Annotated in this window: 53 protein-coding genes, 1 tRNA gene and 2 pseudogenes; 23 read left to right on the forward strand and 33 right to left on the reverse strand. The window is 66.4% G+C overall.

Annotated features, from left to right (window positions below; translation table 11 throughout):
* Both AC1DN0_RS24015 and AC1DN0_RS24020 read left to right on the forward strand, forming a co-directional pair.
* Nucleotides 1-469: pseudogene (locus AC1DN0_RS24015) on the forward strand (hypothetical protein); the annotation flags it as partial.
* A gap of 24 nt (nt 470-493) precedes the next feature.
* Entirely contained in the window at nt 494-1,537 is a 1,044-nt protein-coding gene (locus tag AC1DN0_RS24020; RefSeq protein WP_441637730.1) for a serine/threonine protein kinase, read from the forward strand.
* 420 nt (nt 1,538-1,957) lie between these two features.
* Here AC1DN0_RS24020 and AC1DN0_RS24025 read toward each other — a convergent pair whose 3' ends face one another.
* Nucleotides 1,958-2,395, reverse strand: a complete 438-nt coding sequence (locus AC1DN0_RS24025) for a universal stress protein (protein WP_477146060.1) — start codon at nt 2,393-2,395, stop codon at nt 1,958-1,960.
* Between the two features lie 276 nt (nt 2,396-2,671).
* On the opposite strand from AC1DN0_RS24025, the gene AC1DN0_RS24030 reads away from it, so the two are divergent.
* Both AC1DN0_RS24030 and AC1DN0_RS24035 read left to right on the forward strand, forming a co-directional pair.
* The gene (locus AC1DN0_RS24030) at nt 2,672-2,815 is read left to right on the forward strand and encodes a hypothetical protein (protein ID WP_441636669.1); all 144 of its coding nucleotides are present in this window, start codon (nt 2,672-2,674) and stop codon (nt 2,813-2,815) included.
* 83 nt (nt 2,816-2,898) lie between these two features.
* A complete protein-coding gene (locus tag AC1DN0_RS24035) occupies nt 2,899-3,318 on the forward strand; it encodes a carboxymuconolactone decarboxylase family protein (RefSeq protein ID WP_441636667.1) in 420 nt (139 codons plus the stop codon).
* A 201-nt stretch (nt 3,319-3,519) separates the two neighbouring features.
* Here AC1DN0_RS24035 and AC1DN0_RS24040 read toward each other — a convergent pair whose 3' ends face one another.
* Nucleotides 3,520-3,741: a hypothetical protein gene (locus AC1DN0_RS24040; RefSeq protein ID WP_441636665.1), complete on the reverse strand. Its 222-nt coding sequence runs from the start codon at nt 3,739-3,741 to the stop codon at nt 3,520-3,522.
* 104 nt (nt 3,742-3,845) lie between these two features.
* A complete protein-coding gene (locus AC1DN0_RS24045) occupies nt 3,846-4,793 on the reverse strand; it encodes a LysR substrate-binding domain-containing protein (RefSeq protein ID WP_477146061.1) in 948 nt (315 codons plus the stop codon).
* A gap of 264 nt (nt 4,794-5,057) precedes the next feature.
* Between AC1DN0_RS24045 and AC1DN0_RS24050 the strand changes: the two genes are divergently transcribed.
* From AC1DN0_RS24050 to AC1DN0_RS24060, 3 genes are all read left to right on the forward strand, one after another.
* On the forward strand, nt 5,058-6,008 hold the full coding sequence (locus AC1DN0_RS24050; protein ID WP_276290381.1) for a Bug family tripartite tricarboxylate transporter substrate binding protein: 951 nt from the start codon (nt 5,058-5,060) through the stop codon (nt 6,006-6,008).
* A 102-nt stretch (nt 6,009-6,110) separates the two neighbouring features.
* Nucleotides 6,111-7,346 carry an aminotransferase-like domain-containing protein gene (locus AC1DN0_RS24055; RefSeq protein WP_441636661.1) on the forward strand — a complete coding sequence of 412 codons (1,236 nt, stop codon included), beginning with the start codon at nt 6,111-6,113 and terminating at the stop codon, nt 7,344-7,346.
* A gap of 58 nt (nt 7,347-7,404) precedes the next feature.
* On the forward strand, nt 7,405-8,433 hold the full coding sequence (locus AC1DN0_RS24060; protein WP_441636659.1) for a DUF6352 family protein: 1,029 nt from the start codon (nt 7,405-7,407) through the stop codon (nt 8,431-8,433).
* Between the two features lie 51 nt (nt 8,434-8,484).
* Here AC1DN0_RS24060 and AC1DN0_RS24065 read toward each other — a convergent pair whose 3' ends face one another.
* Complete coding sequence (locus AC1DN0_RS24065; protein ID WP_035869463.1) at nt 8,485-8,865, reverse strand: hypothetical protein; 381 nt, start codon at nt 8,863-8,865, stop codon at nt 8,485-8,487.
* Nucleotides 8,866-8,966: 101 nt separating this feature from the next.
* Nucleotides 8,967-9,878, reverse strand: a complete 912-nt coding sequence (locus tag AC1DN0_RS24070) for a DMT family transporter (RefSeq protein ID WP_035869461.1) — start codon at nt 9,876-9,878, stop codon at nt 8,967-8,969.
* A 161-nt stretch (nt 9,879-10,039) separates the two neighbouring features.
* Between AC1DN0_RS24070 and AC1DN0_RS24075 the strand changes: the two genes are divergently transcribed.
* Nucleotides 10,040-10,510 carry an Lrp/AsnC family transcriptional regulator gene (locus AC1DN0_RS24075; protein ID WP_477146062.1) on the forward strand — a complete coding sequence of 157 codons (471 nt, stop codon included), beginning with the start codon at nt 10,040-10,042 and terminating at the stop codon, nt 10,508-10,510.
* Between the two features lie 9 nt (nt 10,511-10,519).
* Here AC1DN0_RS24075 and mdcH read toward each other — a convergent pair whose 3' ends face one another.
* From mdcH to mdcA, 7 genes are read right to left on the reverse strand one after another with little or no spacing between them, the layout of a single operon-like run.
* Nucleotides 10,520-11,458, reverse strand: coding sequence for a malonate decarboxylase subunit epsilon (mdcH, locus tag AC1DN0_RS24080; protein ID WP_441636671.1), 939 nt, complete (start codon nt 11,456-11,458; stop codon nt 10,520-10,522).
* Nucleotides 11,455-12,105 carry a malonate decarboxylase holo-ACP synthase gene (locus tag AC1DN0_RS24085; RefSeq protein ID WP_477103294.1) on the reverse strand — a complete coding sequence of 217 codons (651 nt, stop codon included), beginning with the start codon at nt 12,103-12,105 and terminating at the stop codon, nt 11,455-11,457. The genes mdcH and AC1DN0_RS24085 overlap by 4 nt, the downstream gene beginning before the upstream one ends.
* Before the next feature lie 32 nt (nt 12,106-12,137).
* The gene (gene mdcE / locus AC1DN0_RS24090; RefSeq protein WP_477103295.1) at nt 12,138-12,968 is read right to left on the reverse strand and encodes a biotin-independent malonate decarboxylase subunit gamma; all 831 of its coding nucleotides are present in this window, start codon (nt 12,966-12,968) and stop codon (nt 12,138-12,140) included.
* A complete protein-coding gene (locus AC1DN0_RS24095) occupies nt 12,965-13,816 on the reverse strand; it encodes a biotin-independent malonate decarboxylase subunit beta (protein WP_441636653.1) in 852 nt (283 codons plus the stop codon). The genes mdcE and AC1DN0_RS24095 overlap by 4 nt, the downstream gene beginning before the upstream one ends.
* On the reverse strand, nt 13,813-14,127 hold the full coding sequence (locus AC1DN0_RS24100) for a malonate decarboxylase subunit delta (protein ID WP_441636651.1): 315 nt from the start codon (nt 14,125-14,127) through the stop codon (nt 13,813-13,815). Before AC1DN0_RS24100 ends, AC1DN0_RS24095 begins: the two co-directional genes overlap by 4 nt.
* The gene (locus tag AC1DN0_RS24105) at nt 14,127-15,035 is read right to left on the reverse strand and encodes a triphosphoribosyl-dephospho-CoA synthase (RefSeq protein WP_477103296.1); all 909 of its coding nucleotides are present in this window, start codon (nt 15,033-15,035) and stop codon (nt 14,127-14,129) included. The genes AC1DN0_RS24100 and AC1DN0_RS24105 overlap by 1 nt, the downstream gene beginning before the upstream one ends.
* A complete protein-coding gene (mdcA, locus tag AC1DN0_RS24110; protein ID WP_441629218.1) occupies nt 15,035-16,693 on the reverse strand; it encodes a malonate decarboxylase subunit alpha in 1,659 nt (552 codons plus the stop codon). Before mdcA ends, AC1DN0_RS24105 begins: the two co-directional genes overlap by 1 nt.
* A gap of 418 nt (nt 16,694-17,111) precedes the next feature.
* Between mdcA and madL the strand changes: the two genes are divergently transcribed.
* Nucleotides 17,112-17,522: a malonate transporter subunit MadL gene (madL, locus tag AC1DN0_RS24115; RefSeq protein ID WP_441629220.1), complete on the forward strand. Its 411-nt coding sequence runs from the start codon at nt 17,112-17,114 to the stop codon at nt 17,520-17,522.
* Nucleotides 17,523-17,531: 9 nt separating this feature from the next.
* Nucleotides 17,532-18,320: a malonate transporter subunit MadM gene (madM, locus tag AC1DN0_RS24120; RefSeq protein ID WP_441629222.1), complete on the forward strand. Its 789-nt coding sequence runs from the start codon at nt 17,532-17,534 to the stop codon at nt 18,318-18,320.
* A gap of 139 nt (nt 18,321-18,459) precedes the next feature.
* Here madM and AC1DN0_RS24125 read toward each other — a convergent pair whose 3' ends face one another.
* From AC1DN0_RS24125 to AC1DN0_RS24150, 6 genes are all read right to left on the reverse strand, one after another.
* On the reverse strand, nt 18,460-19,032 hold the full coding sequence (locus AC1DN0_RS24125; protein ID WP_441629224.1) for a hypothetical protein: 573 nt from the start codon (nt 19,030-19,032) through the stop codon (nt 18,460-18,462).
* Complete coding sequence (locus tag AC1DN0_RS24130; RefSeq protein WP_441629226.1) at nt 19,029-19,430, reverse strand: T6SS effector amidase Tae4 family protein; 402 nt, start codon at nt 19,428-19,430, stop codon at nt 19,029-19,031. Before AC1DN0_RS24130 ends, AC1DN0_RS24125 begins: the two co-directional genes overlap by 4 nt.
* A 272-nt stretch (nt 19,431-19,702) precedes the next feature.
* Nucleotides 19,703-20,617: a LysR family transcriptional regulator gene (locus AC1DN0_RS24135; protein WP_441629228.1), complete on the reverse strand. Its 915-nt coding sequence runs from the start codon at nt 20,615-20,617 to the stop codon at nt 19,703-19,705.
* A gap of 110 nt (nt 20,618-20,727) precedes the next feature.
* Complete coding sequence (locus AC1DN0_RS24140; RefSeq protein ID WP_441629230.1) at nt 20,728-21,492, reverse strand: SDR family NAD(P)-dependent oxidoreductase; 765 nt, start codon at nt 21,490-21,492, stop codon at nt 20,728-20,730.
* 42 nt (nt 21,493-21,534) lie between these two features.
* Nucleotides 21,535-22,713: a thiolase family protein gene (locus AC1DN0_RS24145; protein ID WP_441629232.1), complete on the reverse strand. Its 1,179-nt coding sequence runs from the start codon at nt 22,711-22,713 to the stop codon at nt 21,535-21,537.
* A gap of 46 nt (nt 22,714-22,759) precedes the next feature.
* Entirely contained in the window at nt 22,760-23,557 is a 798-nt protein-coding gene (locus AC1DN0_RS24150; RefSeq protein ID WP_441629234.1) for a crotonase/enoyl-CoA hydratase family protein, read from the reverse strand.
* A 458-nt stretch (nt 23,558-24,015) separates the two neighbouring features.
* Here AC1DN0_RS24150 and AC1DN0_RS24155 point away from each other — a divergent pair, with 458 nt between their 5' ends.
* The 6 genes from AC1DN0_RS24155 to AC1DN0_RS24180 all read left to right on the forward strand — a co-directional run bounded on the left by AC1DN0_RS24155 (nt 24,016) and on the right by AC1DN0_RS24180 (nt 30,107).
* Nucleotides 24,016-24,477 (forward strand): MarR family winged helix-turn-helix transcriptional regulator, encoded by a 462-nt coding sequence (locus tag AC1DN0_RS24155; RefSeq protein ID WP_441629236.1) that lies wholly within the window; start codon nt 24,016-24,018, stop codon nt 24,475-24,477.
* A 4-nt stretch (nt 24,478-24,481) separates the two neighbouring features.
* On the forward strand, nt 24,482-26,545 hold the full coding sequence (locus tag AC1DN0_RS24160) for an FUSC family protein (protein ID WP_477146063.1): 2,064 nt from the start codon (nt 24,482-24,484) through the stop codon (nt 26,543-26,545).
* A gap of 33 nt (nt 26,546-26,578) precedes the next feature.
* The gene (locus AC1DN0_RS24165; RefSeq protein WP_035869418.1) at nt 26,579-26,788 is read left to right on the forward strand and encodes a DUF1656 domain-containing protein; all 210 of its coding nucleotides are present in this window, start codon (nt 26,579-26,581) and stop codon (nt 26,786-26,788) included.
* Nucleotides 26,785-27,711 carry an efflux RND transporter periplasmic adaptor subunit gene (locus AC1DN0_RS24170; protein WP_441629240.1) on the forward strand — a complete coding sequence of 309 codons (927 nt, stop codon included), beginning with the start codon at nt 26,785-26,787 and terminating at the stop codon, nt 27,709-27,711. Before AC1DN0_RS24165 ends, AC1DN0_RS24170 begins: the two co-directional genes overlap by 4 nt.
* Nucleotides 27,708-29,162 carry an efflux transporter outer membrane subunit gene (locus AC1DN0_RS24175; RefSeq protein ID WP_441629242.1) on the forward strand — a complete coding sequence of 485 codons (1,455 nt, stop codon included), beginning with the start codon at nt 27,708-27,710 and terminating at the stop codon, nt 29,160-29,162. The genes AC1DN0_RS24170 and AC1DN0_RS24175 overlap by 4 nt, the downstream gene beginning before the upstream one ends.
* Before the next feature lie 132 nt (nt 29,163-29,294).
* Entirely contained in the window at nt 29,295-30,107 is an 813-nt protein-coding gene (locus AC1DN0_RS24180) for a MetQ/NlpA family ABC transporter substrate-binding protein (RefSeq protein WP_477146064.1), read from the forward strand.
* A 118-nt stretch (nt 30,108-30,225) separates the two neighbouring features.
* On the opposite strand, the gene tolA is transcribed toward AC1DN0_RS24180, so the two are convergent.
* On the reverse strand, nt 30,226-30,939 hold the full coding sequence (gene tolA, locus AC1DN0_RS24185; RefSeq protein WP_441629246.1) for a cell envelope integrity protein TolA: 714 nt from the start codon (nt 30,937-30,939) through the stop codon (nt 30,226-30,228).
* 372 nt (nt 30,940-31,311) lie between these two features.
* Here tolA and ku point away from each other — a divergent pair, with 372 nt between their 5' ends.
* From ku to AC1DN0_RS24200, 3 genes are all read left to right on the forward strand, one after another.
* The gene (gene ku / locus AC1DN0_RS24190; RefSeq protein WP_441629248.1) at nt 31,312-32,205 is read left to right on the forward strand and encodes a non-homologous end joining protein Ku; all 894 of its coding nucleotides are present in this window, start codon (nt 31,312-31,314) and stop codon (nt 32,203-32,205) included.
* Nucleotides 32,206-32,212: 7 nt separating this feature from the next.
* Nucleotides 32,213-33,019: a MerR family transcriptional regulator gene (locus AC1DN0_RS24195; RefSeq protein WP_441629250.1), complete on the forward strand. Its 807-nt coding sequence runs from the start codon at nt 32,213-32,215 to the stop codon at nt 33,017-33,019.
* A gap of 115 nt (nt 33,020-33,134) precedes the next feature.
* On the forward strand, nt 33,135-33,446 hold the full coding sequence (locus AC1DN0_RS24200; RefSeq protein WP_441629252.1) for a hypothetical protein: 312 nt from the start codon (nt 33,135-33,137) through the stop codon (nt 33,444-33,446).
* Nucleotides 33,447-33,521: 75 nt separating this feature from the next.
* Here the strand turns inward: AC1DN0_RS24200 and AC1DN0_RS24205 are convergent, their stop codons facing one another.
* The 10 genes from AC1DN0_RS24205 to AC1DN0_RS24250 all read right to left on the reverse strand — a co-directional run bounded on the left by AC1DN0_RS24205 (nt 33,522) and on the right by AC1DN0_RS24250 (nt 43,086).
* Nucleotides 33,522-33,761, reverse strand: coding sequence for a DUF2789 domain-containing protein (locus tag AC1DN0_RS24205; RefSeq protein ID WP_441629254.1), 240 nt, complete (start codon nt 33,759-33,761; stop codon nt 33,522-33,524).
* A gap of 178 nt (nt 33,762-33,939) precedes the next feature.
* Nucleotides 33,940-34,923, reverse strand: a complete 984-nt coding sequence (locus AC1DN0_RS24210; RefSeq protein ID WP_441629256.1) for a Bug family tripartite tricarboxylate transporter substrate binding protein — start codon at nt 34,921-34,923, stop codon at nt 33,940-33,942.
* A 117-nt stretch (nt 34,924-35,040) separates the two neighbouring features.
* Entirely contained in the window at nt 35,041-36,366 is a 1,326-nt protein-coding gene (gene paaK / locus AC1DN0_RS24215) for a phenylacetate--CoA ligase PaaK (protein WP_477146065.1), read from the reverse strand.
* Between the two features lie 285 nt (nt 36,367-36,651).
* Complete coding sequence (gene paaN, locus AC1DN0_RS24220; protein ID WP_477111782.1) at nt 36,652-38,340, reverse strand: phenylacetic acid degradation protein PaaN; 1,689 nt, start codon at nt 38,338-38,340, stop codon at nt 36,652-36,654.
* A 45-nt stretch (nt 38,341-38,385) separates the two neighbouring features.
* Nucleotides 38,386-39,474 carry a 1,2-phenylacetyl-CoA epoxidase subunit PaaE gene (gene paaE / locus AC1DN0_RS24225; protein WP_035869387.1) on the reverse strand — a complete coding sequence of 363 codons (1,089 nt, stop codon included), beginning with the start codon at nt 39,472-39,474 and terminating at the stop codon, nt 38,386-38,388.
* A gap of 23 nt (nt 39,475-39,497) precedes the next feature.
* Nucleotides 39,498-40,043, reverse strand: a complete 546-nt coding sequence (gene paaD, locus AC1DN0_RS24230) for a 1,2-phenylacetyl-CoA epoxidase subunit PaaD (protein ID WP_441629262.1) — start codon at nt 40,041-40,043, stop codon at nt 39,498-39,500.
* 6 nt (nt 40,044-40,049) lie between these two features.
* The gene (gene paaC / locus AC1DN0_RS24235) at nt 40,050-40,853 is read right to left on the reverse strand and encodes a 1,2-phenylacetyl-CoA epoxidase subunit PaaC (protein ID WP_477146066.1); all 804 of its coding nucleotides are present in this window, start codon (nt 40,851-40,853) and stop codon (nt 40,050-40,052) included.
* Between the two features lie 11 nt (nt 40,854-40,864).
* Complete coding sequence (paaB, locus tag AC1DN0_RS24240) at nt 40,865-41,149, reverse strand: 1,2-phenylacetyl-CoA epoxidase subunit PaaB (RefSeq protein ID WP_035869507.1); 285 nt, start codon at nt 41,147-41,149, stop codon at nt 40,865-40,867.
* A 13-nt stretch (nt 41,150-41,162) separates the two neighbouring features.
* The gene (gene paaA / locus AC1DN0_RS24245) at nt 41,163-42,167 is read right to left on the reverse strand and encodes a 1,2-phenylacetyl-CoA epoxidase subunit PaaA (RefSeq protein WP_477146067.1); all 1,005 of its coding nucleotides are present in this window, start codon (nt 42,165-42,167) and stop codon (nt 41,163-41,165) included.
* A gap of 217 nt (nt 42,168-42,384) precedes the next feature.
* Nucleotides 42,385-43,086, reverse strand: coding sequence for a TetR family transcriptional regulator (locus AC1DN0_RS24250; protein WP_441629324.1), 702 nt, complete (start codon nt 43,084-43,086; stop codon nt 42,385-42,387).
* A 194-nt stretch (nt 43,087-43,280) separates the two neighbouring features.
* Here AC1DN0_RS24250 and AC1DN0_RS24255 point away from each other — a divergent pair, with 194 nt between their 5' ends.
* The gene (locus AC1DN0_RS24255; protein WP_441629268.1) at nt 43,281-46,127 is read left to right on the forward strand and encodes an AMP-binding protein; all 2,847 of its coding nucleotides are present in this window, start codon (nt 43,281-43,283) and stop codon (nt 46,125-46,127) included.
* Nucleotides 46,128-46,184: 57 nt separating this feature from the next.
* Here AC1DN0_RS24255 and AC1DN0_RS24260 read toward each other — a convergent pair whose 3' ends face one another.
* Both AC1DN0_RS24260 and AC1DN0_RS24265 read right to left on the reverse strand, forming a co-directional pair.
* The gene (locus tag AC1DN0_RS24260; RefSeq protein ID WP_441629270.1) at nt 46,185-46,310 is read right to left on the reverse strand and encodes a hypothetical protein; all 126 of its coding nucleotides are present in this window, start codon (nt 46,308-46,310) and stop codon (nt 46,185-46,187) included.
* Nucleotides 46,307-46,744, reverse strand: a complete 438-nt coding sequence (locus AC1DN0_RS24265) for a universal stress protein (protein WP_441629272.1) — start codon at nt 46,742-46,744, stop codon at nt 46,307-46,309. The genes AC1DN0_RS24260 and AC1DN0_RS24265 overlap by 4 nt, the downstream gene beginning before the upstream one ends.
* A 238-nt stretch (nt 46,745-46,982) precedes the next feature.
* Between AC1DN0_RS24265 and AC1DN0_RS24270 the strand changes: the two genes are divergently transcribed.
* The 3 genes from AC1DN0_RS24270 to AC1DN0_RS24280 are packed head-to-tail and all read left to right on the forward strand — an operon-like array spanning nt 46,983 to nt 52,276.
* Nucleotides 46,983-49,019, forward strand: coding sequence for a thioredoxin domain-containing protein (locus tag AC1DN0_RS24270; protein WP_477111784.1), 2,037 nt, complete (start codon nt 46,983-46,985; stop codon nt 49,017-49,019).
* Between the two features lie 23 nt (nt 49,020-49,042).
* Nucleotides 49,043-49,759 (forward strand): protein-L-isoaspartate(D-aspartate) O-methyltransferase, encoded by a 717-nt coding sequence (locus AC1DN0_RS24275; RefSeq protein WP_477146068.1) that lies wholly within the window; start codon nt 49,043-49,045, stop codon nt 49,757-49,759.
* 15 nt (nt 49,760-49,774) lie between these two features.
* On the forward strand, nt 49,775-52,276 hold the full coding sequence (locus tag AC1DN0_RS24280; RefSeq protein ID WP_441629274.1) for a spermidine synthase: 2,502 nt from the start codon (nt 49,775-49,777) through the stop codon (nt 52,274-52,276).
* Between the two features lie 270 nt (nt 52,277-52,546).
* Here the strand turns inward: AC1DN0_RS24280 and AC1DN0_RS24285 are convergent.
* Nucleotides 52,547-52,623 (reverse strand) — tRNA-Met (locus tag AC1DN0_RS24285).
* A gap of 280 nt (nt 52,624-52,903) precedes the next feature.
* Nucleotides 52,904-53,560 (reverse strand): annotated as a pseudogene (locus AC1DN0_RS24290) (OsmC domain/YcaO domain-containing protein); the annotation flags it as partial.

Genomic DNA, 53,560 nt, shown 5'->3' on the forward strand with positions numbered 1-53,560 from the left:
CCGCGGCCGCGGCGCGCCTGCCGGCGGCGGCCAGCCGCGCGGCCGGGCACCGGCGGCGGAAGCCGGCGAGCGCCAGCAGCGTCCGGCCCGCGCCCCGCAAGGCCGTGGCCCGGCACCTGCCGACGGCGAACGCCGCGCGCCGCAGGCCCAGGGCCAGCGCGCTGGCCAGGGCAGCGGCCGTCCGGCCGCTGCCGGGCAAGGCAACCCGCGCAATGGCCAGGTGAACGGCAACCGCGCCGCCGGCAACGGCAATCGCAATGGTGATGTCGATGGCAACCGCGCCGCCGGCAACGGCAACGGCAACCGCAGCCGCGGTAGCGACGCCAACGGCAATCGCGCCGGCGGCGGCGCCAATGGCAACAGCCACGCAGCGCAGCCGCGCACCGGACAGGATGCCGCCCCGCGCGGCCGCCGTCCGGCGCCGCAAGCCGCGTTGCTGGGCGGCCAGCGCGCCAAGCCCACGCGCTGATCCACAGCGAGGCGGCCGCGCGCAATGTCCAGTCCAGGTCATGACCTTCCGGTTCCCGGCGATGACGGTGGCGTCCCGTATGCCACCCTCACGCCGGACCTGATGCTCGACGCCATGGAGGCCGCCGGTTTCGAACCCGACGGCCGCCTGCTGGCGCTCAATAGTTACGAGAACCGGGTCTGCCAGGTCGGGATCGAGGGCGGCGCGCCGGTGGTGGTCAAGTTCTACCGGCCTGGCCGCTGGAGCGACGCCGCCATCCTGGAAGAGCATGCCTTCGTGCAGCAACTGGCCGAGGCGGAGATTCCGGCGGTGCCGGCCATCGCGCGCGACGGCACCACGCTGCTGGCGCATGGCGGCTTTCGCTTTGCGGTGTTTCCCCGCTGTGGCGGGCGCGAGCCGGAACTGGACCGGGCCGATACGCTGACCTGGCTCGGGCGCTTTATCGGCCGCATCCATGCGGTCGGCGCCACGCGCCCTTACCAGGCGCGACCCACGATCGACGTGGAGAGCTTTGGCGTGGCCCCGCGCGACTGGCTGCTGGCGCAGGACTGCATTCCGGCGGAACTGCGCCCGGCCTGGCAGGCCGTCGCCGATCTGGCCATCGAGGGGGCGCGCCGCTGCTATGAGCGCGCCGGCGATGTGTCGCTGCTGCGCCTGCATGGCGATTGCCATCGCGGCAATGTGTTGTGGATCGAAGAGTCCCGGGCTGGCTCGCGCCCGCCCGGGCCGCATTTCGTCGACTTCGACGACAGCCGCATGGGGCCGGCGGTGCAGGATCTGTGGATGCTGCTGGAGGGCGATCGTGCCGCCATGCAGGGGCAGATGGCGGATATCCTGGCCGGGTATGAGGATTTCGCGGAGTTTCAGCCGCGGGAGCTTTATCTGGTTGAGGCGTTGCGGACGCTGCGGTTACTGCATTACAGCGCTTGGCTGGCGAGCCGGTGGCGGGATCCTGCTTTTCCGGCGGCGTTTCCGTGGTTTGGGAGTGCGCGGTATTGGCAGGATAGGATTCTGGAGTTGCGGGAGCAGGTGGCTTTGATGGATGAGGGGCCGCTTTGGCCGGTATGAGGGGTTTTGGGGGTTTGACTGCTTAACTTCAACGGCTTAAAGCCTTAAAGCCTTAAAGCCTTAAAGGCTTAAAGTCAAAGGCAGTTTCACCACCCCTGCGGGGCGGCGACCTACKTTCTTGTCTTKCCAAGAAAGTAGGCAAAGAAGGCGCGCCGGATGGGGCGACCCCCCCTCGTCGGCAGACAAAAAGAGCGGCCGGGACCCAAACTCGCATCGCCTTAAGGCGATACTCAAACATGGGTCCCTCTTTTCCGCTCTTTTTGCCTGCCGACGAGGCGCCCCATACGGCCTGGTACACCTTGACGGCTCGCTTCGCATCGCGGGTGGGTGTTTGCCGCCCCTCGGGCGGCAAACACGGATACACCGAATCTTTGATCGGGCGGTAGCGTTTTTATCCTCGACTCTTCGGCCTTTCGGGCCTTACTTCTTCCCCGGTGCTTTCACCAGCACTACCGGGCACGGCGCGTGCGCCAGCACGCGTCCCGCTACCGAGCCAATCACCGCATCGAAGAATGAGCCGCGTCCGTGCGTGCCCATGACGATGGCGCGCGCGTCCACGCTGGCGGCATAGGCGACGATGCGTTCCGGCGCGAAGCCGTGCAGTGCGTGCTGCTCGAAGGCGATGCCCGCGGCGGYGAGGATGTCCGCTACGGATTTCATGGCTTTCTCGCTTTCTTCCTGGTGCCAGGCGTCGATGGTGTCCTTGCTGACGAAGGCGCGCACCTGGCCGGTGACTTCGGGCGTCACATGGACCACGTGCACGGTAAAGCCGCTTTGCAGCAGCTTGCCCTCGACGATAAAGCGGGCGGCTGCGTCGGCAAAGGGCGAACCGTCGGTGGCGAGCACAATGTTGGTCATGGCGGCTATCTCCTGGTATGGCTGCAATCGTTGTTGGAAAGGGGCGGCGCCTGCATGTGTGTTGGGGGCGGCCACTGCGATCATCATGGCACCCGCGTGCCGGCCTTGCCAGGATCCAGATCAAATTGCGTGCATCTTTCCGCGCTTTGGCGATGTCGTTCCTTGCCGTTTTGACGGCTTCTTTGCACCGCGCCACGGGCATCTAAGCGCCTTTTTGATGTGCCGGAGCCTACCCTGCAGATAGGAAAACTCTACCGGTTGTTCCGGCTTGCCGCCATGTGGATCTACTATCGGTTGGCGATCGGCGCGCTCGCCGTGCTCGCGTTGATCGTGCTCTTTGTCAGGGAATTCGGGCTGGCCAGCGCCATCGCGCGCCGCGAGGAGGGCTTTGCGCGGGAGCCCGACGAGCAAGGTCCATGAGGGGGGGGGGCTGGCCCGTGGACAAGTTGCCGGCCGCGGTTCAGACTGCCGGTGCGCATGCAAACGGCAAAGGAGGGCAGCAAATGACGCAAGCCAGGCAAGATCCCACCGCTTATACGCAGACACCGGCTTTCGAAGCCGGCCGGGAGGTTCGTTCGGAGGTCATGGGGGCGCAATACGTGCAGCGCGCTTTCGAGGCCGCGCAGCAGCAGGGCGATGTCGGCCTGCAGCAACTTGTCACGGAATTCGCCTGGGGCACGGTGTGGACGCGCGAAGGGCTCGACCGCAAGCAGCGCAGCCTGGCCACGGTGTCGATGCTGATCGCGCTCAACCGGCCGCAGGAACTGACCGGGCATTTGCGCGGGGCGCTGGCCAATGGCGTGACGCCGCAGGAATTGCGCGAACTGGTGGTGCACAGCGCGGTGTACTGCGGCTTTCCGGCGGCGCTCGATGCGGGCCGAAAGCTGACGGATGTACTGGAGGCGGCTGGCGCGAAGGAATGAGGGGAGCTTGGTGGCGATCGCCCGCCGGGCTTGTCAGCGCTGCAGCGCCTGCGCCGCGAAACTCACGAGGTAGCCGCTGCCCAGGCAGGCGGCAATCCATCCGGCGAGGATCAGGGCAGTGTCTTTGATGGTCATGATGCGTTCCTGCTGTCTGTCAGTGCGTCCCGGACGGGGCGGTGCGCGCCGCACCGCCGTTGCCTTTCATACCGCGAAGCCGAACGGATAGTCCTGGAATACCGTGCGGGCGCCGTCGCTGAAGGCGTCGACCTTGCGCGCGCCGTTGGTGTAGGCGTCGGTGGCGCGGTGCACGTAGCCGTAGTCGTCCCCGGCGTGCGTGCCGGCGGCAAAGGCGGAGTTCAGCGAGAGCAGGGCGGTGCCGGCGATGGCGGCAGCGAGGAGCAGGCGGGCGGTGGTGACTTTCATGATCTATTTGTCTTGTTGAAATCGGGAGAACATGTTGCGTCTCCATGTGACAAAGGATAGATCTGGCACGGATCTGGCGCGCGGCCCTGTATCGTATTTAATGTTCAAATTTTTTGATTAATCGTCGCTTGCTGTTCCAGGCGTTCTGCCTGGCGGGCCGCAAAATCCTGCGCCGCGGCCAGCAGCCACGTACGCAGGCGCGACATGGCGTCGCTCACGGGCCGCGAGTCGGGCACGACGAGGTAGTAGGCGCGCTGCGAGCGCRTGGCTTGCGCCACCGGCATCACCAGCAGGCCCAGCGCCAGGTATTCCTCCACCAGGAAACGCGGCACCAGGCCGACGCCCAGCCTGGCGCGGGCGGCGCTGATCACCATGCTATGGTGGTCGTAGCGCGTGCCGCGCATGGCGTTGACGTCGCCGACGCCTGCGGCTTCCATCCAGTTCTTCCAGTCGAGCCGCCGCGTCGAGAGATGCAGCAGCGGCGCCTGCGCGATCCGCTCTGCGCTGACCGGCGCCTCGCCGGCGAAGAAGTCCGGATGGCAGATCGGCACGGATTCCTCGTCGAACAGGGGATCGGCGCGTCCGCCAGGGTAGTTGGCCTCGCCGTAGTGGATGGTGGCGTCATAGGGCGTGCCATCGAACAGGAATACATCCGCCTGCGCGCTGAAATTGACCACCACCTGCGGATGCTGCGCATAGAACGCGGGCAGCCGGGGAATCAGCCATTCCACCGCCAGTGTCGGCACGCACGCCAGTTCCACGATGCCGCCCGCGCCCTCGTGCGCCATGATGTCCAGCGTATCGCGCTGCAGCTTCTGCAGGCTTTCCCGCACCTGGTAGCCGTACAGGGAACCGGCCGGGGTGAGGCTGACGCGCTGGTTGGCGCGATGGAACAGCGCCACGCCGAGCTGGCTCTCCAGCGTGGCGATCTGGCGCGAGACGGCGCTCTCGCTCAGGCATAGCTCCGCCGCGGCGCGGCGCAGGTTCTGGTGGCGGGCGGCGGCTTCGAAGGCGCGCAGGCTGCTCAGGCTGGGAATGCGGGAGGCGCTCATGGTCTCAATGCGTTGGTGGGAATCCCCTGGCGGGAATGGGTTCTGCAACTTGATGTAAAAAAGTCATCATCCTATGCGTAAATCTCGCTTGATGTAAAAAAGTTGATGACTAAAAATGCCGATCTCCGGGAACCCAGCGTCCTGGGTTCCCGCGTCCCCCGCCCCCCGAGAGACGGACCACGAGAGGGGACATCACAACCATAAGGAAACGAGGAGACCGGCATGAATCGACTGCTTCGCATCATCGGCCATTGCGGCATTTCAATGGGCCTGCTCGCGGCGGCCACGGCCAGCGCGGAAGAATTCCCCAACAAGCCGGTGCGCATCATCGTGCCGTACCCGGCCGGCGGCACCACTGACATGGTGGCGCGCATGATCGGCGACCAGCTCACCGCGATGTGGAAGCAGCCGGTGCTGGTGGACAACCGTCCCGGCGCGGGCGGCATCGTGGGCACCGGCGTGGCGGCCAAGTCGCCGGCCGACGGCTATACGCTGCTGATGGGTTCGGTCGGCGAGTTCGGCATCAATCCCACGCTGTACAAGAAGCTGCCCTATGACGCCGCGGCGGATTTCACGCCGGTATCGCTGGTCGCCAAGGTGCCCAATGTAGTGGTGGTTTCGCCGGCGTTCGCCGAGCGCGCCCGCGTGCAGACGCTGGCGGAGTTCATCACCTACCTGAAGGCCAATCCCGGCAAGGTGAACATGGCTTCGGCAGGTAATGGCACCTCGACCCACCTGGCCGGCGAGTTGTTCCAGCGCATGACCGGCACGCAGATGAGCCACGTTGCCTACAAGGGCAGCAGCCCGGCGCTGGCCGACCTGATGGGCGGCAGCGTGGACGTGATGTTCGACAACCTGCCGGCGTCGATCCAGTTCGTCCGCTCGGGCAAGCTCAAGGCGCTGGCCGTGACCTCCGCCGGCCGTTCGGCGGCGCTGCCCAATGTGCCTACCGTGGCGGCGGCCGGTCCGGTCGAGGGCTTCGACGCCAGCCCGTGGTTCGGGCTGTTCGCCCCCAAGGGCCTGCCCGCCGCGCTGGCGCAGAAGATCAGCCGCGACCTGGCACGCGCCACCAGCGATCCGGCCATCCAGGCCAAGCTGCGCGAGCAGGGCGCCGAACTGGCGCCGAACACGCCCGAGGCATTCGCCGAGCTGGTCCGCAACGACCGCCGCAAGTGGGGCGAGATCGTCAAGCTGTCCGGCGCCACGGTCGACTGAGCGCGGCCGACGCCAGCCCCGCGCATGCTGCCGCGCGGGGCCGGCCAGATTTCTCGCAGTACGCCGCGCAGCCCCGCCTTTGCCTCTCTCCGCCAGCATCCCATGAGCACGCCAGTCCATCCGTACGCCTTCGCGCCCGCCATGCGGGAGCCGCAGGGCTCGCCCATCCGCGAACTGTTTCCCTATATGAGCCTGCCGGGCATGATCTCCTTCGCCGGCGGCTATCCCTCCCCGGCCAGCTTCGATGCCGGCGCGTTGCAGGACGCCGCGGCCAGGGTCATGGCCAGCGACCCGGCACAATGCCTGCAATACGGGCCGACCGAAGGCATGCCGGCGCTGCGTCGCGAGTTGTCGGCATTGATGGCCGGGCGCGGCGCCCCCCTGCCGCCCGAACAGATCGTGGTGACATCGGGCTCGCAGCAAGGGTTCGAGTTGCTGGTGCAGGCCTTCGTCGCGCCCGGTACGCCGGTGTGGGTGGAGACGCCGACCTATCCCGCCGCCGTGCAGGCGCTGCGGCTGGCCGGCGCCGCGGTGCGCGGCATCCCGTCCGACCAGGACGGGGTGTGCGTGCAGACCCTTGCCGCCATGTTGGCTGACTGCCGTGACGAGGAGCGGCCACGGCTGCTTTACCTGGTGCCCACTTTTGCCAACCCGAGCGGCCGCACGTTGGCGCTGGAGCGCCGCCGCGCGCTGCTGGCGCTCGCCGCGCAGCATCGCATCGTGGTGGTGGAGGACGATCCCTACGGCAGCCTGCGTTTCGACGGCGAGCCGCTGCCATCGCTGTTGTCGCTGGCCGCGCAAGACCCCGCGCTGACGCCCTGGGTGATTTACCTCGGCAGTTTTTCCAAGACCATGGCGCCCGGGCTCCGGCTGGGCTGGATGGCGGGGCCCGCCGAGATCCTGCGGCGTGCCGTGATCGCCAAGCAAGTGTCCGATCTCTGCACGTCGCCGTGGCTGCAACTGGCGATGGCCACCTGCCTGGCCGCTGGCCTGCTGGCCCGGCAGACCGCGCGCATCATCGACCTGTACCGCCACAAGCGCGACCTGATGGTGCGGGCGCTGGCCGATGCCTTTGGCCCCGCGCTGCGCGGCGAAACCCCGCAGGGCGGCATGTTCCTGTGGTGCGAGATCGAAGGCGTGGCCGATGCGGCGAGCCTGCTGCCGCATGCCATCGCGGCGCGGGTGATGTATGTGCCGGGCGCCAGCTTCAGCGTGGGCGGGCAGCGCTCGGGCGCGCTGCGGCTGTCGTTCGCCACGGCTTCGGATGAGCAGATCGTGCAAGGCGTGGAACGGCTGGCGCAAGCGGTGCGCGCCAGCCAGGGCGGCGCGGCGGGCTGAGCCGGTTCCGCCTATGGGATACTGGGGCGATCTTCCAGCCCCGGTATCCCCGCTCACCATGCCCGCTTCCTGGCCTCGCGACGCCTGGCCCCATTCCGGTTTCGACCCCGCCGCCCGCGACAGCGACGGCAAGTTGCTCCCCGGCGATCACTTGCTACGTACGTGGTGGCGCCGTCCCGAAGTGGCGCCGGTGGAGGCGTCGTGCGACGCCGAGCGCGCGCTRCACGCGGCGCTGATCGCGGATCCCCGGCGGCCGGTGGCCGCCGGGGAGATTGCCGCGCTGCAGGATGCCGATGCGCGCGAGAACTACGGCGTGGTGCTGGCCATGCGCGAGCGCCTGTTAGCGGCGCCCACCGTCGAGGCGGCTTACCTGGATATCTTTCGCCAGGGCAACGTGACCGTACCGCCGGTCTTTATCGACCAGCTCGCGCACCTGATCGTGCACGGCATCCTGCATGACAACCCCGACCCGATGGAATGGCGCGCGGCGGAACTGTTCTCCCGCGCGCAAAAAGTGTCGTTGCAGGAGGGCGCGGTCATGCTGGCCGATGCCGAAACGGTCGAACTGCACGCATCGGGGAGCGTCTACGGCGAACTGGGACGCTTGCTGGCGCAAGCGCAGATTCCCGCGCGCAAGGTCGAACTGGATGTGCTGGATCGCGACAACGCCCCGGCTTACTGGACCCGCAACGAACGCCGCGACACCGTGATCCGCTTCGCCAGCGGCAGCGCGGCGCTCGGGGCGTTCAGTCGCGTGCTCGCACGGTGGGTGCGGCACTTCTTCGGGGTGGAAGTGACGGTGATGCCCTTGAGCGCGATCGAGGACCGGCACTGGGCCTGGCACATCGGGCTGGACGCGCAGGCCACGCAGATCCTCAACGATCTGTACCGGGGGGAGGAACTGGAGCCGGAGCGGCAACGGCGCATCCTGTCGCTGTTCCGGCTGGATTTTGCCGATCCGTCCGTGGTCAGGCCGGACGTTGCCGGCCGCCCGGTCTATCTGGCCGCGGCGATGAACGAGGCCGGCGTCTTCAGGATGAAGCCGCAGAATCTGCTGCTGAATCTGCCGCTGGCCTCGGTGTCGTAGGCACTTGCCGCAATAGCAGCAGTGCCAGCAGAAGCAGCCATGTCCTCGCCATCAGCGGCGCCAGTCGCGATCACGGTCGCGCCATTCGTGCTCATGCTCATGGCGCTCGCGTTCGCGCCAGCGCTGCTCGCGCCATTCGCGTTCACGCCACTCGCGCTCGCCGCGGCCATAGTATCTGGGACCGTAGTAGCCAGGTCCCGCCACCACGACCGGCTGGGGCGCGACATATACCGGGGCTGCTTCGTAGACCGGCGCGGCGCGGTAGACCGGGGCCGGCTGGTAGACGGGAGCCGCCTGATAGACCGGAGCAGGGGCGACGAACACCGGGCCGGGCAGGCCGATGCCGATGTCCACGTCCACGCGCGCGAAGGCCGCGCCTGAAGCAAGGCCCGCGACAGCGGCAAAGGCGCAAAGGGTGGCAAGTTTCCGCACGGGTGACTCCGGTTAGTAGTTGCCGCCACTGTAATGCGGCGCGCCGTTGTCAGGTATTAGCGGGCCAATACAACTGTGTCTTCTTGTAACTCCGGTGGAAATCAAGCGCTGCGCCACGGCAGGCGCCGCCCCAGCCAGGGCGCCAGTGCGGAGGTTGCCACGCCCAGCGCGATCAGCGCGAGCCCGGCCGAGAGATCCGCCGAGATGCGCTCCTGGAACGCCACCGCCGACACCACCAGCCCGATCACCGGCACGCACAGCATGGCGATCGAGGTCGCGGCGGGCGGCAGGGTCTGCGTCATGTTGAGCACCACGATAAAGGTCAGCGCGGTGGCCAGCGGCCCGGTATAGAACAGCAGCGGCCAGATCTCGGGCATCGACAGGAAGTGCGGCGCGCCGTCGCGCAGCAGGGCCAGCAGCACCAGCGGCACCGAGGCGACCGCGGTCTCCCACGGGATCATGTCGGCGCCCAGCCGCACCGCGCGGTTCGCGCGCAACTGGATGATGCTGAGCGACCAGGCCAGCGACGCGCCGAGCAGCATCACCAGGCCCACAGCGGTATGCAGCTGCCAGTCGCGCAGCGCCGGCGCGATCATCAGCGCGATACCGGCATAGCTCAGGCCGGTGGCGATCCATTGCGGGCGCGACAGCCGCTCCTTGAGCACCAGCGACGACAGCGGAATCACCCAGACCGAGGTGGCATAGGCAATCACCGAGGCGCGGCCCGGCGGCACGTACTGCAGCGCCCACAGCGCCAGCGCGGTGAAGGCCGCCATCTGCAGCAGGCCCACGCCGATCACCAGCGGCCACTCCTGCCGCGTCGGCAGCCGCAGCCGGCGCAGGGCGCCCAGCACCAGGAAGCTGATCGCGGCGGCCGAGACAAAGCGCGCGGCGGCAAACCACAGCGGGCTGACGTGGGTCAGGCCCAGCTTCATGACCGGCCAGTTGCCGCCCCAGATCGCCACGGCGCAGGCGAGGGGAATAAACCGGCGCCATCCTTGTTGTGCTTGCATGCTTCTACTCGATTCCGTGACCAGATTGCCCCGCCGCCGCGGATGGGTGGGGGAGGCTGGAAAGTCTACGGTCTATTGCGCCGCAGCATAAACCGAAGCCAACTGCAAATCCCGCTCGCTGCGGCATAGAATGCTGCTATTCGAAAAAGCGGGAGCGCAACGTGCTGGACATTGACCTGGACGCCACGGATATCCGGATTCTCAACGAGCTGCAGCGAGACGCCAGCCTGACCAATGTGGAGCTGGCCAGCCGCGTCAGCCTGTCGCCCTCGCCGTGCCTGGCGCGGGTCAAGCAGCTGGAAAAACAGGGCGTGATCTCGCGCCGGGTGACGCTGCTGGATGCGCGCCGGCTCGGCCTGAAGGTGGTGGTGTTCATCCAGATCTCGCTGGACAAGCAGCGCCGCGAAACGCTCGATGCCTKCGAGCGGCGTATCACCACCTTGCCGCAGGTGATGGAGTGCTACCTGATGTCGGGCGATGCCGATTACCTGCTGCGCGTGGTGGTGGCCGACGTGGAAGCGCTGGAGCGGCTGATCATCGACCAGATCACGCGCATCCCCGGTGTGTCCAGCATCCGTTCGAGTTTTGCGCTCAAGCAGGTGCTGTACAGCACGGCATTGCCGCTGGGCTGAGGCGCTGGCTCAGGAGGACGCCCGCAGCGCTTCGCGCGCCGTGAGCGCCACCACGCTGTCGATGCGCGTGTCGGCACAGGCCACGGCGATGCCGTCGGACAGCAGGGGCGCGGCCAGCCGCGTCAGCACATTGCCGGGCGGCATTTCCACCGCCAGGCGCACGCCGCATTCGCGCGCCAGCAGCATGGTCTCGTGCCAGCGAACGGGCACGGCGAGGTTGCGCGCCAGGTCGGCGCCGATGCGGGCGGGGTCGCGCAACTCGCGCGCCGCGCTGGCGCTGAAGTAGCGCAGGCGCGGCCGGTCGAGGCGCACGTCGGCGAAGGCATGAACGAGCGCGTGCGCCGCGCCGTCGAGCAGGGCGCAGTGCGAAGGCACGCTGATGGCGATGGGTTTGGCCGCATGCGCGCCGCTGTCCAGCGCCAGTTCCGCGACGCGCGCCATGGCCGGTGCGGCACCCGCGATCACGAACTGGGCGGGCGCATTGAGGTTGGCCAGGTAGACCGGCGATCCCGGCCCGTGCACCTGCGCGATCACGCGCTCCAGCGGGCCAAGTTCCATGCCCAGGATCGCCGTCATGCCATAGCCGTCCGGATATGCCTGCTCCATCAGTTGGCCGCGCAGCGCCACCAGCCTGAGCGCATCAGCATAGTCCAGCACGCCCGCGCACACCGCGGCCGGGTAGGCGCCGATCGACAGGCCTGCCACCGCATCGGGTTTGGCGCCCTCGGCAAGCAGGCAGCGCGCCATCGCCACGCCGGCGATCAGCAGGCTGAGCTGCACGGCCACGGTGGAGGCGAGTTCGGCCGCACTGTCGAGCGCGAGCGCATCGCGCCCGAGTGCGTCGCTGGCTTCGTCGAGCGCGGCGCGCACCGCCGGATGAGCGGGCAGCGCGTGCAGCATGCCGGGACGCTGGGCGCCCTGGCCGGGGAAGGTGAACAGCGTGCTCATGGCGTGCTGCAAATCAGGGGGTGCCATGGATCGTTGCTCATGACGGGACCGTTCGCCGTCTTGAGCAGCACGCGGCCTCCCGTGCGTGCGCGTTCGCGCAGCGCAAAGGCGCCGAAGGGCGTGGACACCTGGATATCGATGCGGACATCGGTAGCGTCGAGCAGGGCGGCGAGCGCCCGTTCGGTGCCCGTGGCAAGCGGCACGGTGGCGGTGACGAGCAGATCGAGATCGCTGCCGGCATGCAGCACATCGATGCCGGAGGCGAGCGTGAAGCCGGTTCCGCCCGTCACGCCCCAGTTCACCTGCGCATCGTCCAGCAGCGGCGCCACGCGAGCGAGCGCGGCCAGCGCCGGCAATTCCCGGCGGCGTGGATGGTCCCGCCAGCGCGCCTGCCGCGCGATCATGCCCGGCGTCACCACGCGCGCCACTTGCGTATCGGGCAGCCACGCCGCGTGGCGCTGCGCGCGCGTGGTGCCGCGCAGCCCGACCGGGACGCGGGCACCGTCAAGGCGGTCGCGCCGCACGACAAGCGGCGCACGCGCCAGCCATTCGACCGTCGCCCAGGCAGGCAGCGCATTGGCACCGGCGAAGGCCTGCGGGTCGGTGAGCCACAGCAGGTCGTGTGGCAGCAGCGTGCGTGCGGTCATGTCATTGCCCTGCGGCGCGGCATGCCATGGCTTCAGTCCTGCCACTGCTGCGCGAGTACTTCGCGCACGCGGCCGGAAGCCTGCCGGTTTTGCCCGCCGAGGCGGCTGCGCAGATCGGGCTGCGGGTCGGCCTGGATATCGGCCAGCGCCGCCAGCAGCGCGCCCTGCACGGCGTCGAGATCGGCAGCATCCGGCTGCGCGGCGTGTTTCACGCCGATCATTTTCCACAGCAGCCCCAGCGTGGCGTAGTTGCCGATGTCGTACGCCATCGGCGGCACGCTGGCGGCAAAGCTCTCCAGGTCCTCCACGCTGCGCATGGTGATGCGGGCGGCGGCCTGCTTGCCCATCGCGTGCACTTCCACGCCGGCATCGTCCAGCGCGATCAGGCGATTGGCCTGGTAGCCGTGCGCCAGGAAGGCGCCGGACATGGCGCGCCCGACCAGCAGCGCGATCACGGGATGCCCTTGCAGCCGCGCCGTGGCGTAGGCGCCGGCCGCGCCGGCCAGGGCCTGGTGGATGCCGAAGGCTTCCTCGCGCCGGCCATAGGCCTGGCTGGGCGTATCGACGATGGCGACAATGGGCCGCCTGATCGCGGCGTCGCGGTCGGCCTGCACGGCTTCATGCACCGCCTGCGCGAGCGACCAGCCTTCGAGCAGGCCCACCTCGCCGCCGCGCACGCGCGGGTAGGCGTTGGCAGCGTCGGGCACCACCGCGATAAAGCGTGCCGGCCGACCGCCAAGCTCCGCGTCGGCAACCTGCACGGTGGCGGGATAGCCGGGGCGGCGCGGGGCGTTGCGGGTCAGCGCCGCGAGCCAGGTTTCGCCGCGGCCTGGGGCGCTTGCTGTACTCGTGCTTGTACTCATGACTTTGCTCCTGGTGCGTAGATGGCGCGGACGGTCTCCGGCTCCGGCTGGCGCGCCGGATCGTATTCGGCCAGGCATTGCAGGTAGTGCGCGTAGCGTTCGCTGCGGTGCGCGGCCGGCACGCCGCCTGCCAATAGCGCTTGCACGGCGGCACGGATGGCATCGCTGTCGTCGTCGACGTAGCGGTCGGCCAGGCCGGTGGCGATGCGCTGCTCGCCGCCGGTAAAGCTCCAGATAAACGGCCGGTCGCGCGAATCGTATTCAGCGACGCCCGCTTCCTGCTCGATCACCTGCGGGCCGTTGAGGCCCAGCCGCGCTTCGCGCGTCACCACCAGGTAGCTGCACAGCCCCGCCGCGATCGACATGCCGCCGAAGCAGCCCACCGTCCCGGCGATCACGCCCACCACCGGCTGGTAGCGGCGCAGGTCGACGATGGCCGCGTGGATGTCGGCGATGGCGGCCAGTCCCAGATTGGCTTCCTGCAGCCGCACACCGCCGGTCTCGAACAAAATCACGGCGCGCGTGGGCACGCCGCGGCGGTTGTCCTGCGCGGCCAGTTCCAGCGCACCGGCGATCTTGGCGCCGCCCACTTCGCCCAGGCTGCCGCCCTGGAACGCGCCCTCGATGGCGAGGACCACGGTGGGCTGTCCGCCGATGCGGCCCTTGGCCACCACAACGCCGTCGTCGGCCTGCGGCACTACGCCCTGGCGTTCCAGCCACGGCGAGACCAGTCGATCGAACGGGCCCGCCAGTTCGCGGAAGCTGCCGGGATCGAGCAGCGCATGCGCCCTTGCGCGTGCGCCCAGCTCGACAAAGCTCTCGCGCGTCAGTAGCGATGCGTGGTTCATGATTGCTCCCCGCCATCGGTGCCGAGCGCTTCGAAGGCTTCCGCCAGCCGCATGCCCACCACCCCCGGCGTGGCGCCGAAATCGTGGATGCGGATACGCATGGCGGCGCGCGGTTCGGCGCTGAACACGCGCGAGAGCTGCGCGTCCCAGACCTTGCCGTAGCCGTCCACCGACGTGGTGACATGGATGGTGGTGGTGCCGGACGTACCGGGCTCGACCATCACTTCAAGGTCGCCGGAGCCGACCACGCCTACCAGCACGCGCTGGCTTGCCGGCGCACCGGCGGGATATTCGAACTGGAGCTGTTCCATTAGTTGTCTCCTTGCACGGGGCAATGTACCGGCGGTGTCGCGGATGGCAACCGGTCCAGGAAAAAAGTGGCGGCGAGCAGATCGGCCGCGCCGCCGGGCGAGGCGTTGCAGGCCAGCATGCCGGCTTCCAGGCGGCGCAGCAGGCGGCGTCCGGCCAGCGTGGCGATGCCGCCTGCCGCGAGCACCTGGCTGGCGCCTTCCTGCATCAGCGCAAGCCCTTCGCGGCCGGCGCGGGCCAGCACGCAGGTATCGTCGAGGCGGCGCATGATCGCCAGCAGCGCGTTGACGCGCGCGCTGGGCTCCGCGTCGCCGCGCGCGCGGCTGCGCCGCAGCTCAGGCAGGCCGGCGCGTAGTACATGCGGGAAGCCTGCCTGCGCCTGGCCGCGCGCGCCGCTGACGCCGTAGTCGATGCACGCGCGTTCGCCCTTGTTGCCGGTGTGCGCGGGGCGATGGCGGTCGGGCAGGCGCGCGATGGCGCCGGCGGTCCGTGCCACGCCGTGCGCACTGCGCGTATCCCGGTGCAGGCCAGCCGCGCCCACCAGCAGGCCCAGGCTCCAGATCGCGCCGCGATGCGTGTTGATGCCGCCGGTGGCGCGCATCATGGCGGCCTCGGCGTCCCGGCCGAGCGCGCCCAGCCGCTCGCGCAGCGCCACGCCGGGCCGGGCGGCGCGCATGCCCGCTGCCGCCATTTCGGCGAAGGCGGGGTGCAGCGCGCGCGCCGAGACGCGCATCAGGTCCAGGTTGAGATCGGCATGCGCGCCATTGCCGCGGCCATCGACCAGCCCGGGCTTGGGCGACAGCGCGGCCTCGTCGATCAGCGCGCTCACGGCGAGATCCGCCAGCGCAATCGCCTCCGGTTCGAAGGCGCCATCGATGCCCGGCCCGGCGAGCCATGCGGGGCTCGCCATCACCAGCTCCGGAACCGTGCGGGCGGCTCGTACAGCCCGCCCGACCAGTCGACCAGGTCGGCCATGCTCTTTGCCGCGAGCAGCGAACGGGTTGCCTGGCCGCGTTGCACGCCGAGATCCTCCGGCAGCGCAATCAGGCCGTCGCTGCGCATGCGGCGCGTAGTGGCGGGGTCGTGGCGCAGTCCGATCGGCGTCACGCCGGCGACCGCCGCCAGCATGGCGCGGCGTTCCTCCAGCGAGCGCGCCTTGTAGAGATACGCGATGCCTTCCTCGGTCAGTACATGGGTTACGTCGTCGCCGTAGATCATCACCGGCGCCAGCGGCATGCCGCTGTCCTTCGCCACCTGCACCGCGTCGAGCGATTCGACGAAGGTCGGCTTGCCGCCGGCCTGGAAGGTCTCCACCATCTGCACCACCAGCTTGCGGCCGCGCGCCAGCGGATCGTCGGTCTCGATCAGGTCCAGCCAGGCGGGCGTGGGATGACGCCGCCCGCCGGGGTTGTGGCCCATGTTTGGCGCGCCGCCAAAGCCGGACAAGCGGCCGCGTGTGACCGTGGAGGAATGGCCGTCGCCGTCGATCTGCAGGGTGGAGCCGATGAACAGGTCCACCGCATACTGCCCGGCAAGCTGGCAGAAGGCGCGGTTGGAGCGCATCGATCCATCGGCGCCGGTGAAAAACACATCGGGCCGCGCGGCCACGTAGTTCTCCATGCCGAGTTCGCTGCCGAAGCTGTGCACGCTTTCCACCCAGCCGGATTCGATGGCGGGAATCAGCGTGGGGTGCGGGTTCAGCGTCCAGTACTTGCAAATCTTGCCCTTGAGTCCGAGCGACTCGCCGTAGGTTGGCAGGATCAGTTCGATGGCCGCGGTATTGAAGCCGATGCCGTGGTTGAGCGATTGCACCTGGTGGCGCTCGTACACGCCGCGGATCGCCATCATCGCCATCAGCACGTGCACCGGCTTGATCAGGCGCGGATCGCGCGTGAACAGCGGCTCGCAGAAGAAGGGCTTGTCCGCCTGCACCACGTAGTCGATCCACGAGCCGGGGATATCCACGCGGGGCAGGCCGGCGGGGTCGTCCACGATCTCGTTGACCTGGGCCACCACGATACCGTCGCGGAAGGTGGCGGCCTCCACCAGCGCCGGCGTGTCCTCGGTGCTGGCGCCGGTGTAGAGGTTGCCGTCGCGGTCGGCCTTGTAGCCGGCGATCAGCACGATGTTCGGCGTCAGGTCCACATAGAGTCGCGCGTACAGCTCAATGTACGTGTGGATGGCGCCGACTTCCAGTTGCCCGTCTTCCAGGAACTGCGAGATGCGCAGGCTCTGCGCGCCGGCAAAGGCAAAGTCCAGCTTCCTGGCGATGCCTCGCTCGAACAGGTCGAGGTGTTCCACCCGGCTCACGCTCGGGATGATCATGTGCAGTCCGTGCACCTTGGCCGGGTCCACCCCGGCCAGCGAGCGCGAGAGGAAATCGGCCTGCTTCTGGTTGTTGCCCTCCAGCACCACGCGGTCGCCCGGCGCGGTGATGGCTTCGAGAAAAGGGATGATGTCGGCGGTGGGCACGACGCGGCCGCTGGCAAAGGCGGCGCCGCGGGCAAGGCGGCGGCGCTTCTCCGTGCGGCGGGTGTCCCACTGTCTGTCCGTGGCTGGGTTCGGCATCGCGTCTCCGGTGTGCTTGATGCGGGTGATGGCACCAAGATACGCACGGCGTGCGGCGCAAGCAATGACGCTGCCCGCGGCATCGTTACTCTAGGTGTAAGTGTTGGCGGCACGACATGCAAGCCGGTCACTCGCACTGCGTGCGGACCGAACGCCGCTGCGCGGCGGGCAAATGCCTGTCCGGTCACTACGAGCATTCAAGGCTCCTGGCGCGACGTTAATCCCATGCTAACGATTCACTCCCCGGGTTGATTGATGCGCTGCGGCGGCTCGCCTAGATTGCATCCATACCGGACGGATGTGCGCGCACAAGCCCGCTCCCTGCACCGGCGGACCCGCCGCCCATAGAGCGGGCCAAACACAAACCCGGAACCAGCCTGCGCGCAAGCATGTGGACAGGCCATCAGGAGACAGCACCATGATCATCTACGGAACCGCCTTGCTGGCGCTCTGCCATCTCGCCGGCCTGTTCCTCGGCGAATTGCTGGGGATTGCCATCGGCGTCAAGGCCAATGTGGGCGGCGTCGGCATCGCGATGCTGCTGCTGATTTCGATACGGCTCTATCTGCACGGGCGCGGGCTCTTGCCCAAGGAGACCGAAGCGGGCGTGGGCTTCTGGGGCGCGATGTATATCCCCGTGGTGGTAGCGATGGCTGCGCAGCAGAACGTGGTGGCCGCGCTGCGCGGCGGGCCGGTAGCCCTGATCGCGGCAATCGGCGCGGTGCTGGTGTCAGCCTGCTGCATCGCCGTGCTCAGCCGCACCGGCGACCACGCGCCCTTGCCGCCGCTGCCGTCCCCTGAAGCCACCCCCAGCCACGCTTCGCACTGAGAGGCCGCCATGTCGATTTCCTCCGCACAATCCATTCCCCACCTGCTGGATACCATCCTGTTGCAAAACGGCCTGGTCACCGCCTTCGCTGCCGTTGGCATCATCATGTGGTTGTCCTCGCGCCTGTCACGCTGGCTGACCTTCGGCCGTGTCCATGCCTCCGCCATCGCCATCGTGATAGGCCTGCTGCTGGCTTACTACGGTGGCATCGCCACCGGCAAGGAGAAGGGCCTGGCCGACATCTCGCTGTTCTCCGGTATCGGCCTGATGGGCGGCGCCATGCTGCGCGATTTCGCCATCGTCGCCACCGCCTTCGAAGTGCAGGTCACGGAGGCGCGCAAGGCGGGGCTGGTAGGCGCCATCTCCCTGCTGCTCGGCACCATCCTGCCGTTTATCGTGGGTGCCGCGGTGGCGCGCGCGTTCGGCTACAGCGACGCGGTCAGCATGACCACCATCGGCGCCGGGGCGGTGACGTATATCGTGGGGCCGGTGACCGGCGCCGCGCTGGGCGCCAGCTCCGACGTGATCGCGCTGAGCATTGCCACGGGGCTGATCAAGGCCATCATCGTGATGGTGGGAACGCCCATGGCGGCAGGCTTCCTTGGCCTGAACAACCCGCGCGCCGCGATGGTGTTCGGCGGGTTGGCGGGTACTGTCAGCGGTGTATCGGCGGGGCTGGCGGCGACGGATCGCAGGCTGGTGCCTTATGGTGCGCTGGTGGCGACGTTCCACACTGGCCTGGGGTGCTTGCTGGGGCCGTCGTTGTTGTTTCTGGCGACCAAGGCGGTGGTGGGTTAGTCGACGCCGTCCGGATGAGAGGCGCTCGTTGCAGCAGTGGCAAGCTCGTTTGCTGGATTTCTGATTTGCCCGCTGCAACCATCGCGCCGATGCGCCCTCCCTTATTCCGGATCTCGTTGTGCTGCGCAATCAGGAGGGTTCACGGATGGTTGTCCCGTGGCGCGACGGCGATCAGATTTTTCGCGTCTTCCGCACTTAGCCATCCCGTCCCAGCGCGGCACTGAATCTCGATCCGCCTCGGTGGCAGGCTCTCTTGACGCCCAATTGCGCACCGTTCCCACCTCGCCGCACGGAAGAGCGTTGGTGAGCCGTCAGCCTCGGAGCTTGCAAGTACGGACACTTCCTTCTTCAGGATCACCAACGTGGGGAAATCGCTGCTGCGCTGTATTTCGCGGATGCTGTGCAGGTATTCATTCTCGACCTGGAGCTTGTGGACATAGCTTGCCGCCGATGCGCCGCCAACTAGCAGCACAAGTACGACGAGCCGGACGAGCCAGTTGGTCCAATGGGAAGCAGGGCTCCGAAACCAGAAAATACCAGCTAGCAGGAAAAGGGCCGCAGTGCCAAGCGACCAGGACGCAGTCTGCGCAAGTCGCTGCCCTGAACAATCTTCTCCGCAAATCGGGACAAATCGAGCAAGCGGCAACGAAGCCAAAAGCCCAATGACTGCGCCGATGGCACTTAACAAGACAACGGAAGCCACACGTTTCACTTGATGTCCCAAAACAATATTTCGCTTGAGTTGCCCAGATCAGAGTAAAAGGGCGTGGCATTGACGCCGACCACAAAGCGCAGGAAGTTGGTTACTGCACCCTGAGCACTGCTTGACGTCAACCTGGAGCCATTCCAGAGGTCAATATGACCGCCAGTTGCGTTGGACTGGCCTGAGCGCCTCCAATAGTTCTTGAATGCGACAATGCCAGTACGACCCTTGATTTTCCTCTGCCATTCGGCGCCGGTGATATTTTCCGGTACACCAATGCCGGCGAACGGCTTTAGCCGAAGCCAGTCCGTTTGGCTTGCTCGCTCCCATGACTTCTCCATTGCGGATTCAAATACGTGCCAGATCGGTGTCGATGCGGCAGCGTAGCGCAGTAAGCGAATTTGCATGCGGAAATTTCCGGATACATGCCTGACGCCCACGTTTGGTCCGCTAGAAGGGATTGGCCAGGAATTGGGCGCAACTGCTCAGCCTGTTTGGCTATGTGCAGATTGGCTATTGCACGAAAAATGGTCACGGGTTCGCACTGGGTGCGAGAGCAAGTGCAGAATCCGTTCGGATGGACGCCAAGTGGAATCGCCCCCGCGGCGCCCTTGGGGACGCCTGAGGCGTCACCAATAACGTACTCCACAGGCGTTTGCGCAGAGTCCGTTGCCGGTATCTAGCTCGGCGCCCGCATCGCCAACCTGCACACCGCCGCCAGCGCCAGCAGGTTCGGATCCCGCTCGCGCCGCCGCAGGAAGCTCAGCCCGATGGTCTGGCGCAGCCGGTATTGCGAGGACAGCGGGATCAGCGTCACCTTGTGCGGGAACACGTCGCGCACGCGGCCTGGCAGCAGGGCGTAGCCCACGCCGCCGCTGACCAGGTTCATCAGCGAGAAGATGTCGCCGACCTTCATCACCACATTGGGCGTGAAGTCGGCAATGCGGAAGGCCTCCATAAAGCCTTGATAGGTGATGAAGCCCTCGCTGAGCGTGACGAAGGGCTCGTCCCTGCATTGCCGCAGGTCGATGGATGCTTGCTGCGCGTAGGGCGAATCCGCTGGCGCGGCGAAGTAGATCTCGTCCTCGAACAAGGGAATGGACTCGATCTCCGTATCCGGCTCTGGCATGGCCATCAGCGCCGCGTCGATGGCGCCTTGCTTGAGCTTGAAGAGCAGGTCCGCGTTGGAGCCCAGCACGAGTTCCGCCTGCAGTTCCGGCCGCCTGACCTTGATGCCGATCACCACGTCCGGCACGGTGCGGATGGTCAGCGAATAGAGCGAGCCGATCTTCATGTGATCGGCCGAGTACCCGGCGGCCTGGCGCGTGGCGCGGATGCCGTCGGCCATGGTCTTGATCACATCGTCGGCCACATCCGCCAGCACATGCGCGGCTTCGGTCGGCAGCAGGTTGCGCCCTTCGTGGCGGAACAGGGCGCAGCGCATGCCCTCTTCCAGCGAGTGCAGCGCGCGATGCACGCTGACGGTGCTCACGTCCAGCGCCTCGGCGGCTTTGGCGAGGTTGCCGGTCTCCATGTAGGCAAGCAGGACTTCCAGCTTGCGGAAGGTGATTTCTTCGTTGATCCGGTTTCGCATAGGAGGCGCGGCGTTCGTGCGTGCGGTGGCGGTGACCGGAGCATGATAACCAGATTCGAAGCCGCGCGGCCCCGTGGACAGCACCGGGGCTTCGCAAGCGGCGCTTTGGTTCAGCGCGGCGTCATGCGGATCGCGCCGTCCAGGCGAATGGTCTCCCCGTTCAGCATGGCGTTTTCCAGGATATGCAGCGCGGTCGAGGCGAACTCATCCGGCGTGCCCAGCCGCGCCGGGTGCGGCACCGAGGCGCCGAGCGATGCGCGCACGTTCTCCGGCAGGCGCGCCAGCAGCGGCGTATCGAACAGGCCGGGCGCGATCGTGCAGACGCGGATCATGCGCTGGGCCAGGTCGCGCGCCGCCACCAGCGTCATGCCGACGATGCCGGCCTTGGCCGAGGCGTAGGGGATCTGCCCGATCTGCCCTTCGTAGGCGGCTACCGATGCCGTCAGCACGCAGGCGCCACGCTCGCCGTCGACCGGTTCGTTGCGGGCCATGCGCGCCGCCGCGAGACGCAGCGTGTTGAAGGTGCCGACCAGGTTGATGCGCACGATCGATTCGTACTTTTCCAGCGAACCGGGCTGGCCGTCCTTCTCGACCAGGCGCACCGGGCCGCCCACTCCGGCGCAATGGATCAGCGCGCGCATGGTGCCCAGGGCGTCCGCCGCGTCGAACACGCGGGTCATCTGCGCGGTATCGCAGACATCGGCCTGGACAAAGCGGGCCAGCTCGCCGAGTTCCCGCACGGCGGCGGCGCCATTCTCTTCGGACAGGTCGGCGATCACCACGGCCACGCCGCGCTCGGTGAGGCGGCGGGCGCAGGCGAGGCCCAGCCCCGAGGCGCCCCCGGTGACGACGGCGGACATGTTGGCAAGTTTCATCTGGACTCTCCTCGTTCTTGGTATGGATGCACAGGTACCGGCTCAGAGCCGTTCGATGATGGTGGCGTTGGCCATGCCGCCGGCCTCGCACATCGACTGCAGGCCGTAGCGCTCGCCGCTGTCTTCCAGCGCGTGCAGCATGGTGGTCATCAGGCGCGCGCCCGAGGCGCCCAGCGGATGGCCAAGCGCGATCGCGCCGCCACGCGGGTTCAGGCGCGCGGGATCGGCGCCGAGCGCGCGCTGCCAGGCCAGCGGCACGCAGGCAAAGGCTTCGTTGATCTCGTAGTGGGAAATCGCATCGAGGCCAAAGCCGCTCTTTTCCAGTGCGCGCTTGCTTGACGGGATCGGGGCGGTCAGCATGGTCAGCGGGCTGTCGCCGCACGCATCGAAGGCCACGAAACGCGCCCGCGCATTCAAGCCCAGGCGCGAGGCGGCGCGTTCGCTCATCAGCAGGATGGCACAGGCGCCGTCGCTGATCTGCGAGGCATTGCCCGCGGTTACGTTCCAGCCGATCTGCGGGAAGCGCTGGCCCAGCGCCTCGTCGCGAAACGACGGCGCCAGCGTGGCAAGGCGCTCGGCCGTGGTGGCGGGGCGGATGGTTTCATCGTGCTGGACCAGGCCGGCGGCGGTGCGGATCGGCAGGATCTCGCGGCGGAAAGCGCCAGCTTCTTGCGCCTGGTGCGCGCGCTGGTGTGATTGCGCGGCGTAGTTGTCGAGGTCGCCGCGCGACAGTTCCCACTGCGCCGCGACCAGCTCCGCCGCCACGCCCTGCGACACCAGCCCGGGCGCGTAGCGCGCCTCGAAGGACGGCCCGTAGGGGTTCTGCCCGATGCGGCCGGAGCCCATCGGCACGCGGCTCATCGATTCGATGCCGCAGGCGATCACGATATCGTAGGCGCCCGCCATGATGCCTTGCGCGGCAAAATGCACGGCCTGCTGGCTGGAGCCGCACTTGCGGTCGATGGTGGTGGAAGGCACATGCTCGGGAAAGCCGGCCGCCAGCCACGCGACGCGGCCCGGCGTGGCGGACTGCTCGCCCACCTGGCTGACGCAGCCGGTGATGACGTCTTCCACCAGCCCTGGGTCCAGCTTGTTGCGCTCCACCAGCCCGGCCAGCACCTGCGCCAGCAATTCCGTGGGGTGCAACCCGGTAAAGGCCGAGCCGGGCTTGGACCGGCCCATGGGGGATCGGATGGCGTCTACGATGACGGCTTGCTGCATGGCGGTGCTCCGGATGTGCGGGGATGGAAGTTGGTGTGGTGCCGGATCAACTGCCGGTGAACGCCGGCTGGCGCTTGTCCAGGAAGGCGGAGACCGCTTCCCGGTGGTCCGCGGTCTGGTGCGACAGCGCCTGGAAGCCGGCCGACAATTCCAGCAGCGTATCCAGCCGTGTGTGCAGCGCTTCGCGCAGCAGGCGCTTGGCCAGCCGTACCGCATGCGGCGGATTGGCGGCGATGCGCTCCGCCAGTTCATTGGCCGTGGGCAGCAACTGCTCCGCCGGCACGACGCGCGAAACGAGATTCCACTCCAGCGCCTGGCGCGCATCGATGACCTGCCCGGTAAAGGTCAGCTCCGCCGCTCGCGACAGCCCGATCACGCGCGGCAGCAGCCACGCGCCGCCATCGCCCGGAATGATCCCCAGTTTGACGAAGCTCTCGGCAAACTGCGCCTGCTCCGAGGCAATGCGCATATCGCACATGCACGCCAGATCGAGGCCCGCGCCCATGGCCGCGCCATTGACGGCGGCAATCACCGGCACCTCCAGGTTGAACAGCGCCAGCGGCAGCCGCTGGATGCCCAGGCGATAGTCCTGGCGAATCTCCATGCCCGGCACCTGGCCTGAGGCCTGGCGCTCCATGTCGCGGATATTGCCGCCCGACGAGAACGCGGAGCCGGCGCCGGTGATGATCACCGCGCGCACGCTGGTGTCGCGGTGGATGCGGTCGATGGCATCCAGGAAGTCGGCCACCGCGGTATTGCCGGTGAGCGGGTTGCGCCGCTCGGGCTCGTTCATGGTCAGGGTCGCGATGTGGCCCTGTTGTTCATAGCGCAGGAAGCTGGTCATGCGGAGTCTCCTAGTTGGCGTGTCAGGCGTGTCTGCTTGGCCTTGCTCTGGTGACGAATGTCATGGCTTGGGAATGCTGGCACGATCGGTGCTGTTGCCGGGCGGGGACGACACCATCATCCTGGTGGGCCGTTCGGGCTAGTCGGCGCGCGGCGCCGGTGCCGGGCACGAGTGCGCTGGCGGCCATGGCGGCCAGCGGCAGGCGGCGGACAGGGTGCATCGGGTCTCCTCTTGTACCCCGGCTCCGGGGCCGGGTTTATCCCAAAAGGCTAAGGGACCGTGCCGCTAGGTGTCCAATATTCATTTCAGCGGCAGTGATATCCCATGGATATCGGCGGCGGCGAGCTTGCACTGCCGTCCTGCGGTCCGTGTGCTGCATTATTCGCACGACGCAATACGATATTGCTTCGCATGGTGATCATTTGCATCCTAACTATATGGCTGCTATCATTTAGTCCATGCCTCCTATCGACGCCCTCCGTTTCGCCTTTACCGGCCAGCTCATGCTGGCCGGCCGCCAATGGCGCCAGATCTCCCAGGGCGCCGTCACCGCCTACGGCATTTCCGCCGCGGCCGCCGGGCCCTTGTTGTTTATCCGCCGCCTTGGCGGCGGTGTGCGCCAGGTCAGGCTGGCCGACTATGTGGGGCTCGAAGGCGCATCGCTGGTGCGCTTGCTCGACCAGCTCTGCGCCGCCGGCCTGGTGCGCCGGGAGGTCGATGCGAACGACCGGCGGGCCAATACGCTCTGGCTGACCGACGCCGGCGAGGCGCTGGCCGAAAGAATCGAGATCGAACTCAAGCAAGTGCGCGCCACGGTCTTCGCCGACATCAGCGAGCAGGATTTCGAGGGCGCCATGCGCGTTCTCGACGCACTCGCACGCGCCGCCGAGTCCGCGCCCAATACCGCTTCCGGGTCCTGAGAACATGTTGAGCTGGCCAACCGGAAGAGACTGGATCTTTTCCTTTAAAGCCTTTGCAGCGGCCATGCTGGCGCTGTTCATCGCGCTGTACCTCGGTCTGCCGCGCCCCTACTGGGCGATGGCTTCCGTGTATATCGTGGCGCATCCGCTCACCGGCGCGACCCGCTCCAAAGCGCTGTACCGCGTGYTCGGCACGCTGCTGGGCGCGGCCGCGGCGGTTGCCATGGTGCCGCCGCTGGTCAATGCGCCGGTCTTGCTGATGGCCGCGGTTGCGTTGTGGATCGGGGTCCTGCTCTATATCGCCCTGCTGCACCGTACGCCGCGCAGCTATGTGTTCATGCTGGCGGCCTATACGCTGCCCATGGTGGCGTTGCCTGCCGTGGGCGATCCCGGCGGCGTGTTCGATCTCGCGGTGGCGCGCGCCGAGGAAATCTGCCTGGGCATCCTGTGCGCGAGCATCGTCGGCTCGACCATCTTCCCGGCCAAGGTGGCCACGGTGCTCGGCCAGAGATCCGCGCAATGGCTGGCCGATGCCGCGTTGTGGGCCACCGATATGCTATCCGCGCAGCCGGCCGCCAAGGTCTCGCGCCATCACAGCCGGCACCGGCTGGCCGCCGACATCCTCGCGCTCGACCAGTTGATCAGCCAGCTTTCTTACGACGCCGAAAGCGCCGCGCGCGTGAAGCACGCGCAGGAGTTGCGCGGCCGCATGACCATGCTGCTGCCCGTGCTGTCGTCGCTGGCCTCCGTGGTGGAGGCGCTCCACCAGCACGCGGCGGGCGTGCCCCGCCGGCTGTCGCAGAACATGGCGCAGGTCTCGGCGTGGATCGGGGAGGGCGCGCAAGCGCCGCTGCCCGCGTTGCAGTTGTCTCCTGCCGCGCCCGCCGATGACGCGGGTCTCGATGCCGGCAGCGCCGGCCCGGACTGGCACGCCGCGCTGGCCGCCACCGCCGAAGGCCGTTTGCTCGAACTGATGGAGCTGTGGCAGGACTGCGTCTCGCTGCAGCGCCGCATCGGCGAGGCCGCCCCGCAGGGCGACTGGACGCCGGTGTTCCAGCGCTGGGGCGTGGGCGCGGCGCGGCACTACGATCACGGCATGCTGCTGTTCTCCACCGCCACGACCGCCCTGGCCATTTTCTGCATGGGCCTGGTCTGGATCTGGACGGGCTGGGCGGACGGCGCCGGCGCCGTCGCGCTGGGCGCGGTGTCCTGCTGCTTCTTTGCCGCGATGGACGAGCCGGCGCCGATGATCCGCTCCTTCTTCCGCTGGAACGTGGTCTGCCTGGTCTTGGCAACGGTCTACCTGTTCGTGGTCCTGCCCAACGCGCACGACTTCGAGATGCTGGTGCTGATGTTCGCGGCGCCTTACCTGCTCATCGGCCTGATGATGGCGCAGCCGCGGCTTGCGCTGATCGCCATGCCGCTGGCGGTGGTCACCGCCAACGATATTGGCCTGCAGGGCGCATACAACGCCGACTTCAATGCCTTCTTCAACGGCAACGTGGCGGGTATCGCGGGCATCCTGTTCGCGCTGGTGTGGACCCTGGTGGCCCGCCCCTTCGGCACCAGGGCGGCGGTGCGCCGGCTGGTGCGCGCGAGCTGGGGCGACATTGCCCGCAATGCCACCGGCCGCGAACCCGGCGAGCACGCCAACCTGCGCGCCCGCATGCTGGACCGGCTGGCGCAGATCGTGCCGCGGCTGGCCGCCAGCGAGGATGAAACCACCAGCGACGGCTTCACCGAAGTGCGCGTCGAACTCAGCACGCTGGCGCTGCAGCGCGAGCTGCCCGCGCTGGCGCCGGAACACCAGCGTGCCGTGCGGCGCGTGCTGCAGGGCGTGGCCAGCTACTACCAGGCACGCCTGGATGCCAGGGCCGAAGCCCCGCCGCAGGTGCTGCGCGAGCGGATGGGCAAGGCGATCCGCAAGGTGGCCACGCGTGCCGACCAGGCCTCGCGCGAGGCGTTTGCCGCGCTGGTGGAAATGCACGTCGCCTTGTTTTCGGCAGCGCCCCTGGCGATGAGCCCGGCTGTGGCTCAGGCCGCAAGCCCGGCCGGAATGGAGAAATGAGCATGGAATCGATCAATACAGCGAGCAATGGCAATGAGCGGTGAAGTCGACGTCTATGGTGTGTTTGTCCCGAGCCTGCTGGCGTGGATGCTGGTGGCTTTCCTGATCACCGCCTGCACGCGCGCCGTGCTGGCGCGTGTGGGCTTTTACCGGCTGGTCTGGCACCGGTCGCTGTTCAATCTGGCTTTATACGGGATCGTCCTGGGTGGCACCGTCTACCTGGCCTATCGGCTGCAGTCATGAAACTCAATCTTCGTACGCTTGGACCCATCGTCCTCACCCTTGTCGTCACCGCGGTCGCGGTCGTCGTCGTCAAACACCTGTGGGATTACTACACGGTCGCGCCATGGACGCGCGACGGCCATATCCGCGCCGACGTGGTGCAGATCGCGCCTGACGTGTCCGGCCTGGTGACCAAGGTCCTGGTCAAGGACAACCAGCGCGTGCAGCGCGGCCAGCCGCTGTTCGAGATCGACCGCGACCGCTTCGCRCTGGCGCTGCAGCAGGCGCAGGCCACGGTGGCCGCGCAAAGCGCCACGCTGGCCCAGGCCCGCCGCGAGGCGCGGCGCAGCCAGGCGCTGTCCGAGGTGGTTTCCAAGGAAGTGGTGGAAGAAGGTCTGGCCAAGGTCCAGCAAGGCGAAGCCGCGCTGGCGCAGGCGCAGGCGGCGGTCAATATCGCCAGGCTCAACCTGGAGCGCACCATCGTGCTCAGCCCGGTGGATGGCTACCTGAACGACCGGCTGCCGCGCCTTGGCGACTACGTCAACACGGGCCGCCCGGTGCTGTCGATGGTCGACGCGAATTCCTTCCACGTGGAAGGCTATTTCGAGGAAACCAAGCTGCATGGCATCCATATCGGCAATCCGGTGGAGATCCGCATCATGGGCGAATCCGGCGTGCTGCATGGCCATGTGCAAAGCATTGCCGCCGGCATCGAGGACCGGGACCGCAGCAACGGGTCCAACCTGCTGCCGAACGTGAACCCGACCTTCAACTGGGTCCGCCTCGCGCAACGCATCCCGGTGCGCATCGTGCTGGACAATCCGCCCGCCGATCTGCGGCTGGTGGCGGGCCGCACGGCCACCGTATCGGTGCGCGAGCCGGCCGGCAAGGACAAGCTCGCGGCCTCGGGCCAGGCTGCCGCAACCCACGGAGCCGTGCAGTGAACGCCTTGCGCCTAGCCTTGCTGCCGGCCCTGGTGCCGCTGCTGTTCGCCTGCACCACCGTCGGCCCCGATTACCACGTGCCGGAAAATGCGACCGTGAACGCGCCCGCCGCCAATGGCCCCTTGCTCGGCACGGACAACCCGGCCGTGTCGATCGGCGCCGTGCCCGACGGCTGGTGGCGCCTGTACGACGACCCCAGGCTCGACAAGCTGGTGCAGGAAGCGCTGACCGCCAATACGGATCTGCGCGTCGCCGCCGCCAATCTCAAGCGCGCCATCGCGGTCTATCACGAGGTGGAGGCGGAGAACCTGCCCGAGGCCCGTTTCCTGGCCGGTGCGCAGCGCGGGCAGATCGCCGGAGAGCCGCTGCTCAAGGAAGAGAAGATTCCGGTGATGAACTTTGGCGACGTCGGCCTTAACGTCTCCTACCTGATCGACTTCTTCGGCAAGCTCGCACGCGCGGACGAAGCGGCGCTGGCCGGCGCGCAGGCCAGCCAGGCCGCGCTCGACCAGGCGCGCGTGGGCGTGGCCGCGGAGACGGTGCGGGCCTATGTGCAGGGCTGCGCCGCCACGCATGAACTGGAAGTCGCCGAGCGCCAGCTCGAGTTGCAGCGCCGCGGCGTCGAACTGGCGCGCAAGATGGTAGAGGCGGGGCGCGGCCAGCCGGTCGACCTGTTGCGCTCCCAGGCCCAGGCCGACACGCTGCGCGCTGCATTGCCACGCTTCAAGGCCGAGCAGGAAGGCGCGGCGTACCGCCTGGCGGTGATGCTGGGCAAGCCGCCCACCGCCGCGTCGCTGACGGAATATGCCTGCCATGAAGAACCCAGGCTGAGCCAGGCCTTGCCCGTGGGCGACGGCGCAGCGCTGCTCAAGCGCCGGCCCGACGTGCGCCAGGCCGAGCGCGAACTCGCATCGGCCACGGCAAAGATCGGCGTCGCCACGGCGGATCTCTATCCGTCCATCCGTATCGGCGCTTCCGCCGGCTTTACCGGCATCCTGGACCATCTTGGCCAGGCGCCGACGGCGCACTGGGGCTTCGGCCCGCTGATCACCTGGAACATTCCGACCAGCGGCACCCGCGCGCGCATCCATGGCACCGAAGCCGGCGCCGAGGCGGCGCTCGCGCGCTTCGACGGCGTGGTGCTCAAGGCACTGCGCGAAACGCAGTCCGCGCTGAGCAGCTATACGCGTGAACTGGAGCGCACCGCGGCCCTGCGCGATGCCCGCGACAAGGCCAACGAGGTGGCGCGGCAAAACCGCCAGCTCTACCAGGCCGGACGTTCGCCGTACCTGTCCAGCCTCGATGCGGACCGTACGCTGGCCAGCACCGAAGCCTCGCTGGCCGCGTCGGAAAGCCAGGTCGCGCTGGATCAGATCAACCTGTTCCTCGCGCTCGGCGGCGGCTGGCAGGATGCGCCGAAAGTGAAGACGCAGGCGATGGGCGGGGATTGAGCGCGCGGCGTGCGTCCGTTTACACTCTCATGCCCGGCATCTTGCTTGACCGAATTGGGCAAACGGGCCGAACCCGCCGGATCAGCCGAACCAGTACAAAGCGTACAAAGAGCACAAAGGAATAGCAGCACCATGTTTTATCCCTCGATCCAGAAAACCCTGTCCATCGCGATCGCCACGCTTGGCATCGTGGCCTCGGGCGCCGCGCCGGCGCAGGAACAGACCTTGCGCGTCGGCACGGTCAGCGGTCCGGACGCGCAGGTCTGGCAAGTGGTCCAGAAAGTCGCCAAGCGCGRAGGCCTGAGTATCAAGGTCGTGGAGTTCAACGACTACGTGCAGCCCAACGCCGCGCTCGACGCCGGCGACCTCGACGCCAACAGCTTCCAGCACCAGCCCTATCTCGACAGCCAGGTCAAGCAGCGCGGCTACAAGATGGTCAGCGTGGGCTACACGTACATCTCGCCGCTGGGCATCTACTCGCAAAAGCTGAAGTCGCCCAAGGACCTGCCGCAAGGCGCCAGGGTGGCCGTTCCCAACGATCCCTCCAACGAGAACCGCGCGCTGCTGCTGCTGGCCGCGCAAGGCGTGATCAAGCTCAAGAGCGGGGTGGGCACCAATGGCGTCAACGCGACGCCGCTGGACGTCAGCGACAATCCGAAGAAGCTGAAGATCGTCGAACTCGACGCGGCGCAACTGGCGCGCGCGTTGCCCGATGTGGCGGCGGCCGTGATCAACACCAACTACGCGCTGGCCGCCGGCCTGCAGCCGACCCGCAACGCCATCGCGCTGGAAGACATCCACAGCCCGTACGCGAACATCATCGCGGTGCGCACCCAGGACAAGGACAAGCCGTGGGTGAAGAAGCTGGTGGCTGCCTACCAGTCGGAAGAGGTGAAGCAGTTCATGAAGAACGAGTTCAAGGGCGCGATGGTGCCTTCGTTCTGAGTGCGCGGGCGATGCGGGGGCTTCATTGGTCCCGCGCTGGCTTGCCAGGACAAAACCCCCTCCGGATCCTGCGATCCGGAGGGGGTTTTTCGTTGGGCCTTGCGGTCTGGCTGCCTGCCTATTCCCTCGGCATGAAGGTGATGATGACCTTGGCGGGCGCCAGGCCGTTCTCGTCGCGCGGCAGCGGATCGGATCGCTCCACCGCGCGCAGCACCGCGTTGTCCCAGCCGGCATTGCCGCTGGACTTGGTCAGGCGGGCCGACAGCAACGAGCCGTCCGGCGCCAGTTGCACCGTCACCACCGCGGCCGGGTTGCCGGCCACCTCTTCGGTGAAGATGATGTTCGGCTTGACGCGGCGCCGCACGCGGTCCGCGTAGCCGGGCGACGCAGCGCCGCCCGCGCCGGCGCCGGTGCCCGCACGGTTGCCCACGCCACCGGTGGTGGGGGCGCTGTTGGCCATGGCTTGCAGGCGTGCCAGTTCGCTCTGGCGCTGTTGCTTGAGCGCCGCCTGACGCTCGCGCTGCTCGGCCTGTCTGGCTTCCGCCGCCGCCGCCGCGGCCTGGCGGCGCTTCTGCGCCTGCAGCGCGATATCGGCGTTTTCCTCCGGCTTGACCACGGATTCGGGGTTCGGCTGGACCACCGGCTGGGGCTGCGCAATGTCGGGAACACTGTCCCACAATTCGGCTTCCACGCCTGCCGGCGTGCGGCTTTGCCAGTGCACGCCGTAGTAGAGCAAGATGCCCAGCAGCAGATGCATGAACAGAGCCAGCAGGAAACATTTCAGCGTTCCCCGCTCCTGTACCAGTTGATACGGATAGGCGATGGGCTCCATGGCGCGGGCTGGCCAGAGGCCGCAGGTGTTCCACGCGGCATAGCTCTGGCATCACTCTGACATCGATATGAAAGGACACTTCGCGATGGTTTGTGCTCCAACCCGCGCTTAGGATCCTCTGTATGGAGCTTAGGTCGGCATTGGCTGCCTAGGCAAGCGAGATTCCGTGGGGCTGCCGCCGCGCCATGCCGGACTCCGTCCATCGCAGAATTTACACGTCCGGTCCGCCGAGCTTGCACGTCAAAAAATCGCCTACAGGCCCAAAAAGTGGCGACTCTGCCTCCGCGGGCGTCCATGCATTCAACCCTTTGCCGGGCACGGTCTAAGCTATATGCGAAAGATCCCGCTCCCGTCCTCGCAGGGTGATTCGCCATGGCTGCTCGTTCCCTCGCTTCGCTTTCCCTCAGCTTCGGGCTGGTCTCGATTCCGGTCAAGGTGTACACCGCGACGGAAAGCCAATCCGGGGTGAGCTTCAACCTGCTGCACAAAGGGTGCGGATCGCGCCTGAAACAGCAGTACATCTGCCTGCGCGAAGATGTGGTGGTGGAGCGCTCCGAGATGGTGAAGGGGTACGAGTTCGAGAAGGATCACTATGTGGTCTTTGAGCCGGAAGAACTGGATGCGCTGGAGGCGGAGGGCCGCCATACGATCGACATCGTGTCGTTCGTGCCGGCCGGCGCGATCGATCCGATTTACTTCGACAATGCCTATTACCTCGGCCCGGACAAGCGCGGAGCGAAGCCGTATGCCTTGCTGACCGAAGCGATGCGCCGGACCGGCACCTGCGCGCTGGCCCGATGGGTGTGGAAAGGCAAGCAGTACATGGTCCAGGTGCGGCCAGGCGACGATGGCCTGATCCTGCAGCAGTTGCTCTATGCCGACGAAGTGCGCCCCATGGCCGACCTGCATGTGGAGAAGGCGGACGTACAGCCCGCGGAACTGGCGCTGGCGCAGCAACTGATCGAGCAGAATTCGGTGGGCAGCTACGATCCCGCCGCCTACGCCGACGAAGAAAAGGCGCGGGTCCTCGCGGCAATCGACAAGAAAATCGCCGGCAAGAAGATCACCGTGACGGAACAGCGCGAAGCCACGCAGGGCGCGGAAGTCATCGACCTGATGGAAGCGTTGCGCGCCAGTGTGCAGCAGCGCAAACGCGCAGCCGGGAAAACGGCCGCGGCGCCGGATGCGCCGAAGGCACGCAAGACCGCGCGCCGCGCCACCGCGCCCGCGCCGGCACCCGCGCGCCGAGCGGCAGGCAAGAAGTGACCGGCAGATGACGCTATATACGTTGCGCGAGGTCCAGGCCATGCTCGGCATCCCGCGCTCGGTTGCCGCCAGGCTGATCGCGGATGGCGTGGTCACGCCAAGCCGCGGCGCGCGCCGCGAATACCTCTTCACCTTCCAGGACATGGTGATGCTGCGCACCGCGAACTCATTGCGCGAGGCGCAGATCCCGAGCCGCCGCATCTCGCGCGCGCTTTCGAAACTGAAGGCGTCCAGAGGGCAGGAAGCGCCGCTGACCGGCGTGCGGATTCGCGCGATCGGCAATGAGGTGGCGACCCGCGACACCGTCAGGCAGTGGCAGGCGGAATCGGGCCAGCTGCTGATGGATTTCGAGCCAGAGGAGGCCGGCGCAGCCGCCGTCCATTCCCTGCACCAAGCCCCGTCCGCCGAAGCGAGCATCTGGTTCCAGACCGGTTGCAAGCTGGAAGCCGAGGCGCCTGGCGAAGCGGAGCAGGCATACCGCCGTGCGCTCTCAGCCGATGGGAGCTATCTCGAACCCTATCTCAACCTGGGGTGCATGCTCTGCGCCGCCGGCCACTTCGGAGAGGCGATCGCGCTCTACCGCTGCGGGCTTGCGCATCTGCCGGACGAACCGCTGATGCACTTCAACCTGGCCGTCGCGCTGGAAGACGACGGGCTGCAGGCAGAGGCGCTGGCCAGCTATGGGCATTGCATCGAACTCGCCCCGGAGTTCGCGGATGCCCACTTCAATGCAGCGCGGCTGTATGAAACCTTGGGGGACGATATGCGTGCGATCCGGCATTTCAACGCATACCGGAAGCTGCAGCCGCAGTGAATGCCCGCCGCGCGTGGCGCTGGCGGCGCGTGCCATCGGGTGCTTCCGCACGGTTCCCCGCTTTGAAAAAGCGGCGGCCATTTTGTAGGATTAACGCAAAGGAGGGTTTGGGACCATGAATCACGAAGACATGGCGAGCGCAGCATACCCGGCAGGGCAACCTGTTGTCGGCGACGTGGTTGCGGTTGGCGCCATCCGCCCGCAGGCGGGCGACCTTGTGACAGTGCGAAGCCGGATCGATCCCCAGGTGGAATTTAATACGCGCCTGACGCTCTCGGTGCCCGACGGCACCTGGAAGGCTGTGGTCTTCAGCATCGAGCGAGCCGGCCAGCGGCTTGCGGAATTCGGCGGAGTCAGGCTGGAGGACGAGGTTGAGATCTCGATGGATCACTTCGCCTCCGTGCTCAGGTGCATGCCTGCGCATTGAGAGGCCGCGAGCGCCGCACTGCCACGGGCCGTACGCATTCTTCAGGGTAGATTCACCCCGCGTGCCGGGATGTTGTCATTTCGAGCATCGCAGGGCCACATTCAGCTGGTCCACCACTTCCGCCCAATCGGCGTCCTCAAGGATTTCGTCCTGCAGCAGCGCCGCCTGGGCGGGCGTCCAGAACGGTGCGTCCGCGAGCGGCACGTCGTCGGCGAGCGGGGAATGCGTGGCGATGAAGGTCCGGATCTCCGCTTCGCTGGCCGGCAATCCCAGTTGCGCGAACAGTTCGGAAAAGTGATGAAAGCCCTGGTCCATGATGGTTGCCCCTTCTGCTCAAGAGATCGATGTTCGTGCAGCTCGGCGAGTGCATTGCCACCATGCTATGCGACAACGCAGCTTTTGTGCGCAACATCGAACGGTACAGGCTACAGGCGGGCAACGGGCAATGGCACGGTGCCGCCGGTAGCGGGCGGCGGCACCGCTCGTCTCCGCCTTAATCCAGCTTGATCTTCAGATCCCGGATGAGCTTGTGCCAGCGAGCGGTCTCGCTGCGCAGCAGATCGGCAAACTGCGCCGGCGTACTGCCCACGGGTTCCACCCCGAACTCCACCAGCCGCTTGTTGACTGCCGGCTCCCTGATGGCAGCCACGACCTGCTTGTTCAGGATGGCGATCACCTCGGGAGGCGTGGCCGACGGCGCCACCATTCCGACGAGCGCGGCGGCCTCCACGTTCTTGTAACCTGCCTCGGCGAAGGTCGGCACATCGGGCAACTGCGGCAGGCGGGTGGGATTGGCCACGGCCAGTGCCTTGACCTTGCCGCCCTTGATGAAACCGGCGCCCGAGGCAAGATCCACCATCATGGCCGGGACCTGCCCGCCGGCAACGTCGGCCAGCGCAGGCGCCGCGCCGCGATACGGCGCGTGGACCATGGTCAGGCCAGCTTCCACCTTGAGCAGTTCCATCGCCAGATGATGCGGGCTGCCTGCACCCGCGGAAGCATAGTCGATGCCGCCCGGCTTGGCTTTCGCCGCGGCAATGAATTCTTGCACGTTGCTGGCACGTATCCCCGGACCCACCACCAGGATCATCGGGAAGCGGCCAAGCAGCGTAACCGGCGCCAGGTCTTTTAACGGATTGTAGGAAAGGGACTTGTACAGCGCGGGGTTGAACACCAGCGTGCCGTTGTCCGCCGACAGCACTGTGTAGCCATCCGCCGGCGCGCGAGCGGTTTCCGCCGCGGCGATGGCGGTGTTGCCGCCGGGTTTGTTGTCCACCACGACCGGCTGGCCCAGGCGGGTCGAGAGCGGCTGCCCGATGGAGCGCGCCAGGAAGTCCGAACCGCCTCCGGCGGGGTAGGGCACGATCCAGCGCACGGGCTTGCTCGGGAAGGCGGGTTCCGCGCCAGCCGTTGCCGCGGTCCAGGGCAGGGCAGCCAGGCCGAGGCCAACTGCCATCAATTTGCGGATGGTGATCATCTTGTCTCCTGTTTTGAATTTTGCTTGCGGCGTTGTCTTCCGCTTTTTTGCATTCTTTCTTATCTGCCGGGCCGCCTGCCACCGTTCATCCGGCGCGGGCGGCCCCGTTGCCCGGACTCAGGCGCCGACGTGGCGCAGGTCGAGCACGCGCTGGGCCTTGCCGGTGGCTGTAGTCTTGATCTCACCGGCGTTCAGCACGCGTACCGCCGTGGAAACGCCCACCATGGTCTTCACCCGGTGCTGCAGTTCGCGTCCCAGCTGCGCACGGTCGCTGTCGGTGAGCGCGTCGCAGACCCCGGCGCGCGCCTCGACCGAGACGGACAGGGAGTCCATATGCCCTTCGCGGGTGATGCACAACTGGTAGTTGCCGCTCAGGCGGCCGATGCCCAGGATCAGCTCCTCGATCTGGCTCGGGAACACGTTGACGCCGCGGATGATCAGCATGTCGTCCGAACGCCCGGTGATCTTCGCCAGCCGGCGCATCGAGCGCGATGTCGGCGGCAGCAGCGTGGTCAGGTCGYGCGTGCGGTAGCGGATCATGGGCATGGCCTCCTTCGACAGCGAGGTGAATACCAGCTCGCCCTGGCTGCCGTCGGGCAGCACTTCGCCGGAGATCGGATCGATGATCTCGGGATAGAAGTGATCTTCCCAGATGACCGGTCCATCCTTGCTTTCAATGCATTCGCAAGCAACGCCGGGGCCCATGATCTCCGAGAGCCCGTAGATATCGATGGCCTGGATGCCCGCGCGCGTCTCGATCTCGGCGCGCATGCCCTGCGTCCACGGCTCGGCGCCGAAGATGCCGATCTTCAGCGCTGACGCCGCCGGATCCATGCCCTGGCGCGCCATCTCGTCGAGCAGGTTGAGCATGTAGGAGGGCGTGACGAGAATGATCGACGGCTCAAAGTCGCGGATCAGCTGGACTTGCTTCTCGGTCTGTCCGCCGGACATCGGCACGACCATGCAGCCGAGGCGCTCCGCGCCGTAATGGATGCCCAGGCCGCCGGTGAACAGTCCATAGCCGAATGCGTTGTGCAGCGTATCGCCGCGGCGGCCGCCCGCCGCGCGGATGGAGCGGGCCGTTACGTTGGCCCAGGTGTCGATGTCTTTCGCGGTGTAGCCCACCACGGTCGGCTTGCCGGTCGTGCCGCTAGATGCATGCACGCGCACGACCTCGTCCCTGGGCACGGCAAACAGCCCGAACGGATAGTTGTCGCGCAGGTCTTTCTTCGAGGTGGTGGGGAACTTCGCCAGGTCGGACAACTGGCGCAGGTCGTCCGGGTGCACGCCGGCGGCGTCGAAGGCGCTGCGGTAGTGCGGAACGTTGTCATACGCATGACGGAGCGACCATTTGAGCCGTGAGAGTTGCAGCGCCTGGAGTTCGTCGCGGCTGGCGAGTTCGATGGGCTCGAGTTCGCCCGGTTGGGGAATTGGCTGGACCACGGTTGTCTCCTGATGGTGAAGCGACTGAATAGGATGGAACGGTGGCGGGATTGGGGGCGCCACACGACGGCTCGGCAACCCGGCTATGCGCGGCAACGGTCTTTGCCGTGGTGCCGTGCCGGGTCGTCAAGCATCCGGAACTCCATAACTCCATAGCGGCGCCCACCCGGCCGACGCATGCGCGCCGGCCGGCCGGATAGCGGGCACCCTGGCTTGACTGCGGATGACGATGCGAAGCCACCTGAACGCCCGGGACGGGCGAATCCGCGGCTTCGTCAGCGACGCTTACGACGGCTCGCGCTGCGGGACATGCCGGCGGCTTTGCACGACGCGGAAGCGATTGGCAACAAACGCGGTATCGGCAAGGCTGGCGTTGGCCGCGGGGTTTGCACCCGTTGCGTGGAAGTCCGAGAACGCTGCGGACTGGTTCACGAAGACGCCGCCCGTCAGGTTGACGGACAAGGCGACGCCGCCTTCCACGGCAGCCTCCCCGGCGGCATCGAGCACCGCTTCGTCCGTGCTGTAGACGGACAGCGTCAGGGCACCGCGCGTGCGGGCGATGCGCGCCGCGAGTGCCAGCGACTGCGCGCTGGAGTCGGTCGCGATCACAAACGCGATCGGGCCGAACCATTCCTGCGTGAAGGTAGCCTCGTCGCGGCTGGCGTCGAGTTGCAGCAGGACCGGGGTGGCGATCGTTGCGTCGGGGAATTCGGGATGCACGAGGCGCTGGCTGGCGAGCAGCGGCGTGCCGAGCGCGGCGACCTCGTCGATCCGGGCGAGCACGCCCTGGTTCTGGATCGCGCCGGTGAGTTCGACGGCACGGGCCGCATCGGCAGTCAGCTTCTGCACGGCGCCGGCGATGGATCGGGCGACCTCTTCAAACGGGACGGTGCCTTCGGCTGTCTTGATGCCGCCACGCGGCACATAGATATTCTGCGGCGCGGTGCACATCTGGCCGGAATACAGCGCGAGAGAAAACGCGATGTTGCGGGCCACCGCTTTGAGTTCGTCCGCCGAATCGATCACGATCTGGTTGACGCCAGCCTTCTCCGTGTAGACCTGGGCCTGCGGCGCATGTGTCTCGAGCCAGTCGCCATTGGCGGTGCTGCCGGTGAAATCGATCAGCCGTATCTCGTCGCGCGTGGCCAGCGACTGCACAAGCGGGCCGTCGTTGGGTGCGGTCGCCAGCAAGGTCACGACGTTGGGATCGAAGCCGGCGTCCTGCAGCACTTGCCGCGCGATACGCACGGTGATCGCGAGCGGCAGGATCGCGGCCGGATGTGGCTTGACGATGACGGCATTGCCGGTTGCAAGGTCGGCGAACATCCCCGGGTAGCTGTTCCAGGTGGGAAACGTGCAGCAGCCGATCACCAGGCCGATGCCGCGCGGCACGACGGTGAAGCGCTTCTCCATGGCTAGCGGAGGATTCTTGCCCTGCGGCTTTTCCCAGTAGGCCGTCTCCGGAATGTCGCGCATCGCGTCCCACGCGTAGGCGATGGCCTCGAGCGCGCGATCCTGCGCGTGCGGGCCGCCGGCCTGGAACGCCATCATGAACGCCTGCCCGGTGGTGTGCATGACGCTGTGCGCGATCTCGAAGCTGGCCTGATTCAGCCGCGCCAGGATTTCCAGGCTCACGCCCACCCAGGCTTTCGGACCGGCCTTGCGGTACTGTGCCTGCGCCTTTTGTGCCGCCGAGATCAGCGCGTCCGGATCCGCTTTGGGGTAGCCGATATGCAAGGTCTGGCCGAATGGCGAGCGCTCTTCGCCGATCGTRCCGTTGCTGCCGGGTTGATCGAGTGTGAAGGGCTGGCCAAGCTGTGCCTTGAATGCCGCTTCGCCGTCGGCGGCGGCGGTTTCACCATAGGCGCGCGGGCTGGGCATCTCGTTGAAGGGACTCCAATAGCCGCGCGTCCGGATGGCTTCCAGGGCGCGCTCGAGCGTCTTTTCGTGTTTGCTGAAGAGGGAATGATTCATTGCGGGGGGCGTATTTTTTAGAGGTTGCAGGACTGCGATTAGCGTTTACCGTTCGTCGTAGCTGACGACAACCCGATCCGACACCGGATGGCATTGGCAGGTGAGGACGAAGCCATCGTCGATTTCATGTTGTTCGAGCGTGTAGTTCTTTTCCATCTTCACTTCGCCTTCGAGGACTTTCGCGCGGCACGTGCAGCACACGCCGCCCTTGCAGGCGTAGGGCAGGGCAAGGCCCGCTTTCAGGCCGACATCGAGTACGCTGACCCCCACATAAGGCAGCCGCAGCTTGCGCCGCTTGCCGTCGATGATCACTTCCAGGTCCGCCGCCGGCATGTCGTCGGTGATTTCGATGGGCGGCACGCCCGCTTGCGGCAGCGGTGTGCCGAAGCGTTCGACGTGCACTTTCTCCGGCGCCACGCCGGCTGCCTTTAGCGCGGCTTCGGCTGCATCCATCATCGGGCCGGGGCCGCAGATGAACGCTTCATCGATTTCGTCGGCCGGCGTGAGCGTTTCCAGGAATGCCCGGCATTTCTCCTGATCCAGCACGCCGTTGAACAGTTCGACTTCCTGCAAATCGTCGGACAACACGTGATACAGCGAGAACCGGCTCATATAGCGGTTCTTCAGGTCTTCCAGTTCCTCGGCGAACATGATCGCGTCGACGCTGCGGTTGCCGTACACCAGCGTGAACCGGCTGGTCGGCTCCGTCTCAAGCGTGGTCTTGATGATCGCGAGCACGGGCGTGATGCCCGAGCCTCCCGAGAACGCCACGTAGGTCCGGGACAGGTCGGCGTTCAGGTGCGTGAAGAAGCGGCCATCGGGCGTCATCACCTCGATCTCATGGCCAGGTTGCAGCGTGTCGAACGCGAAGTTCGAAAAGCGCCCGCCGCGCACGCGCTTGATGCCGATGCGCAGTTCGCCATCGCGGTCGTAGTCGGTGACGCCCACGCAGATCGAATACGAGCGCCGGGTTTCCTCGCCATCGAGATGCGCCTTCAGCGTGACGAATTGTCCTTGCGTGAAGCGGTACGCATCGCGCAGGTCCTCGGGCACCTCGAAGGAGACGGTCACGGCATCGGCGGTTTCGGGCCGTACCTCGCGGATACGCAAAGGATGGAATTGTGGAGTCGCCATAATGTCGGTCCAGGTCAGTACGGTCAGTACGGTTTGAAGTAATCGAACGGCTCGCGGCAATCGATGCAGCGGTACAGCGCCTTGCATGCCGTCGAGCCGAACTGGGCGAGGAGTTCGGTGTGCACCGAGCCGCATTGCGGGCAGGCCGGCTTGTCCCGGGCGGCCGCGCGAGGCACGAAGCGGATGGTCTTTTCTTGCGGCGCATCCGCGCTGCCGCAGTTGCCGGCAGGTGGCGCAATGCCATARCGGCGCAGCTTGTCGCGCGCTTCGCCGGTCATCCAGTCGGTGCTCCACGCAGGGGCAAGCACGGTGACGATGCGATGGGGGACGATCCCGGCGGCGTCCAGCGCCTGTCCGATATCCTCGGCAATCTGCGACATCGCCGGGCACCCCGAATAGGTTGGCGTGATGACGACTTCGACGGCGTCGTCGGCRCCGCGGCGCACGTCGCGCAGGATGCCCAGCTCGCGAATCGATACCACGGGGATCTCCGGGTCCGGGACCGCCTCAAGTACGGTCCAGGCACGTTCCAGCGTGGTGTCGGCATGCATCAATGTGGCGGCGGTCATCGCGATCTACCAGGTAGYGCCGGGATGCTGGCGTGCCAGGGACTGCATTTCGGCAAGCAGGAAGCCCATGTGTTCCGAATGTTCGCCGTGCTTGCCGGTCGTAACGTGTTTCACCGGCGACGGCAGCTTGAGGGTGGCCTGGGCAATGGCCTGCTCAACGTCTGCCTGCCATGCAGGTTCGAGGCCAGCCACCAGGGGGCCGACGCCGGCCTCGGCCATCGCGATTTCCACCGCATCGGTTGCGAAGAACTCCCGCGTGTACGGCATCAGGTAGTCCAGCGCCGCCTGTGCGCGCCGGTGCGACTCCGCCGTGCCGTCGCCGAAGCGGATCAGCCACTCGCTGGCATGGCTGAGGTGGTAGCGCGTCTCCTTCAGCGATTTCGCGGCGATGGCCGCCAGTTGCTCGTCGTTGGACGATTGCAATGCCGTCCACAGATGGGCCATCAGCGCGGAGTAGAGGAAGTTGCGCACTATCGTGACGGCATAGTCGCGTTCGGTGCGAGCGGTGCCTGCGAACGGCCCGAAGTGCGGCAACTCCACCATCGTGTAGTTGGCGAACTCGCGCTCGGAGCGGAAGTAGGCGTAGCTGTCTTCGGTTTTCTTCGCGCCGCTCAGCGCTTCGTCGAGCGTAGCCGCGTGCGAGTACAGCAGCCGCGCCTGGCCGATCAGGTCGAGGCTGATATTCGCCAGCGCGATGTCCTCCTCGAGCGCCGGGCCATGGCTGCACCACTCGCTGTTGCGCTGGCCGAGGATCAGCGCGTTGTCGGCCAGGCGCAGCACGTACGACAAATGTTGGGGCGTGGTCATCATTGCGTCTCGTCTTACATGTGGTCGATTTCGGCAGGCAGCACGAAGAAGGTCGGATGGCGATAGATCTTGTCGCCGGCCGGCTCGAAGAAAGACTCCTTGTCGGCAGGATCGGATGCCGTGATTGCCGCCGACGGCACCACCCAGATGCTTACGCCTTCCTGCCGGCGCGTGTAGACGTCGCGCGCCATGCGCAGTGCGGCGCTCGCATCGGATGCGTGCAGGCTGCCGCAGTGCTTGTGGTCCAGGCCCTGCTTGCTGCGCACGAATACTTCCCAGATCGGCCATTCCTTGTTCATCTTCATCTCCTGTTCAAGCGGCTTGCTTGTGAGCCCGCGCGGCCTGTTTTTCGGCATACGCCAGCGCGGCTTCGCGCACCCACGCGCCATCGTTGTGCGCCTTCACCCGGGTGGCGAGGCGCTCCTTGTTGCAAGGCCCGTCGCCGTTCACGACGCGCCAGAATTCTTCCCAGTCGATCGCGCCGTAGTCGTGCGCCTTGCGCTCTTCATTCCACTTCAGGTCCGGATCGGGCAGCGTCACGCCGAGGATGCGGGCTTGTTCGACGGTGGCATCGACGAACTTCTGGCGCRGGTCGTCGTTCGAGATCCGCTTGATGCCCCATTGGAACGACTGGCCGCTATGGATGGAATCCTTGTCGCTCGGGCCGAACATCATCAGCACCGGCCACCACCAGCGGTCCACCGCCTGCTGCACCATGTCCTTTTGCGCCTGGGTGCCCTTCATCATCGACAGCAGGGCGTCGAAGCCCTGGCGCTGGTGGAAGGACTCCTCCTTGCAGATGCGGATCATGGCGCGGGCATACGGGCCGTAGGTGCAACGGCACAGCGGGATCTGGTTCATGATCGCCGCGCCATCCACCAGCCAGCCGATCACGCCCACGTCCGCCCAGGTCGGCGTGGGGTAATTGAAGATGCTCGAGTACTTGGCTTTGCCGGCGTGCAGGGCATCGACCAATTGGTCGCGCGACACGCCCATCGTTTCGGCTGCGCTATACAGATACAGGCCATGCCCACCCTCGTCCTGCACCTTGGCGAGCAGGATCGCCTTGCGCTTCAGGCTCGGGGCCCGGCTGATCCAGTTGCCCTCGGGCTGCATGCCGATGATTTCCGAGTGCGCGTGCTGGGAAATCTGCCGGATCAGCGTCTTGCGATACGCATCGGGCATCCAGTCCTGCGCCTCGATCTTGCCGTCAGCCGCCATCAGGGCGTCGAAATGCGCTTGCTGCGGCGAGGTATCGGCCGGCGCCGTGCCGGGCTGTTGCGCGTTGCCCGGGAGATCGAGAGATTGGGTGTACATGGAGATTTCCTGTGAGGCGATGCCGCAGTATATTTATAAACCGACCGGTCGGTCGATGAATTGTTTGGATGAATTTAATCAAGTGATAGTTTTGAGGGGTGAGTGTGGAGGGTTAGCTACGCGGCGTTGCGCGGGTGTGCGTGAGGCTGCCTGCAGTGGGGTTGATCCGTCGTTTGCCGGATTTGACGGTTTTCGTTCGCTGCGGCTGGATCACCCGCTAGGAGCGGGGAAACGACCAGGGCGCATGTGGACCGGTCGGAGTTTGCCGAATGGTCATCGCAATTGGGCGGGCGCCCCCCGCGCCGCCGGGCGTGCGCAAGGCCAGCCGCTCGGCAAGCCGTAGTTGCCGGTCTAGCCAGGCCTGCGTGCGGCTGGCCTCCGGTGACGGGTCGTGTAGCCAGACGCCAAATGTGGAGAGAAAGATCCCGGTCAGCACGACCTCTTCCGCCTCCCGGCGCAAGCCGGCCGCCGGCAGGCAGGCGGCCTCCCGGATCCATTGCACGGTGCGGCTGATATGCAGCAGGCCTTGCGCCTGCAGATGCAAGTGCTCCGGCTGCAGCTTGTAGCGCAGCATCTCCGCGGTGAGCCGCCGATGCGGCGCCAGGGCCTCCAGCCAGGCGAGGATGGCTAGCGAGAGGCGCTCGCGCGTGGACAGGCCATGCCAGCCTTCGCGCTGGGTTGCGCAAACCAGCGCGAAGTCGGCCCGGCCGAACCAGGCCTCTGCCAGATCGTCCTTCTGCCGGTAGTGCCGGTAAATGTCGGCCAGACCGATCTCCATGGACGCGGCAATCTCATGGAGATGCAATGCATCCCATCCGCCGCGCTCGGCGAGTCTCAGCGCGACCTCCAGAATCCTGTCGGCCAGATCGGCGTGCTCCTTCATGGCTCGCACTTCCTTGAGAATCCGCAACTGCGCCACTTCCAAGGATAGCGAGCCGGCGCCGGAGTGGCCAAGCGCGCCGGGTCCGGCCCTGCCCGCCTCGACAAAGCTGGCAGGCGGTCTATCTTAAGGGTGTGTCACTCTGTGCCGCTATCCGAGCACCCTGTACGCCACATTTGCCGCATCCCCTCAGTAGCGGCGGGCGCGCCGCCGGCTTGGACGGAACGGCTGCCATGCGCATGGGACCAAATTCACCCTCCCGGGAAAGCTACGACAACGCGCTGCTCGACATTGTCCGGGAGATGTCGTCGGCAGTGCAGCAGCAAGGGACCGCCGAGATGCCGGTCTCGCTGGACAGCACGCTCGAAGGCGACTTGGGCTTCGATAGCCTGACGCGCGTCGAACTCCTCACTCGCGTCGAGCAGCGGTTTGGCGTCAGCCTGCCCGAGCAAGTCCTGGCCCAGGCCGACACGCCGCGCGCCCTGCTGCGCGCCTTGCTGGCCGCCAAGGATCTGCCGCCTGGCACGGGCGGAACGCTCCCGCGGCGTGCCCGCCCGTTCCCTGCGGCCCAGGCTCCGGAGAGTGCCGTCACCTTGACCGATGTGCTCGGCTGGCATCTGCGCCGCCATCCGGACCGAACTCATATCATCCTGCAGGACGGCAGCAGCGACGACATCCCGATCAGCTTTGCCCAACTGCACCAGCGCGCGACGGCCATGGCCACGGGGCTGGCCGAACGGGGTCTGCGTCCGGGCACGGCCGTGGCCATCATGCTGCCCACCAGCCCTGAGTACTTCTACAGTTTCTGCGCCGTGCTAATTGCCGGTGGCATCCCCGTTCCGCTCTATCCGCCGGCGCGGCTGGCGCAGATCGGCGATCATCTGCAGCGCCATGCCGGCATCCTGGCCAATGCCCAGGCACCCATCCTGGTTACGGTCGCGCAAGCCAAGCCGCTGGCCGCACTGCTCAAGGCCAGCACCGGTACGCTGCACGACGTGGTGACGCCGACGGAACTGGAGGCTTGCACGGGTGGCGGCGCGCCGGTGCACGCGATCGTGCGTGCGCACGATATCGCCCTGCTGCAGTACACCTCTGGCAGCACCGGCTCGCCCAAGGGCGTCGTCCTGACCCACGCCAACCTGCTGGCCAACCTGCGGGCGATGGGGCAGGCCCTGGGCGTTGGCTCCCAGGATGTCTTCGTCAGCTGGCTGCCGCTGTACCACGATATGGGGCTGATCGGGGCGTGGCTGGGTAGCCTCTACTACGCCTATCCCCTGGTCGTGATGTCGCCGCTGGCCTTCCTTGCGCGGCCAGAGCGCTGGCTCTGGGCGATCCACAAGTATCGGGGCACGCTGTCGGGCGGCCCCAACTTTGCCTACGAACTCTGTCTGCGCAAGCTGGCCGATGCGGCGCTGGCCGGACTTGACCTGGGTAGTTGGCGCTTCGCCTTCAATGGTGCCGAGCCAGTAAGCGTGCAGACCATGCGCGCCTTTGCGCAGCGCTTTGTACGCTACGGCCTGCGCCCGGAGGCCATTTCCCCCGTGTATGGGCTGGCCGAGGCCTCGCTGGGCCTCAGCTTTCCTCCGCTGGACCGCGGCCTGCTGGTCGATCGCATCGGCCGGACCGAATTCATGCGCGCCGCCAGGGCAGCCGCCGCGGCGGAGCAGGATAGCGATGTGCTGGAGTTCCCCGCCTGCGGCAGGCCGCTCCCCGGCCATGAAGTGCGCATCGTCGATGCCAGCGGGCACGAGTTGGCCGAGCGCCACGAGGGGCTGCTGCAGTTCCGCGGCCCGTCGGCTACCAGCGGGTATTTCCGCAATCCGGAGCAGACGCGCCTGCTCTTTGATCACGACTGGGTAAACACCGGGGATTACGCCTATGTCGCCGGCAATGATGTCTTCATCACCGGCCGCGCCAAGGAGATGATCGTGCGCGGCGGCCGCAATATCTACCCGTACGAGCTCGAGCAGGCGATCGGCGCCATCGCGGGCATGCGCAAGGGCTGTGTTGCCGTTTTCGGTTGCCCGGACCCCAGCAGCGGCACGGAACGCATCGTGGTGATGGCCGAAACCGCCGTGAAGGATCTACATGCGCGCCGGATGCTGCACCGGCAGGTGCTGAAGACGGCCATCGACGTGCTGGGCCTGCCTCCCGACCACATTGCCCTGGTCTCGCCGCACAGCATCCTGAAGACCTCGAGTGGCAAGATCCGCCGCGCCGCCTGCCGGGAGCGCTTCGAGCAAGGCCGGCTCGGCCGGGGGCAGGGCGCTCCCTGGCTGCAGATCGCCCGCTTCGGATGGCAGGCGATGCTTCCCCAACTGCGGCGCATCCGGCAGACCGGCGCAGGCCTGGCCTATGCCTGCTACGCCTGGGCCTTGTTCGCCGCGCTGACCCCGGCGACCTGGCTGGCCTCGGTAGTACTGCATCGGCCGCAACTGGGCTGGGCCGTCAGCCACCGCGCCGCAAGGCTGCTGCTCAGGCTGAGCGCGATACCCTGGTTCGTGGACGAGGCCGAGCGCCTGCCGCGCGACCAGCCGTGCATCCTGGTATCGAACCACGCCAGCTACCTGGACGGTATTGTCCTGGTGGCGGCCCTGCCCAGGCCGATCTGCTTCGTGGCCAAGCGCGAGCTTCAATCCCAGCGCATACCCGGCGCCTACCTGGCCAGCATCGGCGCGGATTTCATCGACCGCCTTGATCCGCGGCGAGAGCACGAGGACGTGGAGCGGATCGTGGCGGCGGTGCGCGCCGGGCACTCTGTCCTGTTTTTTCCGGAGGGCACGTTTGGGCGCACGCCCGGCCTGCAAAGCTTCCGCACGGGCGCATTCCTGGCCGCCGCGCACGCCGGCGCGCCGGTGGTGCCGGTCGCCATCCGGGGTACGCGCTCCGTACTGCGGGACGGACAATGGCTGCCGCGGCGCGGACCGATCGGTGTGGTCATCGGCAGCCCGCTGTGGCCGGATGGCGACGACTGGCCCGCCGCCGTGCGCCTGCGCAATACCGCGCGCACAGAGATCCTGCACTATTGCGGCGAGCCGGATGGCTTGCGCGCGACACACCGGGGTTCCAGGCGGATATAGAACCATAGCCCATGCCCGGCGTCGCGCATCTTGCGCCAGGCCATGCTGCTGGCTCGCTCAAGGCTCGAGCGCGAACACCTTGGCTTGCCTGCGTTCAAACGAACCGAGCAGCGCGCTGGTGAAGTTCCACTCGGACGTGTCCGGCTCGCGCACGTGGGGCGAACGCGAAAACGCTGGTGTCAACGGTAAACCAGCACGGGGATCTTGCTGTGGGTCAGCACCTTCTGTGTTTCGCTGCCGAGCAGCACACCCTGCACGCCGCGCCTTCCATGAGACGCCATCACGATCAGGTCACAGCCCCTGTCTTCGGCAGTCTTGATGATGGCTTCGTACGGGTGATCGTCGACCAGAAAGGTCGTCGCACAAGTCACACCAGCCTCGGCTGCCTCCAGCGCGATCCTTTCCAGATACTTCTTTGCTGCTTCCCCAATCTCTTCCGCGAACAGCTCCCGGCTGTCCGTCAGCATTTCGGTGTGATAGGCGAACAGGTGGTACTTGGGCCCGACTCGCAGCGCAGTGATCCGCGCTTCCATTTCCTGCGCCAACAGGAGCGCATTGTGGAATGCCGCGTCGGACAGGGGGGAACCGTCAACCGCCAGCAGAAGGTGCGTAAACATACTGCTCTCCTTGTACCCCGCTTCGGGGCTCATGGAGCCGGTTGCGTTTTCGCGCCGGAAGGCGTGCGATGGCAAGGCGACAATCGAAAGCGCAAGGCCCCATTGGTTGCCTCCAGTCGCCCGCCACCTGAAGTGAGTATAGGTGCCGAAGGCCGCACGTCAAACGACCCGAACACGCGCTTGCAGGACGCCTTGCTCTGCGCCACAGTTGTTCTATCGGATCCGGCTGGAGACGATGATGAGAAACCGGCTCGCCACAGAAACCTCGCCTTACCTCCGACAACACGCGGACAATCCAATCGACTGGTATCCCTGGAGCGAAGCGGCCTTTTGCCGTGCGCGCGACGAAGACAAGCCGGTTCTGCTTTCCGTCGGCTACGCCGCGTGCCACTGGTGCCACGTCATGGCACACGAATCGTTCGAGAACTCCCGGATCGCCGGCCTGTTGAATGAACGTTTCATCAGCATCAAGGTAGATCGGCAGGAGCGTCCCGACATCGACGACGTTTACCAGAAAGTCCCCCTGATGATGGGGCAGGGCGGCGGCTGGCCGCTGACGGTGTTCCTGACCCCGCAAGGCGAACCGTTCTTCGGCGGCACCTACTTCCCGCCCGATGACCGCTACGGCCGGCCAGGGTTCGTGCGGCTGCTGCTGAGCCTGAGCGATGCCTGGACGCATCGCCGCGACGAACTGCACGACATGGTCAAGCAGTTTCAGTCGGAGTTCAGACGGCTCGACCAGGCGGACCTGCGCCGTGAAGCCGCTGAAGTCGAGGACCTGCCCGCAGAGACAGCTCGCGCCCTGGCACGAGGCACCGACCCGGTCCATGGTGGATTTGGCGGCGCCCCCAAGTTTCCCAACGCGAGCGGCTACGACCTCGTGCTGCGGATCTATCACCGTACCGGTGAACCCGCGCTGCTTGAAGCGCTGGAGCGCACGCTCGACAGCATGGCGGCGGGGGGCATCCATGACCAGCTCGGTGGCGGCTTTGCGCGCTACAGCGTCGACGAACGCTGGGGCGTGCCCCACTTCGAAAAGATGCTCTATGACAACGGCCAGCTCGTCGCGCTCTACGCCAACGCCTATCGCCTGACTGGCAAGCCATCCTGGCGCCGTGTCTTTGAGAACACCATCGCGTACATTCTGCGCGACATGACGCATCCCGATGGCGGCTTTTACGCTGGCGAAGATGCCGATAGCGAAGGGGCGGAAGGCCGGTTTTATGTCTGGACGCCGGCCGAGGTGAAGGCGGTCCTGGGCGATTCCGAGGGCGCGCGGGCTTGCCTGGCCTACGGCGTGACCGATCGCGGGAACTTCGAACACGGTACATCGGTGCTCCACCGTGCTGCCGCGCTGGACGCATTGGACGAGGCGCGCCTCGAAGACTGGCGCGAGCGGCTCCTGGCGGCGCGTACCCAACGCGCGCGCCCTGGCCGTGACGACAACATTCTCACGGGCTGGAACGGCCTCATGATCCAGGGACTCTGTGCGGCTTACCAAGCGACGGGCGCCGTTGCGTACCTCGCTGCCGCGAGGCGTGCCGCCAGCGCTATCGAGGAAAAACTCACCATGCCGGACGGTGGCGTGTACCGGGCCTGGAAGGACGGGGTAGCCAAGGTGCCTGGGTTCCTCGAAGACTATGCCTTCCTGGCCAACGCGCTGATCGACCTCTACGAGTCCTGCTTCGACAAGCGATACCTGGATCGCGCGGTCGAACTCGTGGCGCTCATCCTCGACAAGTTCCGCGAGGACGGACTGTTTTTCACGCCCCGCGATGGCGAGCCATTGGTGCATAGGCCCCGGGCGCCGCACGACAGCGCCTGGCCGTCAGGCATATCAACCAGCGTGTTCGCCTTCCTGCGCCTGCATGCGCTCACCGGCCTCGATTTCTATCGTGACATCGCCGAGCAAGAATTCGACAGATACCGGGCCGCCGCCGCCGCGGCCCCGGCCGGCTTCCCACACCTGCTGGCCGCCCGGGATTTCGCGCAGCGCGGCCCGTTCGAGATCATTTTTGCTGGCGACAAGGCGGCGGCAGCGGCTCTCGTGGAAAGCGTTCACCGCGCGTACCTGCCGGCACGCGTCCTGGCATTTGCCGAAGACGTCCCGAACGGCCGGGGGCGGCACCCCGTCAAGGGCCGGCCGGCAGCCTACGTATGCCGGCATCGCACCTGTGCAACGCCGGTTACGAGTGGCAAGGCGCTGCTTGAACGCTGCGCGGAAGGCGCAGACGCGAAGCACCCCGTGCGTGCGCAAGCAGGGAGGCCATTGTGAAACCAGCGACGCTCCTGCTGCACATGTTGATTCCGGCAATCGCGCTGGCGGTGGCGTCCGCCGGCGTCCGCGCCGCCGATGATTTTGCGTCGCTCCGGACTCTGATGGTCAAGGAAATCGCAGCGCTATCGGTTCATACCGGCGCCGAAACGGGCAGGCATGCCTTTGATGCGCGCGTCATGGCGGCCATGGAGAAGGTGCCCCGCCACCAGTTTGTTCCACCGGAGCAGGAGGGCAACGCATATGAGAACCGCCCGCTGCCCATCGGCTACGGCCAGACCATCTCGCAGCCTTACATCGTTGCCCTGATGACCGACCTGATGAGGGTCAAGCCCACCGACGTCGTGCTGGAAATCGGCACCGGCTCCGGCTACCAGGCGGCGATCCTCGCAGAGCTGGCGCGAGCGGTCTATACGATCGAAATCATCGAGCCGCTGGGGGCACRGGCGCAGGAACGCTTGAAACGCCTCGCATACACGCAAGTGAAGACCAAGGTGGGCGACGGCTACTACGGCTGGGAGGACAACGCACTCTATGACGCCATCATCGTCACCGCAGCTGCAAGTCATGTTCCGCCCCCGCTCATCCGGCAACTGAAACCCGGCGGCAGGATGGTGGTCCCGGTGGGCGCCCAGTTCCTGACCCAGTACTTGCTGCTGATCGAGAAAGCGGGGGACGGCACGATTTCCACCAAACAGATCTTGCCTGTCAGGTTCGTGCCGTTGGTCGGTGGGCGCTGATGTCGTCACGCCATCATGCTCTCCCCGCCGCTCTTCGCCCTTTCCCTGCTTTCCGCATCCGCGCTTGGCTACGAAATCCTGCTGATGCGCCTGCTCTCCATCATCCAATGGCACCACTTCGCCTACATGATGATCAGTGTCGCCCTGCTGGGCTACGGCGCGGCCGGTGCGATCGTGGCCCTGATGCAGCGCACGATCACGCCGAGGTTTGCAGCGGTGTTCGTGACCGGCGCACTGTTGTTCGGCGTTTCTGCGATCGCTTGTTTCGCGCTCGCCCAGCGCGTCGCATTCAATCCTCTGGAGATCTTGTGGGAACCGCGGCAGGCGCTGCGTTTGCTGTTGATCTATCTGCTCCTGTTCGTTCCCTTTTTCTGCGCTGCGACGTGTGTCTGTCTCACCTTCACGCGGTTCCATCATCAGGTCCACCGCATCTACAGCTTTGACATTCTGGGAGCCGGGATAGGCTGCATTGCCATCATCGTTGCCCTATTTGGCTTGACGCCTGTGAATGCGCTCCGCCTTGTGGGCAGCGCGGGTCTGGCGGCGGCCGCGCTGGCAAGCATCGAGTGCCATTGGCATCGGCGCTGGTTGCCGGTACTGCTTGTGGCCGCAGCGGTCATTGTGCCGGCTAGCCTGCCAGGCGACTGGATCGCACTGCGGCCCTCCGACTACAAGGAATTGAGTCAGACCCTGCGCATCAAGGGCGCACGGGTGGCCGCCGAAAGCTCAAGCCCATTGGGTCTCATCACGGTGGTGGAAAACGCTTCGATCCCTTTCCGGCATGCACCCGGGCTGAGCCTCAACGCGGCCCTGGAACCGCCGCCACAGCTGGGCGTGTTTACGGATGGTGACGGGCTCTCCGCGCTCAATCGCTATGACGGGCGGCGAAAGCCACTTGGCTATCTGGACTACCTCACCTCCGCGCTTCCCTATCACCTGCTGGAGCGCCCCCGGGTCCTGATACTTGGAAGCGGCGCCGGGGCCGATGTGTTGCAGGCGATTTACCACCAGGCGGGCGCCATCGACGCGGTAGAGTTGAATCCGCAGGTGATCGACCTGGTGCAGGACCGCTTTGCCGGCTTCTCCGGCAAGCCCTACAGCGCGCCCAACGTCCGTGTCTTCGTGGGCGAAGCGCGCGGCTTCATGGCTGGTCGCGGCGAACACTACGACCTTATCCAGGTCGCGCTGCTGGATTCGTTTGGCGCCTCGTCGGCCGGCCTCTACGCGCTTTCCGAGAGCTATCTGTACACGGTGGAAGCGTTCCAGGACTACCTCCGCCATCTCAATCCCGGTGGCCTGCTGGCAATCACGCGCTGGGTCACGCTACCGCCGCGCGATATCCCCAAATTATTCGGCACCGCGCTGATCGCGATGGAACGCAACGGCGTGTCGCAGCCGTCGCGCCGGCTCGCGCTGATTCGTGGCTGGAAGACGGCAACGCTGGTGGTCAAGAACGGGGACATCAGCGGTGCGGAAATCGCCGCGTTGCACGAATTCTGCCGTGCCCGTTCGTTCGACGTCGACTACTACTCCGGCATGGCGGCCGCGGAGGCAAACCAGTACAACCTGCTCGAGGAACCGTATTTCTTCGACGCGGCGCAAGCCTTGCAGGGCACCGATCGCGACGGATTCTGGGCGCGCTACAAGTTCGATGTCCGGCCCGCCACCGACGATAAGCCGTACTTCTTCCACTTCTTCAAATGGCGCTCGCTACCCGAACTCCTCGCCCTGAAGGCGCAAGGAAGCCTGCCATTGCTGGAGTGGGGCTATCCCGTGCTGGTCGCGACGCTGCTTCAGGCCGTACTCGCAACCCTGGTATTGATCGTCCTTCCGCTCTGGGTGATAAGACGCCGTCCCGGGCTGGTTCATGAGCCGTCGCCGCCGGCGACATCCCTTGCCGGCGATGGCACAGAAGCAAAGGGCCTGTCGGGCCGGCGCGTCGTGCTCTACTTCCTGGCGGTCGGCGCCGCCTTCATGTTCGTCGAGATCGCGTTTATTCAGAAGTTCATCCTGTTTTTGAGTCACCCGCTCTATACGGTGGCGGTGGTGTTATGCGCCTTCCTGTCGTTTGCCGGACTGGGAAGCCGATACTCACAGCGCCTGCAAGCGGGTGGCCCGCCTTCACGCGGCCCCACGCCGGATCCGGGCCGGAGGACGGGGCGGTGGTACCCGCTCGGGTGGGTCGTTTGCGCGATCTGTCTTATCTCGCTGCTCTACCTGGCGATCCTGCCAACCTTGTTTCGGCTGCTGATTTCCCTCCCGGACCCGGCCAGGATCGCCATCTCCGCATTGCTGGTCGCGCCGCTCGCGTTCGCGATGGGAATGCCGTTTCCGCTGGGACTCGGGCGCGTTGCCTCCCGCGTTGAACCGCTCGTGCCATGGGCCTGGGGCATCAACGCCTGTGCTTCGGTGGTGGCTGCAGTCCTGGCCACGCTGTTAGCAATCCATCTTGGCTTTACCGCGGTGGTGCTGATAGCGCTTTTGCTGTATCTCGCGGCGGCATTCATTTGTCCATAAACCTCGGGCGTCACACGAGAGACTGATGCACGCTCACGCCGATCCTGCTCGTGGGACTGTTCGGCGCCCGCTCTTCCATGGTGATGCGTGCTGACGCCTGCCGTCTGGCGCTTCATGCCGACATGGGACATTTCGGCAGTGGTCCGATCTGGCTGGCATTTTCAACATGCCGCCGAATCGCGTGTTTCGAGCGCCCAAAAGCAAAACCCCTCCCGATCTTGCGATCGGGAGGGGTTTTTGTTGTGGCCCGTTGCCAGGCGCCAACGAATATGGTGGCGAATCAGGGATTCGAACCCCGGACCTGCGGATTATGATTCCGTCGCTCTAACCGACTGAGCTAATTCGCCAAAGATTTTGCGTGTTTCTGTAGGGAACCAAGACCCGTTGCTGCCTTGCCCCCCTGAGCGGCGAATGTTGCCGAAGACGGAAGCTTTTGTCAACAAGCCACGTCATGTCTAAAGACGCTCGACAAGAAGTCTACGCCCCGGAGGGGACGCGCATCGGTGCGATTCGAGAGACGTTTCCAGACGGCCTCGACCCTGAGCGGGCTTTGAGCTTTCTCGAAAGCGGACACTAAAGGCGAGTGCTTCCCGATGGCGGCCTTCACCGCCTTCTTGACCCTTAGCCCTAACTGGCTGTAGCCGCCACATTTGCCCGCGCCGAGTGCAATTTTTTGTAGCTGTCAATCAAGCGGTGGTGCCTGTCGAGCCCCTCCAATTTCATGCTGGTTGGCGTCAAACCAAAGAAACGCACGCTGCCGTCCACTGAACCCAGCACTGCGTCCATCCGCGCATTGCCATACATCCGACGGAAGTTGACCGCGTAGTCGTCCAGGTTCAGGTCGTCATCCAACAGCACCTCCAGCACCACATTCAATGCCTGGTAAAACAGTCCGCGCTCGACCGTGTTGTCGTTGTACTGCAAGAAGGCGCCCACCAGCTCGTGCGCCGCTTCAAATTGCTGCAAGGCGAGATGAATGAGCAGCTTCAACTCCAAAACTGTCAGCTGCCCCCAATCCGTATTCTCGTCAAATTCGATGCCGATCAGCGTGGCGATGTCGGCGTATTCATCGAGCTCACTGTTATCCAGACGCTCAAGCAGGGCCTCCAGGCTTGCGTCGTCCAGGCAATGCAAGTTCAAGATATCTGCGCGGAACGACAGTGCCTTGTTGGTGTTATCCCAGATCAAATCTTCTACAGGATAGACTTCCGAATAGCCCGGAACCAAAATCCGGCAAGCTACGGCGCCTAGCTGGTCATACACCGCCATGTACACCTCTTTGCC

Source organism: Cupriavidus sp. 05N39 (genome assembly GCF_056397325.1).

Excerpts from the sequence above, each read along its gene's own strand:
- mdcA (WP_441629218.1), bottom strand. The coding sequence starts at position 16,693 with ATGCCGAACCCAGCCACGGACAGACAGTGGGACACCCGCCGCACGGAG.
- AC1DN0_RS24165 (WP_035869418.1), top strand. The coding sequence starts at position 26,579 with ATGAGCGGTGAAGTCGACGTCTATGGTGTGTTTGTCCCGAGCCTGCTG.
- AC1DN0_RS24270 (WP_477111784.1), top strand. The coding sequence starts at position 46,983 with ATGAGAAACCGGCTCGCCACAGAAACCTCGCCTTACCTCCGACAACAC.
- AC1DN0_RS24145 (WP_441629232.1), bottom strand. The coding sequence starts at position 22,713 with ATGCAGCAAGCCGTCATCGTAGACGCCATCCGATCCCCCATGGGCCGG.
- AC1DN0_RS24140 (WP_441629230.1), bottom strand. The coding sequence starts at position 21,492 with ATGAAACTTGCCAACATGTCCGCCGTCGTCACCGGGGGCGCCTCGGGG.
- AC1DN0_RS24130 (WP_441629226.1), bottom strand. The coding sequence starts at position 19,430 with ATGCAAATTCGCTTACTGCGCTACGCTGCCGCATCGACACCGATCTGG.
- tolA (WP_441629246.1), bottom strand. The coding sequence starts at position 30,939 with ATGGAGCCCATCGCCTATCCGTATCAACTGGTACAGGAGCGGGGAACG.
- AC1DN0_RS24030 (WP_441636669.1), top strand. The coding sequence starts at position 2,672 with ATGTGGATCTACTATCGGTTGGCGATCGGCGCGCTCGCCGTGCTCGCG.
- paaB (WP_035869507.1), bottom strand. The coding sequence starts at position 41,149 with ATGAACAAGGAATGGCCGATCTGGGAAGTATTCGTGCGCAGCAAGCAG.
- AC1DN0_RS24155 (WP_441629236.1), top strand. The coding sequence starts at position 24,016 with ATGCCTCCTATCGACGCCCTCCGTTTCGCCTTTACCGGCCAGCTCATG.
- AC1DN0_RS24040 (WP_441636665.1), bottom strand. The coding sequence starts at position 3,741 with ATGAAAGTCACCACCGCCCGCCTGCTCCTCGCTGCCGCCATCGCCGGC.
- AC1DN0_RS24095 (WP_441636653.1), bottom strand. The coding sequence starts at position 13,816 with ATGAACCACGCATCGCTACTGACGCGCGAGAGCTTTGTCGAGCTGGGC.
- AC1DN0_RS24195 (WP_441629250.1), top strand. The coding sequence starts at position 32,213 with ATGACGCTATATACGTTGCGCGAGGTCCAGGCCATGCTCGGCATCCCG.
- AC1DN0_RS24210 (WP_441629256.1), bottom strand. The coding sequence starts at position 34,923 with ATGATCACCATCCGCAAATTGATGGCAGTTGGCCTCGGCCTGGCTGCC.
- AC1DN0_RS24255 (WP_441629268.1), top strand. The coding sequence starts at position 43,281 with ATGCGCATGGGACCAAATTCACCCTCCCGGGAAAGCTACGACAACGCG.
- mdcE (WP_477103295.1), bottom strand. The coding sequence starts at position 12,968 with ATGAGTACAAGCACGAGTACAGCAAGCGCCCCAGGCCGCGGCGAAACC.
- paaE (WP_035869387.1), bottom strand. The coding sequence starts at position 39,474 with ATGGCGACTCCACAATTCCATCCTTTGCGTATCCGCGAGGTACGGCCC.
- AC1DN0_RS24055 (WP_441636661.1), top strand. The coding sequence starts at position 6,111 with ATGAGCACGCCAGTCCATCCGTACGCCTTCGCGCCCGCCATGCGGGAG.
- AC1DN0_RS24135 (WP_441629228.1), bottom strand. The coding sequence starts at position 20,617 with ATGCGAAACCGGATCAACGAAGAAATCACCTTCCGCAAGCTGGAAGTC.
- AC1DN0_RS24070 (WP_035869461.1), bottom strand. The coding sequence starts at position 9,878 with ATGCAAGCACAACAAGGATGGCGCCGGTTTATTCCCCTCGCCTGCGCC.
- ku (WP_441629248.1), top strand. The coding sequence starts at position 31,312 with ATGGCTGCTCGTTCCCTCGCTTCGCTTTCCCTCAGCTTCGGGCTGGTC.
- AC1DN0_RS24105 (WP_477103296.1), bottom strand. The coding sequence starts at position 15,035 with ATGGCGAGCCCCGCATGGCTCGCCGGGCCGGGCATCGATGGCGCCTTC.
- AC1DN0_RS24200 (WP_441629252.1), top strand. The coding sequence starts at position 33,135 with ATGAATCACGAAGACATGGCGAGCGCAGCATACCCGGCAGGGCAACCT.
- madL (WP_441629220.1), top strand. The coding sequence starts at position 17,112 with ATGATCATCTACGGAACCGCCTTGCTGGCGCTCTGCCATCTCGCCGGC.
- AC1DN0_RS24265 (WP_441629272.1), bottom strand. The coding sequence starts at position 46,744 with ATGTTTACGCACCTTCTGCTGGCGGTTGACGGTTCCCCCCTGTCCGAC.
- AC1DN0_RS24050 (WP_276290381.1), top strand. The coding sequence starts at position 5,058 with ATGGGCCTGCTCGCGGCGGCCACGGCCAGCGCGGAAGAATTCCCCAAC.
- AC1DN0_RS24085 (WP_477103294.1), bottom strand. The coding sequence starts at position 12,105 with ATGACCGCACGCACGCTGCTGCCACACGACCTGCTGTGGCTCACCGAC.
- AC1DN0_RS24100 (WP_441636651.1), bottom strand. The coding sequence starts at position 14,127 with ATGGAACAGCTCCAGTTCGAATATCCCGCCGGTGCGCCGGCAAGCCAG.
- AC1DN0_RS24150 (WP_441629234.1), bottom strand. The coding sequence starts at position 23,557 with ATGACCAGCTTCCTGCGCTATGAACAACAGGGCCACATCGCGACCCTG.
- AC1DN0_RS24035 (WP_441636667.1), top strand. The coding sequence starts at position 2,899 with ATGACGCAAGCCAGGCAAGATCCCACCGCTTATACGCAGACACCGGCT.
- madM (WP_441629222.1), top strand. The coding sequence starts at position 17,532 with ATGTCGATTTCCTCCGCACAATCCATTCCCCACCTGCTGGATACCATC.
- AC1DN0_RS24280 (WP_441629274.1), top strand. The coding sequence starts at position 49,775 with ATGCTCTCCCCGCCGCTCTTCGCCCTTTCCCTGCTTTCCGCATCCGCG.
- AC1DN0_RS24205 (WP_441629254.1), bottom strand. The coding sequence starts at position 33,761 with ATGGACCAGGGCTTTCATCACTTTTCCGAACTGTTCGCGCAACTGGGA.
- mdcH (WP_441636671.1), bottom strand. The coding sequence starts at position 11,458 with ATGAGCACGCTGTTCACCTTCCCCGGCCAGGGCGCCCAGCGTCCCGGC.
- AC1DN0_RS24020 (WP_441637730.1), top strand. The coding sequence starts at position 494 with ATGTCCAGTCCAGGTCATGACCTTCCGGTTCCCGGCGATGACGGTGGC.